Annotated in this window: 35 protein-coding genes and 1 pseudogene; 5 read left to right on the top strand and 31 right to left on the bottom strand. The window is 55.5% G+C overall.

Going from position 1 to position 41,445, the window contains the following annotated elements; translation table 11 throughout:
- From VM163_07025 to VM163_06955, 15 genes and pseudogenes are all read right to left on the bottom strand, one after another.
- A partial coding sequence (locus VM163_07025) for a FoF1 ATP synthase subunit gamma (protein ID HUT03624.1) occupies positions 1 to 168 on the bottom strand: 168 nt, incomplete at its 3' end.
- A 13-nt stretch (positions 169 to 181) separates the two neighbouring features.
- Complete coding sequence (gene atpA, locus VM163_07020; GenBank protein ID HUT03623.1) at positions 182 to 1,690, bottom strand: F0F1 ATP synthase subunit alpha; 1,509 nt, start codon at positions 1,688 to 1,690, stop codon at positions 182 to 184.
- 16 nt (positions 1,691 to 1,706) lie between these two features.
- Entirely contained in the window at positions 1,707 to 2,294 is a 588-nt protein-coding gene (gene atpH, locus VM163_07015) for an ATP synthase F1 subunit delta (protein ID HUT03622.1), read from the bottom strand.
- Positions 2,291 to 2,830, bottom strand: a complete 540-nt coding sequence (locus tag VM163_07010) for an ATP synthase F0 subunit B (protein ID HUT03621.1) — start codon at positions 2,828 to 2,830, stop codon at positions 2,291 to 2,293. Before VM163_07010 ends, atpH begins: the two co-directional genes overlap by 4 nt.
- 65 nt (positions 2,831 to 2,895) lie before the next feature.
- The gene (locus VM163_07005; protein HUT03620.1) at positions 2,896 to 3,327 is read right to left on the bottom strand and encodes an ATP synthase F0 subunit B; all 432 of its coding nucleotides are present in this window, start codon (positions 3,325 to 3,327) and stop codon (positions 2,896 to 2,898) included.
- Between the two features lie 131 nt (positions 3,328 to 3,458).
- Positions 3,459 to 3,713: an ATP synthase F0 subunit C gene (atpE, locus tag VM163_07000; protein HUT03619.1), complete on the bottom strand. Its 255-nt coding sequence runs from the start codon at positions 3,711 to 3,713 to the stop codon at positions 3,459 to 3,461.
- Positions 3,714 to 3,790: 77 nt separating this feature from the next.
- Positions 3,791 to 4,753: an ATP synthase F0 subunit C gene (atpE, locus tag VM163_06995; protein HUT03618.1), complete on the bottom strand. Its 963-nt coding sequence runs from the start codon at positions 4,751 to 4,753 to the stop codon at positions 3,791 to 3,793.
- Between the two features lie 16 nt (positions 4,754 to 4,769).
- A complete protein-coding gene (atpB, locus tag VM163_06990; protein ID HUT03617.1) occupies positions 4,770 to 5,453 on the bottom strand; it encodes a F0F1 ATP synthase subunit A in 684 nt (227 codons plus the stop codon).
- A gap of 5 nt (positions 5,454 to 5,458) precedes the next feature.
- Positions 5,459 to 5,923, bottom strand: coding sequence for a hypothetical protein (locus tag VM163_06985; GenBank protein HUT03616.1), 465 nt, complete (start codon positions 5,921 to 5,923; stop codon positions 5,459 to 5,461).
- A complete protein-coding gene (locus VM163_06980) occupies positions 5,924 to 6,208 on the bottom strand; it encodes an AtpZ/AtpI family protein (protein HUT03615.1) in 285 nt (94 codons plus the stop codon). It lies immediately after the preceding gene.
- Positions 6,209 to 6,509: 301 nt separating this feature from the next.
- Entirely contained in the window at positions 6,510 to 6,722 is a 213-nt protein-coding gene (locus VM163_06975; GenBank protein ID HUT03614.1) for a type II toxin-antitoxin system HicB family antitoxin, read from the bottom strand.
- Position 6,723: 1 nt separating this feature from the next.
- Positions 6,724 to 6,804, bottom strand: coding sequence for a type II toxin-antitoxin system HicA family toxin (locus VM163_06970; protein ID HUT03613.1), 81 nt, complete (start codon positions 6,802 to 6,804; stop codon positions 6,724 to 6,726).
- Positions 6,805 to 7,029 (bottom strand): YgiT-type zinc finger protein, encoded by a 225-nt coding sequence (locus VM163_06965; GenBank protein ID HUT03612.1) that lies wholly within the window; start codon positions 7,027 to 7,029, stop codon positions 6,805 to 6,807.
- A 211-nt stretch (positions 7,030 to 7,240) separates the two neighbouring features.
- A complete protein-coding gene (locus VM163_06960) occupies positions 7,241 to 7,372 on the bottom strand; it encodes a hypothetical protein (GenBank protein HUT03611.1) in 132 nt (43 codons plus the stop codon).
- Between the two features lie 238 nt (positions 7,373 to 7,610).
- Positions 7,611 to 8,033, bottom strand: a pseudogene (locus VM163_06955) (very short patch repair endonuclease).
- A 142-nt stretch (positions 8,034 to 8,175) separates the two neighbouring features.
- On the opposite strand from VM163_06955, the gene VM163_06950 reads away from it, so the two are divergent.
- Positions 8,176 to 8,391, top strand: a complete 216-nt coding sequence (locus VM163_06950; protein ID HUT03610.1) for a helix-turn-helix transcriptional regulator — start codon at positions 8,176 to 8,178, stop codon at positions 8,389 to 8,391.
- A gap of 9 nt (positions 8,392 to 8,400) precedes the next feature.
- Positions 8,401 to 9,045, top strand: coding sequence for a hypothetical protein (locus VM163_06945; GenBank protein HUT03609.1), 645 nt, complete (start codon positions 8,401 to 8,403; stop codon positions 9,043 to 9,045).
- A 1-nt stretch (position 9,046) separates the two neighbouring features.
- Here VM163_06945 and VM163_06940 read toward each other — a convergent pair whose 3' ends face one another.
- The 3 genes from VM163_06940 to VM163_06930 form a co-directional block, all read right to left on the bottom strand.
- Positions 9,047 to 10,180, bottom strand: a complete 1,134-nt coding sequence (locus VM163_06940; protein HUT03608.1) for a DNA cytosine methyltransferase — start codon at positions 10,178 to 10,180, stop codon at positions 9,047 to 9,049.
- Between the two features lie 602 nt (positions 10,181 to 10,782).
- Complete coding sequence (locus tag VM163_06935; protein HUT03607.1) at positions 10,783 to 11,583, bottom strand: energy transducer TonB; 801 nt, start codon at positions 11,581 to 11,583, stop codon at positions 10,783 to 10,785.
- Positions 11,570 to 11,836, bottom strand: coding sequence for a EutN/CcmL family microcompartment protein (locus VM163_06930; GenBank protein HUT03606.1), 267 nt, complete (start codon positions 11,834 to 11,836; stop codon positions 11,570 to 11,572). The genes VM163_06935 and VM163_06930 overlap by 14 nt, the downstream gene beginning before the upstream one ends.
- A 187-nt stretch (positions 11,837 to 12,023) precedes the next feature.
- On the opposite strand from VM163_06930, the gene VM163_06925 reads away from it, so the two are divergent.
- Both VM163_06925 and VM163_06920 read left to right on the top strand, forming a co-directional pair.
- A complete protein-coding gene (locus VM163_06925) occupies positions 12,024 to 13,343 on the top strand; it encodes an AI-2E family transporter (protein ID HUT03605.1) in 1,320 nt (439 codons plus the stop codon).
- A gap of 3 nt (positions 13,344 to 13,346) precedes the next feature.
- Positions 13,347 to 14,699, top strand: coding sequence for a DUF512 domain-containing protein (locus VM163_06920; GenBank protein HUT03604.1), 1,353 nt, complete (start codon positions 13,347 to 13,349; stop codon positions 14,697 to 14,699).
- Here the strand turns inward: VM163_06920 and VM163_06915 are convergent.
- The 13 genes from VM163_06915 to VM163_06855 all read right to left on the bottom strand — a co-directional run bounded on the left by VM163_06915 (position 14,683) and on the right by VM163_06855 (position 38,467).
- Positions 14,683 to 18,447 carry a PQQ-binding-like beta-propeller repeat protein gene (locus tag VM163_06915; protein ID HUT03603.1) on the bottom strand — a complete coding sequence of 1,255 codons (3,765 nt, stop codon included), beginning with the start codon at positions 18,445 to 18,447 and terminating at the stop codon, positions 14,683 to 14,685. The two genes, VM163_06920 and VM163_06915, sit on opposite strands and share 17 nt — an antisense overlap.
- Positions 18,448 to 18,492: 45 nt before the next feature.
- Positions 18,493 to 28,743, bottom strand: a complete 10,251-nt coding sequence (locus VM163_06910) for a choice-of-anchor X domain-containing protein (GenBank protein ID HUT03602.1) — start codon at positions 28,741 to 28,743, stop codon at positions 18,493 to 18,495.
- Between the two features lie 317 nt (positions 28,744 to 29,060).
- Positions 29,061 to 30,656 (bottom strand): ATP-binding protein, encoded by a 1,596-nt coding sequence (locus tag VM163_06905; GenBank protein ID HUT03601.1) that lies wholly within the window; start codon positions 30,654 to 30,656, stop codon positions 29,061 to 29,063.
- 15 nt (positions 30,657 to 30,671) lie between these two features.
- Positions 30,672 to 31,025: a hypothetical protein gene (locus tag VM163_06900; GenBank protein ID HUT03600.1), complete on the bottom strand. Its 354-nt coding sequence runs from the start codon at positions 31,023 to 31,025 to the stop codon at positions 30,672 to 30,674.
- Between the two features lie 88 nt (positions 31,026 to 31,113).
- On the bottom strand, positions 31,114 to 31,389 hold the full coding sequence (locus tag VM163_06895; GenBank protein ID HUT03599.1) for a hypothetical protein: 276 nt from the start codon (positions 31,387 to 31,389) through the stop codon (positions 31,114 to 31,116).
- Between the two features lie 218 nt (positions 31,390 to 31,607).
- Positions 31,608 to 32,264: a hypothetical protein gene (locus VM163_06890; protein HUT03598.1), complete on the bottom strand. Its 657-nt coding sequence runs from the start codon at positions 32,262 to 32,264 to the stop codon at positions 31,608 to 31,610.
- Position 32,265: 1 nt separating this feature from the next.
- A complete protein-coding gene (locus VM163_06885; GenBank protein ID HUT03597.1) occupies positions 32,266 to 33,132 on the bottom strand; it encodes a hypothetical protein in 867 nt (288 codons plus the stop codon).
- 15 nt (positions 33,133 to 33,147) lie between these two features.
- Entirely contained in the window at positions 33,148 to 33,831 is a 684-nt protein-coding gene (locus VM163_06880; protein HUT03596.1) for a hypothetical protein, read from the bottom strand.
- Positions 33,832 to 33,884: 53 nt separating this feature from the next.
- Positions 33,885 to 35,105 carry a fibronectin type III domain-containing protein gene (locus VM163_06875; GenBank protein ID HUT03595.1) on the bottom strand — a complete coding sequence of 407 codons (1,221 nt, stop codon included), beginning with the start codon at positions 35,103 to 35,105 and terminating at the stop codon, positions 33,885 to 33,887.
- A 7-nt stretch (positions 35,106 to 35,112) separates the two neighbouring features.
- Entirely contained in the window at positions 35,113 to 35,748 is a 636-nt protein-coding gene (locus VM163_06870; protein ID HUT03594.1) for a hypothetical protein, read from the bottom strand.
- Positions 35,745 to 36,611 carry a hypothetical protein gene (locus tag VM163_06865; GenBank protein ID HUT03593.1) on the bottom strand — a complete coding sequence of 289 codons (867 nt, stop codon included), beginning with the start codon at positions 36,609 to 36,611 and terminating at the stop codon, positions 35,745 to 35,747. Before VM163_06865 ends, VM163_06870 begins: the two co-directional genes overlap by 4 nt.
- Positions 36,604 to 37,245 carry a hypothetical protein gene (locus VM163_06860; GenBank protein ID HUT03592.1) on the bottom strand — a complete coding sequence of 214 codons (642 nt, stop codon included), beginning with the start codon at positions 37,243 to 37,245 and terminating at the stop codon, positions 36,604 to 36,606. Before VM163_06860 ends, VM163_06865 begins: the two co-directional genes overlap by 8 nt.
- A gap of 13 nt (positions 37,246 to 37,258) precedes the next feature.
- The gene (locus tag VM163_06855) at positions 37,259 to 38,467 is read right to left on the bottom strand and encodes a fibronectin type III domain-containing protein (protein HUT03591.1); all 1,209 of its coding nucleotides are present in this window, start codon (positions 38,465 to 38,467) and stop codon (positions 37,259 to 37,261) included.
- A 734-nt stretch (positions 38,468 to 39,201) separates the two neighbouring features.
- Here VM163_06855 and VM163_06850 point away from each other — a divergent pair.
- Positions 39,202 to 41,196 (top strand): glycosyltransferase family 39 protein, encoded by a 1,995-nt coding sequence (locus VM163_06850; GenBank protein ID HUT03590.1) that lies wholly within the window; start codon positions 39,202 to 39,204, stop codon positions 41,194 to 41,196.
- Positions 41,197 to 41,445 lie beyond the last annotated feature (249 nt).

The following is a 41,445-nucleotide window of genomic DNA, read 5'->3' as shown; positions in this document are numbered from 1 at the left end:
CAGGCTCGCAACGACCTCCATCATCTTCTTCGAGTAAGGCCTAGCCTGAACAAGAAACCTCTCCGCACGACGCAGCTTGGACGAGGCGACCATCTTCATCGCCCGCGTCAACTTCTGCGTGTTCTTGACGCTGAGAATACGTCGTCGAACGTCTCTTAGTGTCGGCATATTAAGAACCTAACTATTGAAAGAATTGAGATTTGAACTCATCAATGGACTTCTTCAGGTCCGCCTCAAGCTCCTCGCTCATCTCCTTCTTCTCCTTAAGAGCTTTGAGGACCTCGGGGCGCTCGGAATCCATGAACCGAAACAGCTCGCGCTCGAATCGCTTTATCTCCTTAACCTCGACATCGTCAAGAAAACCATTGACCCCGGCAAAGATAATGACCACCTGTTTCTCTGTCGGCAGCGACACGTACTGATCCTGCTTGAGAACCTCGACCATCCGCTCGCCCCTTTTGAGCTGCCGCTGTGTCACCTTGTCAAGTTCGGACCCAAACTGCGAAAAGGCCGCTACCTCCCGATACTGGGCAAGGTCGAGTCGTAGCGTGCCGGCAACCTGCTTCATAGCTTTCACCTGGGCGTTTCCGCCGACTCTGGAGACCGAGACGCCAACGTTAATCGCCGGCCTAACGCCGGAGTAGAAGAGTTTCGTCTCGAGAAATATCTGGCCATCCGTGATCGAGATCATGTTTGTGGGGATGTAGGTCGATATGTCGCCCGCCTGTGTCTCAATGATCGGGATGGCCGTGAGAGAGCCGCCGCCGCGATCGTCGTTGAGCTTTGCCGCTCGCTCCAAGAGTCGCGAGTGCAGGTAGAAGACATCGCCCGGGAATGCCTCACGTCCGGGTGGGCGCCTCAGTAGTAAAGAAAGCTGCCGGTAGGCCTGAGCATGCTTCCAAAGGTCATCATAGACGACCAGGGCGTGCCTGCCGCTGTCCCTGAAATACTCACCGATCGCACAGCCTACGTATGGAGCGATGTACTGAAGCGTCGCCGGCTCGCTTGCGCTCGCTGTGACAACTATTGTATAGTCCATTGCATCGTATTCCTGGAACGTCTTGACAACACGGGCAACCGTCGAGCGCTTCTGGCCGATCGCGACGTAGATGCAAATCACATCCTCGCCCTTCTGGCTGAGAATCGTGTCAATGACCACCGCCGTCTTGCCCGTCTGCCTATCGCCAATCACGAGCTCACGCTGCCCGCGACCGATTGGGATCATCGCGTCGATCGCCTTGATCCCCGTGTGAAGAGGCTCCTTCACCGGCAGCCTGTCCACTACCCCGGGCGCGATCCTCTCTAACGGACTAAACTGCTTAGCCTCGATCGGACCTTTGCCATCGACTGGCTGGCCCAGCGCATTGACGACTCGCCCGATTACCTTTTCGCCTACGGGGGTCTCCGCAATCCGTTTGGTCCGCTTAACCAGGTCACCCTCCTTGATGTACTGGTCTTCACCAAAAAGAACGGCGCCGACGTTGCCCTCTTCAAGGTTAAGAGCGAGGCCCATCACGTCGTGCGGAAACTCAAGCATCTCTCCCAACATGACATTGCCGAGACCGTATATCCGCGCGATGCCGTCTCCCACCTCGATAACACGCCCCACCTCGGCCAGCGTAACCTCGGTGCTGTAGTTCTCGATCTGCTCCTTGATGATCGAGCTGATCTCCTCAGGCCTTATTCGCATATAATCCTACCTCCAGTCAGCTTCTCGAAGGCAAAACCAAAGAGGACTCATCATGACCAGTATCCAAAACGCCGCCGATCAGATCTTTGGCACGCAAGAGCTCCGCATCAACGGTAGCGTCAAAGAGCCAGTCCTCAATCCGAACCACAAACCCTCCAAGAAGTGTTCTATCCTGCCTCTGCGACAGTGTTACGTCCGCTCCTAGAAGCTCCTTCAATCTCTTCTCCAACGCCCGAACGTCTTCCTTCGGCACCTCAATCGGAGCCAAGAGCTCGCCCCGCATCCGCCCCAGCCGACGATCGGCCTCGTAATCATATTGCTCGACGATCTCTTCGACCAGCGATATCCGTCCGTGGCGAAGCAAGAGGTGAAAAAACTTGAAAAGAACATCCGGCGGCTCGAGCTTCTTCAGAACGATGTCCAATAGCCTCTGCCGAACGCCTAGCGCCAACGTCTCGTTATTCAACATGCTGTAAAACTCGTGTGACTCCCGCGCCAACCTCCCAAGCGCCCGCAACTCCTCGCGAATGTCCTCCAGCTTATCCTCGGGAACCAAACCACACAACGCCTTAGCATAGCGCTTTGCCAAAGAGGTTTTATTCACGAACGCCTCCCGATCGCCAAGATGCGAGACCTAACCAGTGCCAGATGAAGAGCGGGCGTAAGCCTCTGGGAAATCCTCGCTCCGGCAACATCCACGCAACGTTGCGCTACCTCCTTGAGTACCCCTTGCCGAATCTCCTGCTCCCGACCTTTCAGGGTTACACTGGCCTGGTCTATGATGCTTCCAGCACGCTCCTTGCCATCCGCAATCAAGGCATCTCGCTCGACCTCACCGAGCTCCTTGGCCCGCACACTGAGCTTCTCAATCTCATCCTCAAGACCTGACAACAAACGCTGAGCCTCCTGATGGTCGCTCTTGGCCTCCGCTAACTGAGATTCTGTGGTCTTGAGCAGCTCAACGGCGTCCGCAATCTTCGAGTCGAGCATCGCGACCAACGGCTTCCTGAGAAAGTGATACATCAAATACACGAACAGCCCTAAGTTCACGAGCTTCATCGTCTCAGGATATACGTGGCCGCTAGCCCTCAATGCGTAGTTAGCGATCAGGTAGGCTCCCAATATATAAACAATGACCATGGAAGGCCTCAATAGCCGTCGAGAACGCCTATCCTTCCCCTTACCGCTGCCTGCCATATCCGACCTCAACTCTCCTGCACCGATAGAATCCGACTCGCGATCTGCTCCGCCATTATCCCTATCTCCTCGTCCTTGATCCCATCAAGCGCGGCCTGCTTGTCATTGAGAAGCCCCTTCTCCCCAGCAGCAGTGACCTCCTCCGCCTTGTCCAGCGACTCCGAGATCAGTCGGAGTCGCTCGGCGCGGCCTTCTCTGATGAGCTTCTCTTGAAGCGAGATCCCCTCCTTGCGTGCTGCCCTTATCCGGCCCGAGTACTCCTCACGCATTCGTATCGACTCGGCCCGGAGCTTCTCGATCTCGTCTTTGCGGCCGCTGATCAGTGCATCACGCCGGTCGAGGTGCTTCATCAGCGGCTTCCAGAAAACCTTCTTCATCACGAGAAACAAGATCACGAAACTGATAGCTTGAATGACTATCGTGAAGTTTAGCTCAACCATTCCTATTCACCGCTGCTCGTCTCGGATTCCCAACTTGCCCCGTGAACAAGGGCCCCAACAAAGGCAGAGAGCCCAGGCAAGCCCTGTGGCCACGTATCAGCCTGGCCAGCAACCAGGTATAATGCGAACCTCTAGCCACCAACAACAAAAATCAGAAGCAACGCGATTACCAATGAGTAAATGCCTGTTGACTCGGAGACTGCCTGGCCTATGAGCATCGTTCTGGTCAGCAGGCCTGCCTCCTTCGGGGCCCGAGAAATGCCCTCGCAGGCCTTACCGGCGGCATAACCCTCGCCGACGCCCGGGCCTATGGCTCCAAAGCCCATGCAGATGCCCGCACCAAGAAGCGCAGCAGCCTTGATGATCGCGTCCGAAGTAATCTCCATAAAACTTCTCCCTTTCCTTACTACTTGCACAACTAATCACGCCACTGCCAAAAGGCATAAGCAGCATGAGTTCTGGACTACACAACGAATATCATAAGCAGAGCTATGATCAGAGAGTATATGGCCGTTGACTGCGCAACTGCCTGGCCCAGCAACATGACCCGCGTTGTTACCGAGCCGGTTCGCTCGTTTATCCGAATGCAGGTGCATGCGGACGCCGCCGGGATACCGGTACCCAAGCCGGGGCCGATAGCGCCAAAGCCCATGCTGATGCCCGCACCAAGTAAGCCAGCTATCTTGACGATGTCCGAGCCATCGCCCGTGGTGAACATCAGCAGAAAAGAGACGACCAGCGCGAAGATGGCCGAGGTCTGAGTAACGGCTTGGCCGATCAGCATCGTCCCGATTATCTGGCTGCGCAAGTCCATGCGCCTCGCAGTAGCAGCGCAAGCAGTCCCGCCGGGCATGCCCCCACCAATGCCACTGCCAAACCCACCAAAGCCCGCGCTTATCCCTGCGCCAAGAAGCGCTGCGGCCCTCTCCCAACTCCCCGAAAAAGGCGTGTAAAGAAGGATGAATGCCACGACCAACCCAAAAACGACCGGGGTTGAGGCGGCAGCCTGTCCGATCAGCATCGTGACGCTGACCTGTCCGGCCACCGAGGGGCGCCTCGCTATGCCCTCGCAGGCCTTTGCGGCAGGGAAGCCTCCCCCGATACCGACGCCAAAGCCCGCGATACCGACGCTTATCCCTGCGCCCAGAAACGCCGCCATACTCACTACGATATTGTCGCCGGCGCCGACGCCGGGGCTGATCATCAACACTGCGATGACAAGGGCAAAGATGCCGGACGTCTCGGTTATCGCCTGGCCAATGAGCATCGTTTTAATCAGCTGGCCCGAGGCGCTCGGCTGACGGGATATGCCCAAAACGGTCTGGCCTGCGGTGTAACCCTCCCCAACGCCTGCACCGATAGCACCAAAACCCATACAGATGCCGGCCGCAAGATACTTGATAGCTTCAGCCCAATATGCTTCCAATTGCAGCCTTTGACTCTTAGTCCGAACGAACCGCTACCGAGATATACGTCAAGTAAAGCATCGTGAACACAAAAGCCTGTACCGAGCCAACAAATAAACCGAAAAACCCGGTGAGCAATACCGGAACAATGAGAAACATCAACAGCTGCGAAACGACCAGAATGATGATTGAGCCGCCCATTATGTTGCCAAAAAGACGAAAGGAAATCGATATCACCTTCGCAATCTCGCTAACCGCATTGAGCGGGAACATGAAGAACATGGGCTGGAAGAACCCCTTGAGATAGCCCCATATCCCTTTGGCACGCATCCCAGAAATGTGCCATATAAAAAAACCCATAATCCCCAGCGACAGCGGCGTGTTTATATCACTGGTGGGCTCCCGAAGCCCAGGAATAACACCGAGCCAATTCGACAGGAGCAAGAACAGGAAGAGTGTCCCGATGAGCGGAAGATATCGCCTATCATCCCGGCCCAATGAATCCTCAACGAGGTCATCGAAGAACCTGGCCAACAGCTCGACCACAACCTGAACGCGGCCAGGAACCTCTTTGAGCCGCCTCACCACAATAGCGGCCACAACAACGATAATGGCCATCACGACCCAAGTCATTATCACAGTCACGTGGTTAACGCCGCCCAAGGGGAGCTTCAGGCCCCATATCTCGTGTAGCTGAGGGACTTGCCCTACGCTCTCCATTCCTGTTAACTCTCCTCAAAAGCCCCTTCCGAGGCCCTCTTAGAATCCGCGTAAAACCGGCTTATCACGGGCTCGTAAAGGACAAGTATGATGTGGCAGAGAAATATCCCCGCCGCCACGGCCGCGAAACTGACCGACGAATACTTCGCACCGACCAATAGTGCCAGACCAAACAGTAAGAACCTCGGCACGAGCCATGCAAACGAATGCGCTGCCGCTCGATTCGAATCGGCAATTACGAGCAATCTAAGCGACTTCTTCACCGCAAACCAAAACGCCGCAATGCTTGCTACCGAGCCCAGCCCAAAACCCAGGGCGACTCCCCAATAGCCCATGAGCACGCTCAAGGCGCAGACCACGAGCGCAGCCCCGGCCGCGACCGTGGTTACACGGCGCCTGAAGTCAAATAAGCACTCTTTTTGTTCGTCTATGTCGCACAACCCCTTTGACTGGAAACGCACAAGCCTCAATCATCTCTCTTTCTCACCATCATCGCCAGCGGACCCCGGCGGAATGAAACCTTTGAGAAGCAAGCGATACACGTTCCAGAAAGCAGCACCAATGCCAAACAATATGCCAACAACCAAAAAAGTGTGGTCTGTGTCAAGCCATCTGTCAACGTAGAATCCTGCTCCAAAGCCCACCCCGATCGCCACCACAACCGTTAAGCCGATCTGAGTAACAAGCCCAATACTCCGGAAGAACTCTCTCAAAACCTCGTCCTTGGGTCGTCGAGGCTCTCTCGTGCTAGGCACTACTATCCTTTGCTCTATTCGGTAACTTTGCCCAAAAACTTCAGCGAAGGCGGCTGACACAAAAAGCCTCAAATAGGGAGGCCTAAGGTTACTCTTGAACCACTCAAGCTGTCAATACTTTCCCACAGACCCCAAAAATCACATTGACCGTGTGGGCGACCCCCTTGTTTTTGGAGTGCGGTGGCTTGACACCGCTTTCATTGGTGGTGGCTTGATACCAGCTGCGAAGCCCCCAAGGAGAGAACATAGAGAATAACATACAAAGGGATTAACGTGAGAAACCGTAGGCGCAGGCGCGCATTTATCGAACAGCCACATACTCCGCAAAGGAAAGAGACTCGGGCACGGTCAAGCCATCCTCCTGAAGCCCTTGCACGTGCATTTCGATCGCCTCGTGCATATTTCGTTCGACCTCATCCCGGGTTGCGCCGGTGGCCACGCAGCCCGGCAGATCGGGCGAATATGCCGAGTAGTTGCTGCCCGCCTTCTCAATCACCACAAGGAAACGATGCATTTCAGCTCCTCTTCAGTCCCGCCTGTTTGAATATGCTGTTTAGCGTGCCGGGTGCCAGATCATCATTCGGATGACCCGATATTCACGCATATTCATACAGTGGTGCCGCGCCAACTGGCTCTGCTGGAGTCCCAAGCAGCGCCTCGATCCGACGAATCGTATCCGGACTCAGAAGAACGTCCCCACACTCGCAGCAGACCTGCGCTGGGACGTGGTCTATGACAATCAGCTGCCCATTGTGCCGCACTGTGTGAGCGATCAGATGCTCCTCACACTCGCCGGGGCAACCCTCAATGCTACATTTCATAATCTATAACCTCCTCTGAGTTGGTGTTACCCATTTAGGCGGTTTAGGCTCATACACTGTGATTACTATAAGCTCTTCACGGCCTGTAGTGCAAACAACGTGAATCGGGCGGGCGCTGCCCGTGTATCCACAAAGCAAACAGCAAGACCCCCGCCGGTGTTCAGGATAGTCCTCGAGGATGCACGAGCTCTCGATTGCGTCCAGAAGATCATCAAGTGTTATCCCCTTCCTCAACCATCTCCTGATGTGCGTGCAGCGTGACTCGCACATTCTCAGCTGAAGCCTGGTTCCTTATCCGCTTCAGCTCGACCTTAGAATCCATATATATCGTTGCCCTCAGCATCTGCCCTCTAGACGCTTGGTCCCATGAATGACAAGAGACCAACCTCGGGGCAGCTCGGTCTTTCAGCGTCCATTGGCCTCTGCTTGCCTGATTTCCTGAATCTTCCCCAGCAGATCATCCGCCTTCTTGACGTAGCCCTTCATGCCGTTCGCCTCGGGGGCAAATGCAGGACTGCATGTCTGCGTTGTGAACGCTCCTTCTCGCCATATTCACCTTAGAATGTTGTAATATTGTAGACTCACGTAGCTGGGTCCGGCGAGACTCGCGTTATCCCCATTTCTGGTGATCCTTCCCTTAGGGCCTCCACTAATGCGATCCTCAGTGCGTCGGCATCCCCGAGCTGACATTCCCAGACTCGGATGACCTTCCACCCTCTGTCTTGGAGATGCTCGGTTACAGCATGGTCTCTGGCTTTGTTCTTGCTTATTTTGTCTTCCCAGAATCTTACGTTACTTCTCGGTGTGAGGTTTCGATCGCAATCATGGCCATGCCAGAAGCATCCGTCCACAAACAGGGCCACACGCTCCTTGCGCCATACGAAATCAGGCTTGCCCTTGAGAGGATAGTGCCTTCTCCACCCTTTGAGACCCGATTTCTTGAGGAATCGCATCATTCGAATCTCGGTCGTCACATTTCCATTGCTTCTGATTCGTGACATTAGTTCCGAACGGGTTAGGCCACCAAAGGGTGTCTCATCCGAGGCTGCAGGCTCTGATCGATGTGCTTTCGTTTTTCCGGTTGTCCTATTCGCTACTTATAGGCTGTGGACTCATAGTGGTCACTGTATCTAGCATTATGCAATGATGAAAGATCCGCTTCAAGCATTAGGCAAACGTGTCCGGAAGTTAAGAGCGACTCGTGGTATATCCCAAGAAGAGCTTGCTCACAGAGCTGGGCTGCATCGGACATACGTCGGAGGAATAGAACGAGGAGAACGCAATGTCAGCTTGCTGAACATATTGGCGATCGCTCGCGCTCTGGAGGTCCATGTGACCGAGTTGTTTACAGAGATGGACTAGATTACAACTATGAAAAGGCAATCCGACAGAGCTAAACTGATTGAGACTGAATACCTGGCCGAATTCGGCCTGAAGCCACAGTTCATATTGGGTGCGATCGACTACCTGTACGATGTTCTTGATCGTATAGACACAACGCTGCAGGATGCAGGTTCAGATAGACTATCTCAATTGCTCGAACTCGCGAACTTGTCAGCCATAGTAGGGAACTTATTCAGGCGTGGCATTACCCGGACTTCAAAGGGAGCCTTCATACAGAACAAGCCTCATACATATCCCGATCTGATAGGCGTAGCGGAGGGATCCAAGGATATTGAAATAAAAGTCGCATTAGAAACCAACAAACCTAAGGGCCATTTAGTCAAGCCAGGGCCTCATGTCACGCTCCGCTATGTGCTTGCGGACCAAGACGGCAACTACAGGCGCGGGAGAGAGAACCGGGGTGACGTCGTCTGGGTATGGGAGATTCGAACAGGAATCCTTGATGATAGTCATTTCCGCGTCAGTAACACGGAGGGAGATTCTGGGAAGACTGCTGTAATCAGTGCAGATGGGATGGATGCGTTGGAAGTGGCTTATTGCGACATACTTCGTTGTCCCCACTCACCTTCGCGTAGGCGCTATCAAGATCTTGAGAAGTTGTATAGTCGATAGGTTACTGATTGACCCTTGAATCATCTGCCGTGTAGATCGCCTCGCCGAGGGCTTTCGCAAGTAAGGGCGGGACGGCATTTCCTATCTGTTTTACAATTTGACCGGTGGTCCCAATAAACTCAAAACGGTCTGGAAAGCTCTGAAGTCGTGCCCCCTCCCTTATTGTTAGAGCTCGATTTTGGCGAGGGTGGATGCATCTATTGGATGCTGGGTGGACGAAATTCACAGTAAGCGTCGTACTCGGTTTACTAGCGTCAAGCCTACTGTAACATGTGCTGAATCCACTCGAGATGAGTTCTTTGGGTATGTGGGAAATATTTGCTCCCGCATGCTCTATTATATTGAGCATTCTCTTGGTGTGTCTTGTGGCTCGATGAAGCGTTAATTGAGGGTTTCCCCCTCGCATAGTTCTTTGGAAGTCATTTCTGGGCTCATCAATATAGTGGTTCACTTGTTCTCCAGCTTCAACAGGAGCCAGATCACTTATTGCCACGCTAACTGTGACCGCAGGCATCAGGTTTGGAGAAAAAACGGGCAACACAGATATAACCTCCGGCCGAGAACCAGCCATGCTCCTGTATTCGGCAAAATGAGTCGGTTCCGGCCATTTAAAATCTATGCCCATCCTATTTCCGATTATGACTATTCGCTCCCGGTTCTGGGGCACTCCATATAGAGCTGCATTTATGATTCGCCAGGACATGTTGTATCCGATATCCTGAAGCGCGCTGATAACTGACTCAAGCATCACTCCTCTTTTGTGAGTGAGCATTCCCACAACGTTTTCCAGGAGCATCCACTTTGGCTTTAATGCGGCGATTATCAACACGAAGTACTCGATCAGATTATTTCGCCTGTCGCCCTCGGTGACTGCCCTGAAAGGACGTATTGAAGAGAACCCTTGACAGGGCGGTCCCCCGGCAATGAGGTCTACCCGGCCCATGGACTTCCGAATATCCTCAATTCTCCAGTCCCGAATGTCACCGATCAGACCCGCAGCGCAAGGGTGATTTGCGAGAAATGTGTCTAGCCTGTCTGGAAGTAAATCGAGCCCACAAACAGCAACAAAATGACCCGTCATCTCCAATCCGAAAGACAGACCACCACATCCCGCAAACAAGTCCAGTACCCTCAAAACACCATCTGGGGCGGTCTTCCGCGCCGGAATGGATTCCTTCCGATTTGTCAAGCGAGTGGTATAACCTTCGCCAGGGGTAACCGTCCTTGAATACCGAATCTGACTCTTGACCAGCTCAGATTGCTCAATCCCAAAAAGACCGGCCATCTTCCCAAAAACCTCGTCGCTTGGCAGTTCCAGGCCCCTTTCCCACTTTCGGAGTTGGTGTGAGGAAACACCGAGTCTGTCAGCGATGGATCTCTGCGCGAGCCGGCTCTTGATACGCAGCGTTCTAATATCACATGTCATCTCTGCAAACCTGTGCCATGACCTTGTTAAACCCCAACCATTACGCTACTTATCGTATAAAACGAATCGCCTGTCAATCTCAACTGTCGGTACTTCGCAGTCTAAGCGCAACCCATATTCCCGAATGTTGTCTTCCGCGGTTTCTTGTTCAGATCTGCGGCAGCCCATGCCCTGCGTCCGGTCAGGTCCAATTCCAGCTGGAACCATGCAGAATCAGACCCATATACCCAATAACCCGACGAGCCCGCTCAAGATCTGCGAAACTCCTGTTTCCCACAGAGAGCGGTTGCCTTGCCGAGTGCAGTCGCGGCCTATTCCGGCCGAAAGGCTATAGTTATCGTGCCCCACTCAACGTAGTCCTTGCCCTCGGGCAGCGGCTCGAACCTGAGCCCCCGAACGTATCTGAGAGAGTAGTCGTCGAGGCTCGCGTCGAGCTTCCGCTCGAAGAGAATCCTGGCAACAGCGCCGTCAGGCTGCACCCAAAACTTGATCCGGACGTTTCCCGGCGTCGAGATCGTCACCTGGCCTAACGACGGGCGATAAACGATGCGCCTCGCCGAGACAGGCCCTATGATGGACTCCACGTTGACCGCGGGCCTCTCTTTCGGGCCCGACACCGCTTCAAATGGTGCGATCTTGGGCATACTCACCCTTTCCTTCGGCTGAGATGGCGCCAGCGACCAGGGCTTTGGTTCACTCGCACCGGCTCTGCCCGTCTCGCGCCTGGACTTCGCCAGCCTCTCGAGCGCCTTCTCAACCATTTCGGGGAGGCGCTTGTCCGGCAGGTCCTCCACATTAAGCTTGAGATCGTCCGGTGCGGAATCTGATTTGGGCGGCCGTGTGAATATCCCTAGCGGGAGCTGCTCGGCAAAGGCGAGCGTATCGGCAGAGAGCTTCGAGAGCAGCTTTGCTTCCTCCTCAGACACGCCCATCGCCGCCACCTCATATCCCAGCGCCCCGTAGTCGAGGGGGAAGAGAGCGACCTCGATGAGCTCCTCCTTCGGATTAGGCTGTGTTGCCGGAGCGGGCGCTGGAACCAGAATGGCCATAAGGATGTGAGCGATGACCGAGGCGGCAAACCCGACCGCCATGTAGCGATTATCCAGGGACATCTGCACTATCCACAATCCCCACGACACAGGCATCAACGGGGATGTCCTTACTGAATGGGACCGCCGCCTCCTTACCAGAGACCCAAAGAACCATCTCCGACGCGCCTGCTCCGGCCGAATCGACCGCCACGATGGGGCCACCAATCGCCGTTTGGTCGCTTCTCAAAGGCTGCAACAGCAGGAGCTTGATGCCCCTAAGCCGCTCGTCCTTGCGCGTTGCGACCACCCTGCCGATGATTCTGCCCAGGTTCAAAACTTATCCCCTTCCAAATAGGCCAGGCCCCAAGTCGCTTGAGATGGTGCCTAATACTAACTATTCTGTTCTCAAGCTTATATCACATCCCAACCTGGCTTCAAACTGAGGGGCGAACGGTTCCAAGCGGGCAGACATCGCCTTGCCGGGGCATGGGGTTGGCACGAACTAAGGGAGAAAGTGCACGATGGGACACGACAATCACGCACCAAGATACAACTTCAGGCCGGTTGCCGGCTCCATCCTGATTGCGATCTCCATTCTTGGCCTTGCGCTGCTGCTATACGTCCTGTGGCAGCTGCGCTCGCTCATCGGGATGATGGTATTCGCTTCCCTTGCCGCATACGCCCTGAACCCGGTCGTTGGCCGGCTGGAAAGGGCCGGCGTGAACCGGACGCTGGGCATCATTTTAGTAACTGTTTTGATGGTGGCCGCGGCGGCGCTGGTCCTCTTCCTCATTGTGCCGGCGCTATTTCGCGAGATAGCGGAGCTCGCCAGCAACGTGCCTACATATCTCGCAGAGGCCAGAGATTGGGCGAGCTCTTGGTGGGAGCGATTCTTCGGCGAGAAGTTCCCCTCTGACCTCGAGTCGTTCATAGATGCACTGGCGCCTCAGGCCGAGACGCTGAAATCGCTTGCCGGCAAGGCCGCAAGACCCGTTGGGACGCTCATCGCGGGGACATTTGGCAGCCTTGTTGCGCTGATAGGTTGGCTAATCGGCCTGGCGATCACACCGGTAGTAGTGTTCTACATCCTGCTTGATTTTGATAAGATGACCGACTGCGTGTTATCGCTTATTCCTGCAAGACGGAGGGACTTCGTGGTCGGGCTCATCAGTGAGATCAACTCCACACTTGGCAACTTGATACGGGGGCAGCTCCTCGTTGCGCTCGTGCTCTCGGCGCTTTACTGCGCGGGCTTGTGGCTGATAGGTGTGCCCTACTGGCCGCTGCTTGGCCTTTTGTCGGGCTTTGCATACATAGTTCCCTATCTATGCCTCGTGATTGGCTTCATTCCATCAGCGATAATAGCGGGCTTTCATTCGCAGCCCTGGTGGCGTGAGCCGCTCTTGGTCATCCTACTTTTCGCCAGCGTGCAGGCGCTCGAGGGCTTCGTGATTACTCCCAGAATTGTAGGGAGAAAGGTCGGACTGCACCCGCTGCTAATCATCCTGGCGGTTCTGGTCGGCGGCACGCTCGGCGGATTCGTGGGAGTGATTCTCGCCGTGCCGTTGGCTGCCGTGGCTAAAGTTACCTTTATGCACTTCTTTAGAAAAGTGAGGGCAGGAGCGGTCGAGGAGGACAAGAAGATGCCGCCGGGTCAGCAGGACGGTGAACGCCTACCAGGGCCAGGTCCTACGCCCAAGATGACACAGGAAGCATCGAACTCGTCCTCAATGTCCGAGCACGGCGCAGCACAAACGCAGCAGCGGGAAAACCACCAGAAACTGCCAGACGGCGCGGCAGACCCCGAGCACCAAGAACAACAGGACGAAAGGGGCAAATAGCGCTTGCCCATCACTGTCTCCAAGGTGCTCCCCGGCTCAGCGGCAGATGCGGCTCAAATCCCAACAGGAGCGAGCATTACAGACGTCAACGACGTCGCGATCAGCGACCAAATCGACTTCATGGTCGCCTCCACTGACGATCGCCTCGAGATCAGCTACATGGGCCCAGCCGGCACGCCGCACACCGCAACGATCGTTCGCACGTTCGGGCAGCCGATCGGCCTTGCTCTTGAGCCGATCAAGCCCAGAATCTGCTGCAACAAGTGCATATTCTGCTTCGTAGATCAGATGCCGACTGGGCTTAGGCCGCCGCTTTACGTGAAGGACGACGACTACAGGCTCTCCTTTCTGTTCGGCAACTTCATCACCGCCACGAACATCTCGAGGGCAAACCTAAAGAGGATCGAGCGGCTCGGCATTTCGCCGCTCTACGTCTCTGTCCACGCCACCGACGATTCGGTGCGGACGAAGATGCTCGGCAACCCAGCGGCGCCTCCTATATTGCCAGCGCTTGGGGACCTCATACGCTCCGGCGCAAAGCTTCACACACAGGTCGTGCTATGCCCGGGCATCAACGACGGGAAGGTCCTCCAACAGACTATTTCGGACCTTACGTCACTATTCCCCGGCGTTCAGACGATCGCCATCGTGCCCGTGGGCTTGACAAGATTCAGAGAACGCCTGTCCGCAATCGAGCCTGTATCGCCCAGTTACGCCGGACAGCTCATCGAACAGATGCAGCCTATTCAGTCGCGACTCGGCGAGCGCTTTGACAGGCAGGTTCTGTTTTTGAGCGACGAGTTCTACCTGATGTCCGGCGTTCGGTTGCCGAAGGCGCGAGAGTATGGCGAATTCGCTCAGCTCGAGAACGGGGTCGGGATCGCCGCGAGCTTTGCGGCGGAACTAGACGAGGCGCTGGGCGGGCTGGAATCGAGAGCGTCGCTTGTAGGCGCGAGGGCCACGATAGTAACGGGAAGGCTCGCTGCGCCCATGCTCTCTAGAGCGATTGGGCGGGTCAATCAAGCATTCGGGACAAGGCTGTCGCTGCTTGAGGTGGGCAACAGGTTCTTCGGGGAGAGCGTAACGGTAGCGGGTCTGCTGGTTGGCCAGGACATCAGGCAAAGAATGCTGGCGGAAGGTTTTGGAAGCAACGACCTCGTGCTTGTGCCCGAGGCTGCGCTCGAAGACGAAAGCGCAGACCGCAAGGGAGACCTCCGCCGGTTCCTCGATGGAATGACGCTGAAAACACTAAAACAAGAAACGGGAGCTGCTATCGAGGCAGCCCCCGTTCAAGGTCGTAAGTTCGTTCGTTTCTTAAAGCAATATCTCGCCGCTAGAGTCAATCCCACACAGTAAGTGCCGGCCAGCGGCCCTGGTTGCCTTCTAGGTCCGTGGCGCTTATGTCCACCATGTATGTCCCAGGATATATACCGGCGCCTATATTCAGGTCAAGCGTGTACATATTGGGCTCCATCGGGTCCCTATACATCTCGACGCCATTCCATACACCCAGGGCATAGAGCTTGAAAGTAACCTTATCAATGTCCGCCGGCCCGTTTGGATCAGTTACTCTTGTGAACACCTGGAGCCTGCCTCCGTTCTCCGACGTTATCCTCGTGTAGCCGTAGCCCGCCTCGAGCACAACAGGGGCGTCAGGGTTGTATGGGTAGGCAGAAAGCGGCGCCGCTGCGCTGGACCCTCGAGGCGCAAGGTCTATCGCGTGCAATTGTTGGGCCTGCATCGGCTTGAAACCAGCGGCCAAAAGCGGAGCGGACGCATCCTGCCCCAGAAGCACCGGAAGACCCTCGCTTCTGATCTCAAGATATGGCCATATCTCGCTCCTGTTGCCAGCCTTGTCGCGCGCAATCAGCTCATAATAGTGAGGACCTGACGCCATGTCCCCGGGGCCACAGTCAATCTGAATCGAGTACTTGTTGTCGCCGGCCACCTCGTCTCCGCCCAGACCATTATCAAGGAGATAAAGGTTGAGGGAACCTTGCCCCATCTGGAATAGCTCGACGTAATCCACGTTGTCTTCAGGGTCGGTTACGTAGGCAGTCAGCCGAAGCACCCCGCCATCGCGAGCGGAGATTCTGCTATTCCAAAAGCCGCCGCCAAGGATATATGGCGCTAGCTCATCGCGGCCGCCAAAGGCGTAGAGATTCCAATCCAGGCTCCCGAAATAGACCATGTTGCCCTCGCCAATCGCAGCGGATGAATTGACAGCCTCGCTTGTCTGGAATACCCATTCGATGTTGCCTTCCCTGTCCAGGCAGAACTCCTTGCCGCCATCGGGAGTGGTGTAGTTGGTGCCAACATAGACGTAACCTCTCGCGTCGAGCGCACAGGAGCCGACGATCTGGTCGCCGAGATCGACCATCCAGTTGAGCTCGCCTTCAGAATCGAGGCAGTATAGATGGTGGTCGAGTGAACCCACGTAAACGTTTCCGTCCTTGTCGATAGCGGGTGATGAACGCACCCAGCTATTCGTCGGGTAGGACCACTCAAGGTTACCCTCAGGATCGACCGCGTAGATGTTGCCGTCGTTGGAGCCGAAGTAGATGGTCCCGTCGGGCCCAATGCATGGAGACGACGTTACCCAGTGGCCGGTGTGGAACATCTCGAGGCAATAGACGCCCCCGGTGTCGAGATTGTGAACTGCGTAAAGATTACCATCCATCGCAGTGATGTAGATGATGTCCCTATCGGGCAGCCTCCAGACTGCGGGCGAGGAGTTGATCCAGGCCCCTATACTATACCGCCACTGCACCGTCCCGGTGTCCTTGTCGAGCGCGTAAAGACGGCCGTCGTTGCAGCCGACGTAAATAGCGCCGCCCGTGCCCATTACCGGCGAGGAGCGGACGTTTCCGCCCATCTGCGTTCGCCACAATAGCGTCCCGTCCTGGACAGCATACAAGTAGCCGTCATCAGAGCCAAAATAGACCACATCCTCATAGCCAACCGCAGGCGATGAGACGATCATGTCCCCAGTGGCATAACTCCAAAGCGGCACTCCGTCTGTCGAATAAGCATAGAGCGAGCCATCGAGCGAGCCAACGTATATGTTCCCGGTGGCGCCGATGCACGGAGAGGACACGATTCCGCCTCCGGCCCTGCCAGCCCACCGCAGTGTGTAGATATAGGGTCCCTCGAGCACCGATAGACCAGTGTGATTGCGATTCTGCCGATACATCGGCCATGGACTTGTGCAGGGCGTAACCGTGGGGCCATGATACCAGCCTTCGGACGGCAGAATGCCGATCCCGTCCCTGGCATCGATTGCCCCGAAAAGATACTCGTATTCGCCCACATGTTCGAGAACGAGGCCCTGTCTGAACGTGTAGTAGCCGTCATTCGTGGTCGAGGCAACGAAGTCCTGCATGAGATAAACCGCCGGCTCACTCATCCCAGGACCGTTCAGCACTAGATAGACGGCCGTTATCACGTCCGTATCTGGGTCTGCCACATCCACTGTAAATGTGAACGTTGAGCCGAGAGTGGCCGAAGCAGGCGAGACGAAACCTGCAAGCAGAGCGGGAGGTCTGTTGTCCGGCTTGACAAATGGCCCGTCGATTGCGCCGTCAGTCGGCAACCTCACGCTGTCGCCGTCCGCATCGCAGAACGCGAAGTAGAAATTATGGTTGCCGACCGGAAGCTGCGTCTCAAAACGGTATTCGTCGATGCCAGGTCCGTAGTAGTTCTCCCTGTAAAGCGTCATATCATGGGGACTGCCATCTATCACAACCCACGTCGTCTCGGGGCCGCTCCCAGGGTCTGAGAAGTAGCCAACAGAATACGTGAAAACAGTAGATACATTGCCCTCCTCGGGAGAAACCGAGCTCTCTGAAAGCTGCGGAACTGCATCGGCCTTCTGTCCCACGACGATGACAGTTCTGTCCCAGGAGCCAACATAAACACAGTTGCCGTCCCACTGCCCATTGAAGTTGATGTCCTCGAACGTCTCATCGCCGTCACACTCCCCGTTGTCGTTCTCGTCAACGAAAGGCTCCGCCGGGCCGATAGCTGGCGACGACGTGATCTTGCCCCTGGTCCGCTCAGTCCAGAGCAAGTCTCCGTCCTTGTTAAGGCAATAAAGACAATAGTCCGAGCAGCCAAAGTATATCTTGCCGTCAGCATCCACGGCGGGCGAGCTCTGGACCTCGCCGTCCGCAGCAAAGCGCCATTTCTCTGCCCCATAGTGCCACAACGCGAACAGGATCCCCTCTTGTGTCCCGAAATACAGCGCGCCGTCTGAATCGACCGCCGGCGACGAACCGATGTTCAGACACCCAGTCTTGAACGTCCAAATCGGCGAGCCATCGTCCAGCGAAAGGGCGTGAACGACGCCGTCATAGCTGACGACATAGACATCATCAAAATAGGTTGTGGGAGACGATAGAACCGCGCTGAGAGTATCGTCCGTCCAGCGAACAGACCCCTCTCTGGTCAGCGCCGTTACGCGCCCCTCGGCGTCAGCGACTATGACTGTCCCGTCGTGAGCAATCGCCGGTGACGCCTCGAACCCACCCTCGGATGAGAAGGTCCACCGAACGTTACCGTCTCGCTCGAGGACAACTAGCGTGCCATCTGAGAACGTCGCGACGATGGCCCCATCCGCCATCAGACACGGCGAGGTCTTGAGAGAGGCGGGTCCCTGGTATATCCATTTGATGTCCACAAGGCTCCCGCTTGATGTATTGGCATCAATGCAGATAAGGCGCCCGTCCATGGTTGGCACATAAACTATGCCTTCTGGAGCGAGGCAGGGCGTTCCCTCGATGTCGCTGCCCGAATCCACCCACCATCTCGGTGTGGTCCAGAGGTCTGGTTCGAGACAGTAGAACATGCCCAGATAGCTCCCGACAAGAACTGAGCCATCCGGCGCCACGACACAGGATGATCGGACCCAATACGCTGTCTCAAACTCAAACAAAACATCAGGAATCACAGGCCCGACACCATCCACGAGGCCAGACCTTTGAGAATCATGCTGTAGCATCCGCCACGCAACATCAGTTGAGGCGGCGAACGCCCAGCCGAACGACAAGACGAAACTTATCAGCAGCAGACCAAGAGGTACAAGCCTCCGCCCTGGATTCCCCATAGTTACAATCCCTCCATCGGAATCTTCAAACAAACCCCGCCGTCATTACTCGACGTGGAAGTATGGCCAAACCAAACTCTCATTACCGTAAATGTCCGTAGCAACCAGCTTGAGTATGTAGTCTCCAGCCTGAAGGTCCACGCTGAGATCATCCAACTTCAAGACGAAAGTGCCGTCTTGGGCCACATCACCATAGACGCCAGTTGCCTCGTCATCCTTCAGGAACAGGCCGTCCATTATTGGCTCGCCGTTGGGAAGCAGAAGCTCCACACTGTCAATGCGTCCCCAACCGAGCCTGCCCATGGCGCTCTCGTCGTTGCGGACTCTCGCATAGACCATGAGTCTGCCGCCCTGCGTCGTCAGGAAAGTGTACTCCCAGCCGCCGAAGCCTGCCGCCCTTATCCACGGCCGCTGCACGTCCGAAGGCGCGGCCTTGGTTCTGGTCCCGCGCTTGGCTGGAATATCTACTATGGCACGGGTGGAGCCCATCTGATCGACGATCGAGGTCGTGTTATGATTAAACGCCAAGTAGCCATCAGACGGCGTGCCTGTGAAGCTACTATACTCATCAACCCTGAGATATGGCCAAGGCGTGCTCTCATAACCAATGCTGTCAACCACATTGACCGTTACTATATAGTCACCGGGCGGAACGAATCCCTCGAACGTGTACTGGAAGGAATACACGCCGTCTCCGGCGACCATGTCGCCAACCACACCCTCGTCGTTCATCATGCCCCAGTCAATCGGCCCGAAATCATCACCCTGGATCTTTATCTCAACGCGGGAAATATCGTCATCGCCCTCCGGATCGCCGACCTCCGCAAAAGCCTTGAACGGCCCACCTCTCGCGCTCGAGATCTCGCTATACTCAAGCGTAACGATCTTAACAACAGGTGGGTAGCCAGCGCTGCCGATAAGGTCTGTATAGGACGGTGGCGGCGCATCGCCGTCGTCCCCCTCCACCGTGAAAACTATCCGGCCGTTGACGTCGCCGTACTTCTTCGGCGAGAACGACACGTCCAGGCTGTAGCTGTCCTGACCATCGATCTGAAGCGGCAGGGTGAGCGTCGCCGGCAGCGAGAAGTGTGGCACACCGCTCACTATGTCGATCTTGCTGACCGTCAGGACCTGGTAGCCAATGTTCTGGATCAAGAGCGTTTGGACATCCGGGCCGCCGTCCTTTGGAGTTCTGTTGAACTCGAGCGTCTCCGGAACCCGCATTCTGGAGTAGCAGCCAGCCGTCTTGAAGCTCCACATCGCCGGCACCATGCTGTTGCCCTCGAGGTCTCTACACTCAGCTCTGACCGTGACGCTCTCGCAGTGCTCAAAGCTCGCCTGGCATTTGATGATCGCCACATACGGCGCCATCACCCAGGTAACCTGTACATTGGCCTGAGGCTGATTATTGAACGACATCACAACGGAAGTCTCATCGATGCCTGAGTTGAACTCGATGCCGGCCTCGGGGTTCGGCTCATCCTTCACCACGAGCGAGACGACTGTGTCAATCGCGACTTCTTGCGAGCCAGGCCTCGGCGCGAAGTTGACCGTGCTGTAGGTCGGCGGGACAGTGTCCTCAAGCGTGAACCTATAGCTTTCGGTCTTCGTATTGGCCGGCGCAGCAAGGTCGCTTGCGCCAAGCTCGACATCCACTATTGTGTTGGGCGAGAAGTCCCCTGTCGGCTGATACATCACCGAGAAGCCCTGACTGATCGGCATAATTGTCATCATCTGCTGATCGACGTCCATCCATTGATCGAGCGGCTTGATGCGCATTGAGATGGAGCTTGCGCTAACGCCCTCCTCATCGTCAAGGACGTCGAAAGAGACATCAGTGTTAGGCCTGACGCCCGTCTCACCCCTATCGGGGTGCAGATTCGTGAAATAAGGTTTGTTGGCGTCGGGGTTGGTCTTGAAACTCCAACAATATGTCTCCATCCAATTCGGACCCGTAACCTCGTCGCCGCCAAGGTCGGCCGCTCGTACGCACACGGTAAGGTCCTGATCGTATGTAAGCGTCTGCCCGATCGGGGCGATTATGCGGTAGCCAACGTATCCATCAGGATGCATCCACGGCTCAAGCGTCAGAGCATCCCAGGCGACCGGCTTCCCATCGATAGTTACTTCAATCGAGTCCGGGTCCACCCCACTCTTAGTATCGAAAACGATGACGCTCACCGACTCGACGTTGGGGTCAACGTCCTCTTGGCCCACGCTCGGCCGCTCAGAACCCTCATAGACCATGGGCGGATCGGCGTCAATCTCGGTATAGAACGAGTACTCAAGGATGCTGCGATTGGGCTCTGGGAAAGCAAAGTCAGCTGCAATAACCTTAACCGTTACTTTCTCGTAATACCCAAATCGTGGAGATGGCTGATAGGCAATCGCGTAGCCCGAAGCCTTCTCATCCTCGTCATACTTCGGGACCGTTGACACACCAGACACATCCCCGCCTACGCCACTGAATATCAGCCCACCGTTGACGTACATCTGCACCGTGTCGCCGTCAACGCCAGTGCCGGTATCGAGCACATCAAACTCGACTGGCCCGTAAACGCTGCCGTTATGCGAGTTCTTGGGCGGGACCTGATTCGCCAGGAACGGCGCCGAAGTATCCCGCTCCACGGTGGTGAACACGAACGAGGCCGAGCCGTGGTTGCCCAGACCGTCCCTCTTTGACAAGAACAGGTCTGTTGCCTGGATCTCGACGTCAACTACCTGCCCATATCCAAACTGCTGGTCCGGCTGGTACTGAACGCCGTAGCCAGCCTGCACACCGCCCGAATTGACCAGGACATACGAGGGCATCAGCACGGAGCCTGTCGCCGTCCGCTGGATGTAGCCGGCGTCTGTGAAGAGGTTGTAGCCGTCGGGGACCTCCGGGTCTATCTTGTAAACCATATCGGCGTCCGAATCAGCGACCCAGCACTGCCCCACGTGGCCCCCAAGGTCTCTTAACGACGCTACGCTCACCTTGGCAGGCGAGACGAAGCCATTGACCGTAGCCTCCACCGTGCCGTCAGGCGCAATCTTGACCACCTGACCGGTCCCTGAAAGCGCCGCCCATGCCTCGCCGGTGACGTGGTTCACCGCAACGCCAGTCGGATAGCTGTCGGGGTCCAGATTCACCTTGATATCCATCTCGGGATAGTTCCTGACGTTCACGTCGTAGCCGTCAGGGACATCGCTCAGAAGCTTGACCACGCGGTCATTCCCACTGTCGGCAACCCAGATCGCCCCTTGATAGTAATCAACCGCAATGCACGACGGGCGGTCAAAACCGTGTATTCTCTTGAGTATCGCGGTACCGCCGGCAGATAGTTTCACAACATCACCGTTCCCTGTGTCAGCAACCCAGCACGCACCTTCCTCTGCCAGCGGAAACGGATAGCTGTTTACTGCTATGTGACGAGGCGCAGAAAAAGGACTCTCGACGCCATCAGCACCGCCAATCGCAGTATGGTAGCCAACGGAGACCGCGAGGTCATAGACCGTCCCATAACTCTCGATATCTTTCGCCAGCCGCAAAACACGATCATTGCCGGTGTCAGTTACCCAACAGTTACCTCTGACCCAATCAACAGCCAGGCTAGTCGGGCCGTCAAATCCAACGATCCGGCACTCCTCCTGGGCCTCGTAGTAGTTGATCACGTAGCTGTCGCCTGGCGTGGCAGTTACGAGGCTACTGACCGTCAGTGATGTGGATGTATTACTCGCTATCTCATACCACTGGGGGAATGGCTGAGCGGTGCTGGGGTTCACCGAATAGCCAACGAGCGCTCCGGGCGTCCAGTTGGCCGTGTTGTCGGTTAGTGTCGTCGAGCCAGTCAGATCCGCCTGAACGCTGGTCCAGGTGCCCGAAAGCGACGAGAGCATCTTGAGCTTGACAACCTCGTTGTTGCCCGTATCGGCCACCCACAACGTCTTGGTTGTGGGATCGATCGCAAGCCCTTCCGGCCTGTAGAAACCGCGCCCCGCTATCCTGGAGACCTCATTCATCGTCTCCCCGCCCAGCTCCAGAATCCTGTCATTATAGGTGTCAACCACCCAACACTCCGAGAGCTCGTCAGCAACAAAATCACCGTAGGTTTTCGTGTAACACGGCGCTATGACAAGGTCTTCCCAGGGAACCTCGCTGCCGTTTATGCTCATTGAGATCGTCCGCGGATCAATCCCATAAACCGAGGATATCTTGGCAGTGATCCCAGTATCTGGGTCGACATGTTTCGCACCGTCTATCCAGTAATAGTCAGGTGTAGCGAGCTTTGTTCGATCGGGATCACCGCTTACTAACAGCGCCGTTTGGGTGTTGTCGATTATCTCAAAGCTGCTGCTGTTGCCTCCGTAGAGGACCTTGCCTTGATATTGATGAACGACCCAGCCTGCGTGTTCATCAACAAACCAGAACTGGGTGTCCGACTCTGGCGTTACGTAGGAGGAAATACCGGCATAGCCGCCCGGCCTCACGTCAAATCCTAGAGACTCGTCCCTGGGGTTGATCGCCGAGACCGGATCGTCAGTTCTATCGTATTCAGAGCCGTCGCATTCGCCGTCCTTGTCAGTGTCTGGGTCAGTTGGATTGGTGTGAAGCAGGAACTCCTCATAGTTGGTCAGACCATCATTATCATAATCGAGGTCGTCGTTGTAGGTGTCGTCAACCGTCGACTTAAGGCCATACTGCTCCTCCCATCTGTCCGGCATCTTGTCAATGCCCAGGTTCATCGCAGAGTAAAGCGTTATGCCAACTACTTTCGAGTAATCGCTGCTGTTGCCATAGGCATCGATGGCCTTTATGAAGTAGTAATAGGTTACGCCAGGCTGCACAGCTGTGCTATCCACCCAATACGGCCCAGGATCGTAGATGCCGTTGCCGTTCCAGTCCTTGAACACCTCGCCTAGGTCCCACGTCCCATTGCCGTTCGCATCCGTGAATGCCTCCGGAGGACCAATATTGAAGATCAACGAGGCGGACGTATCGGTGGCCCAATTGAGAGTCTCAACCGGCTCTCTCGGAATCTGGCTCGGATCATCTGTTCTGAAGATCGCATAGCCCGCATCTGTGCAATACTGAAAGTCACGCTCACGGTTTATGTCCCAATCAAGCCTTATCGCATTACCTAGCTGAACCGTCGTGATCGTAGCCCTAACGCCCTGAGGCGCTTCAGGCAGAGAGATGTCAATCATCAAAGGCTTAGAGGCATAAACGTGCCCTACGTTACCACTGCTTGTGTCCTCAAGATAACCAACAACGTCCGCAAGAATGTCATCCCCCTCTTTGACAGTATATGTTCCGACATAAACACCGTCGCCCGCCGCGCCGTCCTTGTGCATACCATCGTCGAACATCCGGATATTGCTCTCGAAGAATCTCTGCACGCTCGCAAAACCATACGTTTGGTAGCCGTCGCCCATGTTGATCTGACCCGCCACGTTGCGGTCCAGAACAATGACGTTCGTGGAGTTACCTATGATATGGTAAACATCGGTGCCGTTGATAAGGAGCTTCAGACCCGCGAGCGAGCCGATCTCGAAGTCCGCTGTCAGGTCTATGATCGTGTCCCCCATGACGGCACTGACGGAGCCAGAAATCCTATTGCGATTAACCTTCTCGAAGTTGAAGCTTGCGATCTGCCCCGGAGCCGCAGTCATGACGACCTCAACCGTCTCGCCAGGGTTAAGCATTACGTTAGACGCATCTCTGACCACCTCATACGGGTCGCCGACCTTCGCCACTGTCCGAAGATTGCCATCCACGGTGATGCTCGTTACCGCGTTGCTGATTATCTCAAATGTCTTGGACTGGTTGGTGTTCGGGTTAAGCTTCAATCCAGAAAGGCTGCCCGGCACAAAGAGCGCGTTTTCGTCAATCAGTGTGCTCGTCAGAAGCGCGGTAGAATCTCCTGAGAGCTTGTTGTAATGAACGACCCCATAGATCTTAGGGTTCTCGCAGAACGATGTCCGCCACGTATAGAGACAAGGCGATACGTACTCAGCCGCCGGAGGAGGAGCCGACCCGTAGGTAACCGCGCCCGTCATTGTCAGCTCGAACGGGATTGGCGAGCCATCATAGTTATTGGCAATCTGGACCTCGAACTCTGGTTCAGCATCGAACGGCGTCCCCTCGTCCCCGGGCAGTATGCTCAAATAGTTCCTCGCAGCGCCCGAAATAAGCTGGCCGCCGCCGGCGAGCGTAACCAAGGGGTTGTCGACCGACATCTGCGCTATCAGCTGGCCCGTCGGGCCGTTGTTGCCGATCGGCAAGCAGCTCTCGTTACGCAGCCTTATTAAGAGCTCAATTCGCTCCCCAGCCTGCATGACGCCATCGCCGTTACTGTAAATGCTTGTTCCGCTGTAGCCATACCTATCGTCATCAATCACAGGAGGCATAACAGTCGGCTGATCGATCCTGAAGAGCTTCACCCTAAACGAATCATCATAGGAATCGCCACCCCAACTGTCGAACACCTTGGTGTAGAACGTTACGTCGTAACCATTCGTGTAGCAGGGGACCTGCTCGGAGACCCTGAACTTGAAAGCGTATCGCTCCGCCTCCTGCGCGGTGAGACCGGACCCGGGCGGAACCGCGATCAGCGTCCTGCCGCTCGGGACGTTGTCGAACATCGTCAGGTTGTTTCCGATAAGCGTTACATACGGGTCATACTCTGATATGAGGGCAGAAACGCTGAGTGCGTCTCTTACGCTCTTGTTGGTCAAGATCAGATAACCTGTAACGACCTCGCCGGGCTCAATGACACAGTAAAGGTCCTGAGATTCGAGGTCATCAGGCAAATAGTTCGACTTCCAACTCCTGGGGTCCCGGTTGGTCATAGGCGGCTCAAGGTAGAGCGTGTCTGCTCCGTCGTAGATGCCGTTGCCGTTGGAGTCCCAGTAAGGCTCCCCATCGCCATTCACGAGAAGCGGGTAGCTCCCCATTGCCATGCCGCTCGCCCAAACGTCAGGGTCATTGCACTCCGCACGGCCGGTTGTGTCGCCCGGAATCCTCGGCTCAAGTATGGTGTGCCTGGAAGGCGAAACGCTCCAGCGCCTCGCCTTGCCTGTAACGGAGTCGTCGCCGTCGCTGTCGTAGATAACGAAACTGTTGAATGAGGCTGTTCCGCCCTCGGTAATGTCCGCGGAAAGGAACGTCAGGGTCGGATTAGCATCGTATGTGCAGTTGTGGTTGACGTCCTTATATGGAGTGCCGGCGTCGAACGCTCCTGGAGGCGGCTGGCACTCACAAGTTATCGACCCGCCAACAAAATGCGGCGCCGACGGCGGAGGCGGTTGATCAGGCGTCAGGCCAGCCTTGAAATCTTTCCAGCTCCGAACCCAAGTAGAGGAATAAAACGGCTCCGGGTTATAGGCCTGAGTGATGAAGTAATGCTCTCCTGCGTTCAGAGCACCCATCTGGCCGACCGGGTCGAGCGCTATGGCAGAGCCAACGAACGCCGAATCGTCTGTGATGTGACAACTCTCTCTCAGAATCCCCGCGTCTTCGTCGGCGGCGCTTCCAGTAACGATCTGATATCTACAACCCTTCCAGGCAACGTCCCCTGCTGGCTCAATGTAGTAATCACGGACGCTACCGGTGAGCACACCGTTCTCAAACGGGGTGGTTTCGTGCACCAGAAGCGGGCGCCACCAATAGTCCAGGACATCGTTGTAGTCGCCCTTGGCAGTCGCAACAACATCTGGATCGATACCATAGACCCCGGGACGAATCGCGCTGTTGTTAAGCCTGACCATAACCTCGTCCCCGGCGGTCCACTGACCCCTTGTTCTCGGCAGCCCCGCCGTGTAACCGTTGGGATCACCGGGATCGTTTCCCTGATACGTCCAGCAACGGTCCAGACCCATCTGATCAGAGCTCGGCGCCTGGTCCGAACCGGTGCCCCAAGGCCTGTAAACCGTGTAGTCAATCGGCGCAGTACCCCCCAGCAGGCCAAGGTCCTCCGGAGGCGGATAGTCCCTCCTGTCAACGCCGATATGCCCGTTGCTGCTGGCCGGAAGCTCGAGCTGCACCAGAGTCGATTGAGGCACAGCTAATAAACCACCTTGGACCGTATAGGACTCGATGCGATACGCCTGCGGAGGCCTGTCCTCGACCATAGCCCCGCCCGCCCAGTAAGCAAGATCGGAAACGTCCGGATTAAGAAAACATCCCACAAACATCTCGCCGACCTGGTCCGCCAGAGTACCCGAAGCAGCCCAATAGGCAAACGACTTGTGCCTCGGGAAGAGACCACCCCTGAAGTCCGTCGCGTTGTCAGTCAGATTGAAAGCGAGCGTAACGGTATCCTTCGCTACGCCGTCCGTGCTGGCCGCAGGATCGCTGCCCCATCCCGGGGCCTCGTATGGCACGCCTATGACGCGCGAGATCGAGAGCGGATTCCCGTTTTGGATCGTCACCACACACACAATCGGGTCAAGTGGGTTGCTGTTGCCAGGATAGGGGTCTCGACCGTTCTGCTCCACGTAAAGATAAACGATGAACCAGCCCGCAGGAAGCCGGCCCCTGTCGAGCTCCATCTTAAACGTCTGCGGCTCCATCAGCACCTGCCCCGTCACACGCGAGAACGAGATCGCAGACATCGGGAACCAATCACGAATGTAGTAATAGGAACCTGCGCCAGAGCTATTGGCCACCTGGCCCTCCGAATTGCGGCCAATCCTAGTCGGGTCCCGGTCAACCGTCAGGCTCGTGCGATCGTTGGACGTTATCACGAAATCGTCATACTCAATGCGACCGAATTGGCCTTCTCCGCTGGCATCCTTCTCGCCCTCACCGTAGTCCCAAACGCCATCGCCGTTGTCATCATGCCACTCATAACGACCGTTACCATTCAAATCATGGAAGCGCTCCGCTATCGTGATCTGTTTGCCAACGAGCTCGTTCGGCTCCCAACTCGCAGTCGTGTCAATCAGCCCCACCTGCGCCTTTGCGTTGGCCAAACCACCCTCCTCGGCGACTATCTTCGCATTGGTGAAGCGGCCAGCCCAGAGATATTGGCCGAACATCCGCACCCCCCTGGGGTCCCAATAATACACGTCCGCATAAATGGACCAGTCCACCGGCTTGGTCTTCGTCGTGTTCTCCAGAACAAAAACGACCTCGTTTGTATCCTGACCCATCGTTACGTTCCCAGGCGAGACCGTCAGAATATCGTTCGACGTTACTGTGAGATCGATCGGCGAGACATCCACCTCGTTTGAACGAAGCGTCTTGTAAGTCATGATCGAGGTCTGAACGTTCGCCTCAACCTGATACTTGTATGTCTGCCCGTTCAACGGGTTTGGCGTGCCAGGCTCCGCGTTATCCGGATCGGTAAACGTCGTGGAGGAATAGTTGGCCGCTATACAAACGCCATTTCGATAAACATCGTAAGAAACCTGCGCCTCGAAACCTGCGGCGACCTCTGACCAGCTGAGTTCGACCTCGTTACCGGTCCCTACCACTACCCTCGAAAGGGAATCACGAGTGGCGATATTCTTCACGCCCAGCCTCGGTGGGGTCAGCATCGGGTAAATAACCCAGAACCTATCCCCGGCGTTTGCTATCGACTGGAGTTGAGCGCCTTCTTCAACATATATGACGTTAAGCGTATTCCCGACGATGAGAAACGTCTGAGTCTGCTCGATATTAGGGTTTACATACAGGCCAACCAATGCCTGATCCGACCAAGCAGCACTCTTGTCAACTATGGTCTCAGCACCAACGCTCGTCACCGTGCCCAAGTATCCAACGCCCACGTAAAACGTTCTGGTGGCCGGGTCAGGATCGATGTTGCCTGAAGGGTCCTTCGCCCGCACCTTGAACGTGTAAGAAACGTCATAGTTCGGGACCGGCTGCACGAGCACGGACTCGGGAACCTCGAGAACACAATACAACTGATTGGCAAACGACGACCAAGTGCTGGTGAACGGGTTGAAATACGAGAATCCCATCTTCCCGACGTTGTTGTCCTTCTCGAGCCCGTCCGTGATGGAGTTGTCAACCGCAGAGTAACAGAACATCACGTGCTTTGAAGTTACTACACCGCCCTCCGGGACGAAGACGTTCACGTCCCAAAGCCCATTTCTGTTGATGTCAACGAACGGCTCGCCAGGATCATAACGTCCGTTAAAGTCATCATCGAAATAGGGCTCATAAACCTCGTTACCGCTACCCATTATGTAGGTCTCGGGTGCTATCTGATCGCCCCTTGACGACGCCGAGGCACCACTTGCACCGAACAACATTACGAGAGCGCAAAGCCCGACGGCGGATCGTAAGAACCATCCCCGCTTTAGCATTGCCTTCCTCCTTTATTGACTATCTAAACAGGCTCCAGCAAGAGAGCAACTTCCCACAAACCCTAAAAACAAGAATCCACAATATAATCCACCACGCAAGATGCGCCGCAAACAACGCTATTATGCGAGGCGCCTAAAACTCGTCATTGAACCAAACATTAAGACTTGAGAATATAGAGGAGACCTTCACACATGTCAACCGTGTATATCAAAGTGAATCGACCAGCTCGTTGAACCAACGCCTAATGCTCTCGCCTAACCCCCAGCTTCAGCCCACCGCTTACCTACCAATGCGCCTATCAGCCGCCTGTTACGCCCTAACTCAACTCTATTGGGAGCGTGATCACGAACCTGGAGTACTCGCCAGGCTTTGAACTCAGCTCGATGCTACCTCCATGCTTCTCGATTATTCCCGCCGAAACTGAAAGCCCAAGGCCCACTCCCCCGCCAACCGGCTTAGTCGTGAAGAACGGGTCGAAAACCTTCGTCGAATCATCCGTTTCAACGCCGACTCCGTTATCCTCAATGCTTATCTTGACAACAGAATCCTCCCCCTGAGTCGTGATCTTGATCACAGGCTCGAAATCTGGGTCCTGCCTCCGCTTCGTCGAAACCGCCTCGATACTATTGATGAGAAGATTGGTTATCACCTGGTTGACCTCCGCGGCGTAACACTCAACCTCTGGCAATCCCTCGTAATAACGTGTTTCAAGGCGTATTTTTGAGCCCCTAAACTCATAATCCAAAAGCGAAGTTACTAGCCTCAACTGGTCATTGATCTGCACCGGCTCGACCTCTGGCTTCTGCATCCTCGAGTAGTCAACGAGGTCCTGAACGATCTTCTCGATCTTGTGCACTTCCTTGACGCATGGCACGACGAATCTATTCAACTTGCGCAGATAATAGTCAATGCCCCTACCCTCTCGAGACTCCTGCGCGATAAGCCCCAGTCGTTGTTTGATGACCTCCGGATCATCCAAATCATGAAGCGCTCGATATCCGCGGAAAATATTATCTACATGCCAGAAATAGTCCCCAAAAAGCTTGAGCTTCGGCCCAAGCACCGAGAGCGGATTGGCGATGTTGTGCGTCAGACCAGCCGCTATCTTGCCCAGCGCAGCCAGCTTCTCTGACTGCAAGAGATGTTCATGCGTGCGACCTAGCTGCTCAAGCGCATTCTCGAGCTGAACCGTCCTTTCGCGAACGTTCTCCTCTAGCTTCACATTGACGTCCTTTATGGCCCTCTGCATTTGCTTTATCTCGGTTATGTCGCGCGCCACTCGAACACAGGCCAATACTTGGCCGTCTCCTGAAATAACCGGGGACACGACGATATCTAGAACTCGCTTTGCCCCGTCCCCGTCCTCAGAAACTTCCTCGCCTCGAGAGAGCAGCCCGCTCTTAAAGGTGGCAAGGGCAAGCTGTGCGCTGACGCTCGGACCTTCGGCGCTCTTCGCGCCAGGATCGTCTTTGGGATGAGACAGATCGCTCGAGGCAATGTTGGAATAGATGACGCGAAAATCGGGCCCAATAACATCAAACCTGTCGCCCATTGCCCCAAGCGACGACTCTAAAATCCGCTTGGCCGTCTGAGAAGCCCCGAACGCCCTCAGAAGCTCGTCTTGCTTGTAGGAAATGAACTGGTGCGCAGCAACCGCGAACAAGAACGTGAAGGCCAAGCTTATGTAATCAAATCTGGCAAAGACGGCGGCAAAGGGACCAAACCCAACCCAGATGTCCACGATGTCCCTGAAAACGACCAAGAACTCCGCCGCCAGGGCGCCCGTCAGCAACAGCCAAACGCGCCCAGACCTCCCCGTCATCACGAAATTGACGAGGCAGACGATTATCGCAGAGAATATGCTCAGCGCACTCGCAAACTGAGCAACCTTTATGAAAAGTGGGACTTCCATTTCTTAAGAGCTACATCACTGAAATATGTTTAGCCGTCTGTACGACCAGAAAATGAGAACAAGAAGCATTATGCACCCGAGCGCCATCGTCAGGTAGTTCAGAAGATAGAACACGTCCGCAACTGCGCTCTCCGGCCGGAGAAAGCGCCTGCCCGTCCGGAACAACTCGCTCCCGAAAAAAAGCGACGTAACAACAAGAAAATGCCACCACCACCGCCGGGTGTCTCTGGCAAGCCCCTTGGTCCGAAGAGCTTTGACCACAAACGCAACCGTTACAAGAATAAAAATGAGACAGATCACATCCCGAAGCGGAATGGTGCCGAATACAACCGTTACTATGCTGCTGACGAAATCGAATAGCGGTCTCAAACTCCCTTACTCCTCAGCAAACGACTTCCTCGACAAAGAAATGACAACGGACGAAAGGAGCGCCCCCAACAGAAAGACCGGTCTTGGGCTATGGATTTAGAATGCAATACACATAAATAATGATGCCGGCGATAACTGCCGCTAGGAGGGCGATGACTAGAATGGTGTTGAGTTCCTTCCTACGCCTCTGCTTGATATCATGCCACTCCGCCGCCACATCCTGCTCGTCCTGATGCCGCACCAACTCCCTGAGATCGATCAGCATCCCGCAGCCGGGACACTCGACGATTTCTTGGGGAGGACCCTCACCAGACTCCTTCAACGGAACCTTAACCCTGCAATTAGGGCACACTATCTCCGCCATCAACTCCTCCAGACTACCTAATTAGCGCTCAGGGTTCCCAATTGCCTCAAACCAACCACATAAAATATGCCCAACTCCTGCTGCCATGTCAATCAAAACCGATGAACCGAAGCAGGCGCATTGGCCAATATGCAGCCCTGAATCACTCATCCAAAGCACCTTGTAGTGATAGCCTGATGGCAAAACTGCCACACCCTAAGCGTCAGCTCAGAAGCGTTCTACCCGAAAATGAAGTGGTAGGTGCCTTTGCCCCAGTCGTTGATGAGGAAGTTGAGCCGGCCAATCAGAAGCGAGACACGGGCCATGACTGTGTAGCCAAACGAGGCGCCGAAGCCGACCATAATGAAAACGACGCCGACTCTTGCGGTCCCACCGAGAACGCCCTTATGCTCCTTTGAGAAGAAAAAGAAAACGAGCGTCGCGATCGTTCCCGCGAGAATAATGAAGCTACAGACGCCAGCCCAAAGGCTCGGCTGGTCAAAGAGGTTTATCATTGAGGCCTTGGTCTGCTCAATGAGCCTGGCCTCAATAGTGTAAGGAATTGCGGTGCCACAGCCTATTCCCATTACAAGTGCGATCGTGAATCGACTCAGCCAGTTGTATTTCCGGCTGATCCTGAGAAGAAACAGAAGACCCAGGGCAAAGGGGATCAGCCGAAGGAGGTTGATCGGTTCTTCACCAGATTTGCTGAGGGGCTCGAAGAGGTAGGGATGTAAGCCCTGAAACCAGTTGATTGTGAAGATATAGCCGACAGATACGCCGACGACGAGGTGTTCAGCGATCTTATAGAAAACGTTGTCCTTATATAGGAACGAGTAGATGCTGAGCGTAAGATATGCCGCAACCCAGGCCCAGAAGAGTTCCATGCCAGTCATACTACGAACCCCCCGCCCGTTCTCGACCGGCGGCCTGAGCGGTTTGTCCTTGGCGCCTCGTTGCGAAATAGGCTATATTACCGAGAGCGATCAGGATGATGATCAGGATATGAACGACCGATTGGGCGTCCATGCCAATGGTAGCATTCCCGGGCCAATCGATGAGCTGCTCGTATTCAGCTGCCCCACTGAGGCCACCCAGCAGCCCCACTAACTGCCCCGAATTCAGATACGGATAGGCGTCGCTTGCCATGACCGCGGTGACTCCAGCGCCTACATCACATCCGTATTTCTGGTGCGCAAACATGATCCAGGCCTCATAAGCGGCGCTGCCAGTGAAATCGATCATCAAAGCGATGTCATCATAGTTCTTGACACCATTGAGCATTTCCAGGTCAGAGCTCTGCCTCCCATAGCCGTCTGTTGGAAAGGTGTCGTGAAAGTCCTCTCCGATTCCCATCATCACCAAAGTTACTCCCGGCTTATAGCCCATGTACACGTAATCCTTGCCGTATGACGAGCCAGGGAACTCCTTCCCAACGGTCTCGACTGCGTCTCTGGCGAGGCCTGATCCCGTTGGGTAAAGATTCAACACGATCACCGGCACGCCTCTTTTCAAGCAATGCCTCAGAACCGCAAGTGTCATAGGTCGAAGCTCAGGCACGGTGGATGGATCATAATCAACAGAGACGAGAATCGGTCGGCCCCCGGCCGGGACCTGGTCTACTGCCCGATGAAGATTCCTTACTGGCTTACTAACGCTGATCGGAAGATTGAGCGGCGCTATTAGCGGCGCGATCACAGCCAGCGCAACCAGAATGAAGACTATTCGTCTATCCATCCTGAGTAAGAAACGCCAGAAGCTCATGAAATCAACCTTCTCTCAGTCTTTCATGCCCAAATAAGTGCGCTCAATCCCCAGCATGATCTTCAGGGCCGTTGAGGTCATGCCCAAGCCAACACCGATCATGATCCCGCGCTTTGCGGCCGTGTTCGGCACGTCGAGAATCCACGTCGTGATCTCCGATATCCCCGGAATCATCTGGCCTATGGGCACCCGGCCCAGCATCACGATTGTGGCCGCAATCAGAAGAAGCGTCGCCTCAAGGGTTCTGGCCCTGAACGCGCGAAACGCTGCCGAGGCGATGTAGAATGCGAGCAGCGAGAACATGGTGGCCTGAATCGGTATCTGAACGTTCAGGAAGATGTCCTGGAAGTTGAAAGCGTTCTCGAGCACGGTAACAAACCCGTCGCCTGTCGAACCTGAGACACATTTGCCGTGCAGCCAGATGAAAAAACCGTAGCGAGTCAGAAGGCCCGCAAGCATCATGTAGCCCAAAGCACACAGGGTTATCATGCTGAATTGCCAATTGGCGGACTTTCGCTTGATCTTCGTTGTGTGCAGCCGAACAAGGCTTATCAGCCCAATAAACAGCGCAATGCACGCAATGATTCTCGCCCAGGCAAGGGCATTAGTATAGAACCAGGTCAGCGGCGGAATAAAGCTCTGAGCCAGCATCACGATTCCGGCGACAAAGCAGATTAAGAGCGGGACCTGCCTTCTCATCTGTTGACTCTCGTGGTATTCATCCCGACTGACACCATAACGAGCTGGGCACCTTATCTAAAGATCGTTAAAGGAATATCAAACAAACTCTTGAACCCATCATATCCGGCATTCAAGGTAATTAGGCCTATCAATATACAGCCGATGAGAAACATCTTCATCCAGTCCTGACCCTTCAAACTGCCCAGAAGAAGTGGAGCTCGGCTGAGATATGCGCTCGCCGCGTAGAGCTCCTCGCCGATGAGGGTGTAATCGCACGCGGCTATGAAGAACGGGAGCTGCGCGACTGCGTCGGTGCCGGCTATCTGGATCGCTCCGGTCGATGCGCCTGTCTCGGCAAGAATTAGCGACTCGGCAAAGAACATCCCAATAAAGAGATTCGTTGCGGGCCTCTCACGGACCATGATCCCGTCAACCGCAGCGACAAAGGGAAACTGGCTCGAGGTGACGTAGAACACGTCCTGCTCGTTGTAGGCTTCCGGCTTACCTGCCGCCAGGAATCCCTCCCTAACAACCTCCTGAGCCACAGTCATAACAATCGGGTCGTAGTTCGGCACGATTATTCTCGTGTCGTATTCCGCGACAGTCCTGGCCACTCCCGACAGGATGTTGAGCGACGCTATCGTCGCGACGTCACTGATGGTGCTAATGCCCGGCACGTAGAGAATAGGCTTGCCCATCTCCGTCGCTCGGCCAACCGCCTCCTCGAGTGCATCGAGGCCGGCAATCCTACGAATGAAGAGCTTCGCGCCTTTCTTGGCCTGAACGATGAAATAGAGCAGCAGTGTTATATAAATGAGCGTGACGATCAGAGTGTTCAATCGCCCGAGGTTGAACCACTGAACTCCCGCCTGAATCGGCCCAAAGACAGTGGAGGGAGTCTCGCTCCCAACGTCCTTCGTTACAACCTGATAGTAATAACCTGCGTCGTTCTCGACTTTGCTTTCGTCCGTGACCCCGGAAGTGCCTTTTGACACCGACTTCACCGTCTCAAACGGGCCATTGGGGTCCTTTGAGCGCCGGACCTCGTATCCTATGACGTCGTTTTTGCCACCGCTATCGTCGGCCGAAAGTGTCCAGGAGAGGGTGATCGAACCACCGTCATCATCCGGCGTGTCCTTGGCGACAAGATTCGTAGCTGGGAAGGGAGGTGTGTCCGACGGGGGCGACTGACAGAGCGCTTGGCAACATAAGACCAGTGACCCGGCCAGCACACACATCGAGAGGTGCAGCAATCGCCTGCCGGCAAATGACACCGAAGCCCTTGTCAACATCCGCACCTTATATGAAACCTGCGCACTTATGTAGCAAGAAATACAACCTTCCGATCAGCAGAGAAATACGCGCCATGACCGTGTATCCAAACGAGGCGCCAAAGGACACCATGAGAAACACGATACCGATCCGAGCAACGCCACCAGTAACACCCGTATGAGCCTTTGAGAAGAAGAAATAAACAAGTCCAGATACAACACCTACTAGAAGGATCAGATTGTTGGCGAGAACATACCAGGGCTGTCCACTCGGGTCAAGCGGAACCAGTGTTGATTTTATCTGCTCCAGGAAGTTCGACTGTAAATAGGTGATGACCATCAGGCCGGACCCGGAGCCGATCATGAACGCAATCGGCCATCTAGAGAGCCACCCGATCTTCGGACACAGCCTGGTGAGCATGAATATGCCGAGCGCCAACGGAAGCAGGTATTGCCACCGCCTTGCCGCCAGCGGATCGATCAGGTTCGGCTTGACGATATTCCAATAATTATAGACGAGCCAATAGCCGGCCGAGACACCCACGAAGAGGTGCTCAGCGAACCTGTAGAAGGGGTTGTCCTTGTATAAAAAGCTGAAAATGCACAGCGTAAGCAGAGCGCCTATCCAAAGGCCGAACGTCGTGTCAAACGTCTCGAGGGTCAAGCTCTGGCCCCCATAAGCTTCTGTTTGCGCTTGCTGATAAAGAAGAACACGTTACCAATAATAATAAAGAACACGATCGCGGCGTGCGCAATCGACTGCGCATCCATACCTCTAGTTGCAGGGCCCTTCTCCCCAACTAAGAGCTCGTATTCGGCTGCGCCCTTCATGCCTCCCAACAGGCCAACAAGCTGGTTCGGGAAATACGGATAGAGCATGGGCGCTGAGACAGCGGTGCAGCCCCCACCAACTTTTCTCCCAAAGCGGCCCTGAGCAATCATTATCCAGAACGGGAGCCCGGGGTCCCCGGCAGAAAGGGCCATAACGAAATCGATGTCGGCGAAGTTTTTGACCTTCTTCATCAGCGGCAGATCGGAAAGAGGCCTGCCATCTACATCGACGGGGAAGCTCTCCCTAAAGTCCTTGCCCAGAGAGTCGATCACGACGATCCCACCGGCCTTGAACCCGAGATTCACGTAATCCACGCCATATCTCACGTTGTACCCCTTGGCGGCCTCCGAGAACGAGGCCCGCGCAAGCTGGGCTCCTTGCGGCCAAAGCGCAAGTCCAACTACTTTCAGACCTTTGCGGAAACACTGCTTAAGAAAAGCCAGGCACATCGGGCCGAGCTCGATCTCTGTCGCCGGGTCGTAATCGAACGCCATCAGCACAACCGAGCCTCGCGGCAGGCTTTCAACCTCGCGGAACAGCGCCCTCGAAGGCGGGCTGGCCTTCAAAGACAGTCCAATCGGCCAGACCATAGGGATGATCACCGCAACCGCTATGAAGACGAAGATCACCCGGCGATCGATATCTTTGAGCCTATCGACCAGAGAGCGCCGGGGCTTCGTTGGCACACTATCCACCGCCGAGATAGCTCCTTTCTATTCCCAGAATCACCCTCAAAGAAGTAGCGACAATGCCCAAGGCCGCACCCATCATGATCGCCCGCTGGCCAGCCGTATTCGGAACCGCCATGATCCAGTTGGCGAGGTCCGACATCCTGAAACCCTCAGGCATGAACCAAGTCAGGCTATCCCCGAGCGGCACCCGACCGAGCATCACAAGAAAACCGGCCACAAGAAGAAGGGCGGCATCAACTGTTCTCGCACGAAACGCGCGATACGAGGCCGAGGCGACGAAAAACGCCAATAAAGCGAACATCGTCGATTGCATAGGGACAAGGGCGTTCTGGAAAATGAAATCAAACAGAGTCTTCTCCTCGATCCCTCCAAAGAAAAACCCAGGGACCGCAATGCCGACCAGACCGGCCATGAGCACGATGCTGTAACCCCATTTGGGCCTCTTGTCCCGGACTTTCTTGAGGTGCAGCATCGTTAGGTTGCAGATGCCCAGAATCATCGCAAACCCAGCTATGACCATATATGAATTCTGGAAATAGGCCTTCATACCGTCGAACGGGTCATGCGGAATGAAGAACTGAACCACCATCGTAGCGCCGCAAATGAACGTGATGATCAGTGGTATCTCTCGCCTCATGAACCGGCCTCTCTCAGTTGACTACCAGAAGTTTTGTCAGCCAGTGAATGCCCGACAACTCGAGAATCGAGCCCACAATGATGAACGCTATGGCAAGCCCCTTGACGACGTCCTGGCCCTTCAGGCTGCCCATAAGCCGCGGGTCCTCCGTCAAATAGGCCCCGGCCGCAAACAGCTCCTCACCGATTAGGGTGTAATCACACGCCGTTACGAAGAAGGGCAGCTGCGAAGTCATCGCCGTCCCGGCTATCTGTATCGCGCCAATGGAGTGGCCTGTCTCGGCAAGTATCAAGGACTCCGCGTAGAACGCGCCCAGAAAGAAGATGGTGGCCGGCTTCTCGCGAAGCATGATGCCATCGACGCCTGCTGCAAAGCCGAACTGGTCATCTGTTATGTAACGGACCATGTCGGGATGGTAGGCCTCTAGTTTGCCCATGTCCCAGTAGGCCTCCTTTACGGTCTCCTGTGCGGCTGACATCACCACAGAGCGCGACACTGGGACGGAAAGCGGGGTCTCGTATTCCGCTGTCTTTCTGGCCACCCGACCAAGAATCGCCACACCGGCTATCGTCTGGACGTCGTCCATGTCCATGATGCCGGGTATGTATAGGACTGGCCGGCCCATCTCGGTCGCACGGCCTACCGCCTCGTCAACCGCCTGAAGCCCGGCTATCGGCCTAATATAGAGCTCCTTGCCCGAACGAGCCCTCGATATGAAGACCAGGACCGAGGCCGAGACAATGATCAGCGCAACCAACATGGTCAGGCGGTTCGAGTAAAACCACTGCGCAGACGACATAACGGGGCCCAACACGTCTGCGCCTGAGAAGGCCCCGTTGCCGGTCTGCGCGACGAGCTTATAGAAGTACCGCCGGCCGTCCTCAACCTTGTAGTCAACGTATTTGTAGCTCTTTCGGCCTGAACCGACCGTGCCGATGCACACGAAACCACTCATAGCCTCGGTAGAGCAAAAAATGGAATAGGAGCTGACGATTCCCCGGCCGTCTGTGTCATCGAAGGACGCATCCCAAGTAATCTCGATGGCCGAGCCAGCATCGTTGGGCCTGTCCCGGACCTGGGGATTCACAGGAGGCCCTGGCGCCAGATCGGACGACGGGGTCGCAAAGCCCAACCCCCCGGCCATGCTAGCGAGAACGAGAGCAAGTAAGAAAGTCCGGACTGGTCCCCGACAGGTTCCGACAATCCCTAATAAGAAATTCAACCCTTTCCCTCGATACGTTGGCAAGAACACATCAGACGTGACCAATCTAACCAAATGACCTCTATATCACTCCCCGTCAATCGCTGTCAAGACCGAGGCGGCCAATCGAAATAAGATTGGAAGTCATGGACGTTCCGTATGCAGGCTATTCAGCCATTCTAATGGGCGATCGTGGTGGTTCTGGTCGGTTTGTGAGTTGCACCCAGCGGGTGCTTTGGAGTGCAGTGGCTTGGCTCAATCTGATCCTTCGGCCCAGCTCTGCAGGACTTTTCGTATTTTTTGATTAAGGAGTGTTGTGTTGTTGGCTGTGGTTCTTGGTTTTGGTCAAGAGCAAAAGTGGAATTAGGATTGACGTGATGGTGTGTTTCGGTTCCCCGAAGGGGGGCCACAATAGTAGCCGTAGGTGGGACCTACGGAATCCGTTCACGTCGGTATGCTCGCGAGCCCGAATGGGTCGAACAGCCCGTCCACAGGGTTATGTTCAGCCCTTTCAGGGCTGTTTTCCTTTCCTCCTCTAACCCTGACCCGTAGGTTGCACCTACCGCTACTCACGTTCATCCCCTTGCGGGGATGCCGGAAGAACGCCGTCAGTTGAGCAGGCCCGGGCACGATTACGAAAACTCCTCCCCAGCTCTGCCCTTGACTCGGAATCGGCAGTTACTATCATTGCTCGCTAGTGCGCTCCGCAAGTGGCGCCGGTGGGTCACTTGATCAAATAAGGAGGTCTTGGCGATTTGGGCAAAACAAAGGCGCTCAGGTTTCGCCACGTCTGGTTGTGGTTCTTGATACTTGGATTGCTCGCCGTCCTTTATTTGCCGTCTCTTAAGTTCGACTTTTTCGGTGACGACTTCGTCTTCTACGGGTACGGAGACAAGGAGCTCGGCGACACGCTAATCAATTCTTTCTTCAGAGGGGAAAGACCGGGGCTGGAGCCAAAGGTCTCCAGGTTCTTTCGCCCGTTTGCCGATTATGTTTGGGCTCTTAAATTCGCACTGTTTGGGACACGAATCGACTATTACCACGCCGTGGCCGTCCTCATTCACTTGATCAACACTGTCCTCGTTTTCGTCTTTGCGCGGAGAGTGCTAGGCCTCGACCGTGTATGGTCCCAGTGCGCCTCGCTTCTGTTTGCGGTCTTCTGGTTCAACTTCGAGGCGGTGGCCTGGCTCTCGGCCAACAATGCTACCATCTGCACCGCATTTCTCCTGTCAGCCATTCTGTTCTCGGTCAGGTACGTGCGTCAAGGCGGCGTTGGCGCGCTGCTTGCCCTGTCTCTGTCTATGGTACTGGCGATCGCCAGCAAGGAGTTTGCGCTGGTCATGCCTCTCGTTGTAGGGCTTATCTGGTTCCTCCCCTTCGAGAGACCTGTGGAAGGGGCGAAAAGAAGGATTCTGATTGCAGTGGCGATCTCAGTTGCCCTGGTTGCTGGCTACGTGGTGCTGAGGTCTGCGCTGGCCTTTAAGACTAACATCCCGCAGACCACGCCTAGTTTCTTGCTGAGGACAGTCCATGGCTTGTTGACAATCCTTTGGTGTCCAGTTGAATACCGTTTCTTCGGGGCGCTTGGCGCGATCTTCGTTCTATTATGCGTGCTTCAGGCCAGAACACGGATTCTGGCTCTGCTAGTCTTGGTCTTGCTGAGTCCAGCCTTTCTCCAGGGATCAGCGAATAGACATGACTATCCCGCCAGCGTGGCATTCGCGCTTGTGCTGGTCTTGGTCCTAAAGACTTTCGAGGAGAGGCCCCGCTCCAGCATTACTTTGCTTCAGATCGGCCTACTCGTCGCACTGGCGTGCGGCACGTTCTACGCGTTCGTGATGCAGGGCGGCCAGAGCGTTCCGTTCGTGCTGGGGGGACTTGTGCTAGCACTCGTTCTACTATTATATGGCTGGAGAAGAGGGCGCCTCGGGGGCTCGAGCGTTGCAGTCTTTATGCTGGTGGCCCTCATCGCAGCCGGCAATCTCGGTCTGGCGATGGACTTCCCCTGGCCGTTCAGATTGGGAGGCAAGGCCAGGAGTCTGGCCAGCACAATCATCGATCAGTTGCCCGAGGGAACCGAGCCGCTCACCATAGTTGCAACCAAGCTCGAACTCGTCAAGGATGGCGAGCCAATCTTTATTGACCATGTTCGGGCTTTTGCTGTGCTCCTGTCCGGCCGAGAGCTTCGCTTCGCTCCGATTGATGAGATGCTTGACAACATCGCCGAATGCCCTGACACCAGGCTGGATGAGCACGTTATTGTCATAGGCCAGACCGATGAGAAGATATCTAGCCGTGATGACATCAGGGCGCTTCTTAAGCTGCGGCAGGCCTCTTACCGGATGCCGCCGCCGGACATGCTGTCCTTCGCATTCAACGGCACTCTCGACCAATCGGGAGCGAGGTTTGCGGCCTGCGACGTCGATCACAAAGCTGTTGGCTGCCTAGAGATGAGAGACAACCCGGTGGACACAATTGCCTATGACCTCATATCGGTCGGGTTTCTCAACCCGAACCAGTTGCCGGCGCAGCTCGCCTGGCTCGAGTGGTATCAACGTGGCAGCCAACGCCCTGTCGGCAGGGCTGTGAGAGAGATTGAGGCCGGACAGGCGGCGTTTATGCTGAGACGCCAAATCGACTGGCTCACTGCGCGAGAAGTCACCAGGATCACGACAGGTCTCGTGGGTGAAGACGGGATTCCCTTCCTCGGCGCGATCTCCATTCGCAAGCAGCCGGGGAAGCGCAGGTGACCTCTCGCGGAATCGAGGCTGCCTTTCCCGAAGCCCGCAGTTGACTTGCAGAGCCTGAAGCGGACCGGCACTCTCCCGAACGACAACTAACCGCAGCGCTGTTGATTTGACCCGGCCAAGTTCTGCATTTGAAGTTCTGCAATCGTGTGCTCGTGGTTCCAGAGGCTGTCCAATAAAGGGGTCAGCCGTGTTTCTTGTAGGGGCGATTCACGAATCGCCCACAATATGTTGTGGCGCTGGCGTCGGGCG

The sequence above is a fragment of the bacterium genome, assembly GCA_035527515.1.
Lineage (GTDB): Bacteria > B130-G9 > B130-G9 > B130-G9 > B130-G9 > B130-G9.
This window is presented reverse-complemented; position numbering and strand designations above follow the sequence as displayed.

What these genes read in the sequence shown, in the direction of transcription:
- atpA (HUT03623.1), bottom strand. Translation starts at nt 1,690, where the DNA reads ATGCGAATAAGGCCTGAGGAGATCAGCTCGATCATCAAGGAGCAGATC.
- VM163_06935 (HUT03607.1), bottom strand. Translation starts at nt 11,583, where the DNA reads ATGTCCCTGGATAATCGCTACATGGCGGTCGGGTTTGCCGCCTCGGTC.
- VM163_06975 (HUT03614.1), bottom strand. Translation starts at nt 6,722, where the DNA reads ATGCATCGTTTCCTTGTGGTGATTGAGAAGGCGGGCAGCAACTACTCG.
- VM163_06875 (HUT03595.1), bottom strand. Translation starts at nt 35,105, where the DNA reads ATGTTGACAAGGGCTTCGGTGTCATTTGCCGGCAGGCGATTGCTGCAC.
- atpE (HUT03619.1), bottom strand. Translation starts at nt 3,713, where the DNA reads ATGGAGATTACTTCGGACGCGATCATCAAGGCTGCTGCGCTTCTTGGT.
- VM163_06910 (HUT03602.1), bottom strand. Translation starts at nt 28,743, where the DNA reads ATGCTAAAGCGGGGATGGTTCTTACGATCCGCCGTCGGGCTTTGCGCT.
- VM163_06945 (HUT03609.1), top strand. Translation starts at nt 8,401, where the DNA reads ATGAAAAGGCAATCCGACAGAGCTAAACTGATTGAGACTGAATACCTG.
- VM163_06895 (HUT03599.1), bottom strand. Translation starts at nt 31,389, where the DNA reads ATGGCGGAGATAGTGTGCCCTAATTGCAGGGTTAAGGTTCCGTTGAAG.
- VM163_06885 (HUT03597.1), bottom strand. Translation starts at nt 33,132, where the DNA reads ATGAGCTTCTGGCGTTTCTTACTCAGGATGGATAGACGAATAGTCTTC.
- VM163_06960 (HUT03611.1), bottom strand. Translation starts at nt 7,372, where the DNA reads ATGCTGAGGGCAACGATATATATGGATTCTAAGGTCGAGCTGAAGCGG.
- atpB (HUT03617.1), bottom strand. Translation starts at nt 5,453, where the DNA reads ATGGAGAGCGTAGGGCAAGTCCCTCAGCTACACGAGATATGGGGCCTG.
- VM163_06915 (HUT03603.1), bottom strand. Translation starts at nt 18,447, where the DNA reads ATGGGGAATCCAGGGCGGAGGCTTGTACCTCTTGGTCTGCTGCTGATA.
- VM163_06965 (HUT03612.1), bottom strand. Translation starts at nt 7,029, where the DNA reads ATGAAATGTAGCATTGAGGGTTGCCCCGGCGAGTGTGAGGAGCATCTG.
- VM163_07005 (HUT03620.1), bottom strand. Translation starts at nt 3,327, where the DNA reads ATGGTTGAGCTAAACTTCACGATAGTCATTCAAGCTATCAGTTTCGTG.
- VM163_06950 (HUT03610.1), top strand. Translation starts at nt 8,176, where the DNA reads ATGAAAGATCCGCTTCAAGCATTAGGCAAACGTGTCCGGAAGTTAAGA.
- VM163_06890 (HUT03598.1), bottom strand. Translation starts at nt 32,264, where the DNA reads ATGACTGGCATGGAACTCTTCTGGGCCTGGGTTGCGGCATATCTTACG.
- VM163_07010 (HUT03621.1), bottom strand. Translation starts at nt 2,830, where the DNA reads ATGGTCATTGTTTATATATTGGGAGCCTACCTGATCGCTAACTACGCA.
- VM163_06905 (HUT03601.1), bottom strand. Translation starts at nt 30,656, where the DNA reads ATGGAAGTCCCACTTTTCATAAAGGTTGCTCAGTTTGCGAGTGCGCTG.
- VM163_06925 (HUT03605.1), top strand. Translation starts at nt 12,024, where the DNA reads ATGGGACACGACAATCACGCACCAAGATACAACTTCAGGCCGGTTGCC.
- VM163_06880 (HUT03596.1), bottom strand. Translation starts at nt 33,831, where the DNA reads ATGAGAAGGCAGGTCCCGCTCTTAATCTGCTTTGTCGCCGGAATCGTG.
- VM163_06860 (HUT03592.1), bottom strand. Translation starts at nt 37,245, where the DNA reads ATGAGGCGAGAGATACCACTGATCATCACGTTCATTTGCGGCGCTACG.